52 protein-coding genes and 2 pseudogenes (1 of these 54 only partly in view) are annotated in these 56,805 nt (G+C 67.8%); 12 read left to right on the plus strand and 42 right to left on the minus strand.

Features of this window, described 5'->3' with window-relative positions:
- Both INP57_RS26350 and INP57_RS26355 read right to left on the minus strand, forming a co-directional pair.
- Nucleotides 1-246: pseudogene (locus INP57_RS26350) on the minus strand (Fe-S oxidoreductase); the annotation flags it as partial.
- A 49-nt stretch (nucleotides 247-295) separates the two neighbouring features.
- On the minus strand, nucleotides 296-1,072 hold the full coding sequence (locus tag INP57_RS26355; RefSeq protein WP_200073059.1) for an enoyl-CoA hydratase: 777 nt from the start codon (nucleotides 1,070-1,072) through the stop codon (nucleotides 296-298).
- Nucleotides 1,073-1,510: 438 nt separating this feature from the next.
- On the opposite strand from INP57_RS26355, the gene INP57_RS26360 reads away from it, so the two are divergent.
- Both INP57_RS26360 and INP57_RS26365 read left to right on the plus strand, forming a co-directional pair.
- Complete coding sequence (locus INP57_RS26360; protein WP_200073060.1) at nucleotides 1,511-2,305, plus strand: enoyl-CoA hydratase-related protein; 795 nt, start codon at nucleotides 1,511-1,513, stop codon at nucleotides 2,303-2,305.
- Nucleotides 2,306-2,327: 22 nt separating this feature from the next.
- Nucleotides 2,328-3,464, plus strand: coding sequence for an acyl-CoA dehydrogenase family protein (locus INP57_RS26365; RefSeq protein WP_307850292.1), 1,137 nt, complete (start codon nucleotides 2,328-2,330; stop codon nucleotides 3,462-3,464).
- Nucleotides 3,465-3,551: 87 nt separating this feature from the next.
- Here the strand turns inward: INP57_RS26365 and INP57_RS26370 are convergent, their stop codons facing one another.
- The 9 genes from INP57_RS26370 to INP57_RS26410 form a co-directional block, all read right to left on the minus strand.
- Nucleotides 3,552-5,195: an NAD(P)/FAD-dependent oxidoreductase gene (locus INP57_RS26370; protein WP_200073061.1), complete on the minus strand. Its 1,644-nt coding sequence runs from the start codon at nucleotides 5,193-5,195 to the stop codon at nucleotides 3,552-3,554.
- Nucleotides 5,140-5,538, minus strand: a complete 399-nt coding sequence (locus INP57_RS26375; protein WP_200073062.1) for a DUF2834 domain-containing protein — start codon at nucleotides 5,536-5,538, stop codon at nucleotides 5,140-5,142. The genes INP57_RS26370 and INP57_RS26375 overlap by 56 nt, the downstream gene beginning before the upstream one ends.
- A gap of 485 nt (nucleotides 5,539-6,023) precedes the next feature.
- Entirely contained in the window at nucleotides 6,024-7,049 is a 1,026-nt protein-coding gene (locus INP57_RS26380; RefSeq protein WP_200073063.1) for a DUF7064 domain-containing protein, read from the minus strand.
- The gene (locus INP57_RS26385; RefSeq protein ID WP_200073064.1) at nucleotides 7,046-7,600 is read right to left on the minus strand and encodes a hypothetical protein; all 555 of its coding nucleotides are present in this window, start codon (nucleotides 7,598-7,600) and stop codon (nucleotides 7,046-7,048) included. The genes INP57_RS26380 and INP57_RS26385 overlap by 4 nt, the downstream gene beginning before the upstream one ends.
- Nucleotides 7,601-7,604: 4 nt before the next feature.
- A complete protein-coding gene (locus INP57_RS26390) occupies nucleotides 7,605-8,756 on the minus strand; it encodes a phosphotransferase family protein (protein ID WP_200073065.1) in 1,152 nt (383 codons plus the stop codon).
- Between the two features lie 261 nt (nucleotides 8,757-9,017).
- A complete protein-coding gene (locus INP57_RS26395) occupies nucleotides 9,018-10,238 on the minus strand; it encodes an acetyl-CoA hydrolase/transferase family protein (protein ID WP_200073066.1) in 1,221 nt (406 codons plus the stop codon).
- A 106-nt stretch (nucleotides 10,239-10,344) separates the two neighbouring features.
- Nucleotides 10,345-11,403, minus strand: coding sequence for an acyl-CoA dehydrogenase family protein (locus tag INP57_RS26400; RefSeq protein ID WP_200073067.1), 1,059 nt, complete (start codon nucleotides 11,401-11,403; stop codon nucleotides 10,345-10,347).
- A 144-nt stretch (nucleotides 11,404-11,547) separates the two neighbouring features.
- Nucleotides 11,548-13,464: an AMP-binding protein gene (locus INP57_RS26405; RefSeq protein ID WP_200073068.1), complete on the minus strand. Its 1,917-nt coding sequence runs from the start codon at nucleotides 13,462-13,464 to the stop codon at nucleotides 11,548-11,550.
- 1 nt (nucleotide 13,465) lies between these two features.
- Nucleotides 13,466-14,641, minus strand: a complete 1,176-nt coding sequence (locus INP57_RS26410; protein WP_200073069.1) for an acyl-CoA dehydrogenase family protein — start codon at nucleotides 14,639-14,641, stop codon at nucleotides 13,466-13,468.
- Nucleotides 14,642-14,728: 87 nt separating this feature from the next.
- Between INP57_RS26410 and INP57_RS26415 the strand changes: the two genes are divergently transcribed.
- Entirely contained in the window at nucleotides 14,729-15,154 is a 426-nt protein-coding gene (locus INP57_RS26415) for an FAS1-like dehydratase domain-containing protein (protein WP_200073070.1), read from the plus strand.
- A complete protein-coding gene (locus INP57_RS26420; RefSeq protein ID WP_200073071.1) occupies nucleotides 15,151-15,549 on the plus strand; it encodes a MaoC family dehydratase in 399 nt (132 codons plus the stop codon). Before INP57_RS26415 ends, INP57_RS26420 begins: the two co-directional genes overlap by 4 nt.
- A 12-nt stretch (nucleotides 15,550-15,561) precedes the next feature.
- Here the strand turns inward: INP57_RS26420 and INP57_RS29860 are convergent, their stop codons facing one another.
- The gene (locus tag INP57_RS29860) at nucleotides 15,562-16,755 is read right to left on the minus strand and encodes a LuxR C-terminal-related transcriptional regulator (RefSeq protein WP_307850293.1); all 1,194 of its coding nucleotides are present in this window, start codon (nucleotides 16,753-16,755) and stop codon (nucleotides 15,562-15,564) included.
- A gap of 23 nt (nucleotides 16,756-16,778) precedes the next feature.
- Between INP57_RS29860 and INP57_RS29870 the strand changes: the two genes are divergently transcribed.
- The gene (locus INP57_RS29870) at nucleotides 16,779-17,330 is read left to right on the plus strand and encodes a TetR/AcrR family transcriptional regulator (protein ID WP_200073072.1); all 552 of its coding nucleotides are present in this window, start codon (nucleotides 16,779-16,781) and stop codon (nucleotides 17,328-17,330) included.
- Nucleotides 17,331-17,400: 70 nt separating this feature from the next.
- On the opposite strand, the gene INP57_RS26435 is transcribed toward INP57_RS29870, so the two are convergent.
- The 6 genes from INP57_RS26435 to INP57_RS26460 all read right to left on the minus strand — a co-directional run bounded on the left by INP57_RS26435 (nucleotide 17,401) and on the right by INP57_RS26460 (nucleotide 23,448).
- Entirely contained in the window at nucleotides 17,401-18,417 is a 1,017-nt protein-coding gene (locus INP57_RS26435; RefSeq protein WP_200073073.1) for an LLM class flavin-dependent oxidoreductase, read from the minus strand.
- A gap of 103 nt (nucleotides 18,418-18,520) precedes the next feature.
- Entirely contained in the window at nucleotides 18,521-19,585 is a 1,065-nt protein-coding gene (locus INP57_RS26440; protein WP_200073074.1) for a phosphotransferase family protein, read from the minus strand.
- 8 nt (nucleotides 19,586-19,593) lie between these two features.
- Nucleotides 19,594-20,409: an enoyl-CoA hydratase/isomerase family protein gene (locus INP57_RS26445; RefSeq protein ID WP_200073075.1), complete on the minus strand. Its 816-nt coding sequence runs from the start codon at nucleotides 20,407-20,409 to the stop codon at nucleotides 19,594-19,596.
- Nucleotides 20,410-20,441: 32 nt separating this feature from the next.
- Entirely contained in the window at nucleotides 20,442-21,251 is an 810-nt protein-coding gene (locus INP57_RS26450; protein ID WP_200073076.1) for an enoyl-CoA hydratase/isomerase family protein, read from the minus strand.
- 112 nt (nucleotides 21,252-21,363) lie between these two features.
- The gene (locus INP57_RS26455) at nucleotides 21,364-22,149 is read right to left on the minus strand and encodes an enoyl-CoA hydratase/isomerase family protein (RefSeq protein WP_200073077.1); all 786 of its coding nucleotides are present in this window, start codon (nucleotides 22,147-22,149) and stop codon (nucleotides 21,364-21,366) included.
- Between the two features lie 126 nt (nucleotides 22,150-22,275).
- Complete coding sequence (locus tag INP57_RS26460) at nucleotides 22,276-23,448, minus strand: acyl-CoA dehydrogenase family protein (protein WP_307850295.1); 1,173 nt, start codon at nucleotides 23,446-23,448, stop codon at nucleotides 22,276-22,278.
- Between the two features lie 236 nt (nucleotides 23,449-23,684).
- On the opposite strand from INP57_RS26460, the gene INP57_RS26465 reads away from it, so the two are divergent.
- On the plus strand, nucleotides 23,685-24,158 hold the full coding sequence (locus INP57_RS26465; RefSeq protein ID WP_200073079.1) for a MaoC family dehydratase: 474 nt from the start codon (nucleotides 23,685-23,687) through the stop codon (nucleotides 24,156-24,158).
- Here the strand turns inward: INP57_RS26465 and INP57_RS26470 are convergent.
- Nucleotides 24,146-25,180, minus strand: coding sequence for a phosphotransferase family protein (locus INP57_RS26470; protein ID WP_200073080.1), 1,035 nt, complete (start codon nucleotides 25,178-25,180; stop codon nucleotides 24,146-24,148). The genes INP57_RS26465 and INP57_RS26470 overlap by 13 nt on opposite strands.
- Before the next feature lie 124 nt (nucleotides 25,181-25,304).
- Between INP57_RS26470 and INP57_RS26475 the strand changes: the two genes are divergently transcribed.
- On the plus strand, nucleotides 25,305-26,093 hold the full coding sequence (locus INP57_RS26475) for an SDR family NAD(P)-dependent oxidoreductase (protein ID WP_200073081.1): 789 nt from the start codon (nucleotides 25,305-25,307) through the stop codon (nucleotides 26,091-26,093).
- Between the two features lie 42 nt (nucleotides 26,094-26,135).
- Here INP57_RS26475 and INP57_RS26480 read toward each other — a convergent pair whose 3' ends face one another.
- The 8 genes from INP57_RS26480 to INP57_RS26515 form a co-directional block, all read right to left on the minus strand.
- Complete coding sequence (locus INP57_RS26480; protein WP_200073082.1) at nucleotides 26,136-27,134, minus strand: NADPH:quinone oxidoreductase family protein; 999 nt, start codon at nucleotides 27,132-27,134, stop codon at nucleotides 26,136-26,138.
- A 59-nt stretch (nucleotides 27,135-27,193) separates the two neighbouring features.
- The gene (locus INP57_RS26485; RefSeq protein WP_200073083.1) at nucleotides 27,194-28,471 is read right to left on the minus strand and encodes a PucR family transcriptional regulator; all 1,278 of its coding nucleotides are present in this window, start codon (nucleotides 28,469-28,471) and stop codon (nucleotides 27,194-27,196) included.
- Between the two features lie 23 nt (nucleotides 28,472-28,494).
- The gene (locus INP57_RS26490; protein ID WP_200073084.1) at nucleotides 28,495-29,664 is read right to left on the minus strand and encodes an acetyl-CoA C-acyltransferase; all 1,170 of its coding nucleotides are present in this window, start codon (nucleotides 29,662-29,664) and stop codon (nucleotides 28,495-28,497) included.
- An 83-nt stretch (nucleotides 29,665-29,747) separates the two neighbouring features.
- Entirely contained in the window at nucleotides 29,748-30,245 is a 498-nt protein-coding gene (locus INP57_RS26495; RefSeq protein ID WP_200073085.1) for a thioesterase family protein, read from the minus strand.
- A gap of 44 nt (nucleotides 30,246-30,289) precedes the next feature.
- Nucleotides 30,290-31,330 (minus strand): LLM class flavin-dependent oxidoreductase, encoded by a 1,041-nt coding sequence (locus INP57_RS26500; RefSeq protein WP_200073086.1) that lies wholly within the window; start codon nucleotides 31,328-31,330, stop codon nucleotides 30,290-30,292.
- 136 nt (nucleotides 31,331-31,466) lie between these two features.
- Nucleotides 31,467-32,252, minus strand: coding sequence for an enoyl-CoA hydratase/isomerase family protein (locus INP57_RS26505; RefSeq protein ID WP_200073087.1), 786 nt, complete (start codon nucleotides 32,250-32,252; stop codon nucleotides 31,467-31,469).
- A gap of 34 nt (nucleotides 32,253-32,286) precedes the next feature.
- Nucleotides 32,287-33,132, minus strand: coding sequence for a 1,4-dihydroxy-2-naphthoyl-CoA synthase (menB, locus tag INP57_RS26510; RefSeq protein ID WP_233628336.1), 846 nt, complete (start codon nucleotides 33,130-33,132; stop codon nucleotides 32,287-32,289).
- Between the two features lie 41 nt (nucleotides 33,133-33,173).
- Entirely contained in the window at nucleotides 33,174-33,932 is a 759-nt protein-coding gene (locus INP57_RS26515; protein ID WP_200073088.1) for an SDR family NAD(P)-dependent oxidoreductase, read from the minus strand.
- Nucleotides 33,933-34,480: 548 nt separating this feature from the next.
- On the opposite strand from INP57_RS26515, the gene INP57_RS26520 reads away from it, so the two are divergent.
- A complete protein-coding gene (locus INP57_RS26520) occupies nucleotides 34,481-35,098 on the plus strand; it encodes an SDR family oxidoreductase (protein WP_200073089.1) in 618 nt (205 codons plus the stop codon).
- A gap of 7 nt (nucleotides 35,099-35,105) precedes the next feature.
- Here the strand turns inward: INP57_RS26520 and INP57_RS26525 are convergent.
- Nucleotides 35,106-35,282: pseudogene (locus INP57_RS26525) on the minus strand (helix-turn-helix domain-containing protein); the annotation flags it as partial.
- A gap of 378 nt (nucleotides 35,283-35,660) precedes the next feature.
- Here INP57_RS26525 and INP57_RS26530 point away from each other — a divergent pair.
- On the plus strand, nucleotides 35,661-36,440 hold the full coding sequence (locus INP57_RS26530) for a cysteine hydrolase family protein (RefSeq protein ID WP_200073090.1): 780 nt from the start codon (nucleotides 35,661-35,663) through the stop codon (nucleotides 36,438-36,440).
- A gap of 264 nt (nucleotides 36,441-36,704) precedes the next feature.
- Here INP57_RS26530 and INP57_RS26535 read toward each other — a convergent pair whose 3' ends face one another.
- Nucleotides 36,705-37,286, minus strand: a complete 582-nt coding sequence (locus INP57_RS26535; RefSeq protein WP_200073091.1) for an acyl-CoA-like ligand-binding transcription factor — start codon at nucleotides 37,284-37,286, stop codon at nucleotides 36,705-36,707.
- 217 nt (nucleotides 37,287-37,503) lie between these two features.
- Between INP57_RS26535 and INP57_RS26540 the strand changes: the two genes are divergently transcribed.
- Together INP57_RS26540 and INP57_RS26545 are read left to right on the plus strand one after the other, a co-directional pair.
- Entirely contained in the window at nucleotides 37,504-38,250 is a 747-nt protein-coding gene (locus tag INP57_RS26540) for a glucose 1-dehydrogenase (RefSeq protein ID WP_200073092.1), read from the plus strand.
- Nucleotides 38,251-38,434: 184 nt separating this feature from the next.
- Nucleotides 38,435-39,376, plus strand: coding sequence for an LLM class flavin-dependent oxidoreductase (locus INP57_RS26545; protein ID WP_200073093.1), 942 nt, complete (start codon nucleotides 38,435-38,437; stop codon nucleotides 39,374-39,376).
- Nucleotides 39,377-39,504: 128 nt separating this feature from the next.
- Here the strand turns inward: INP57_RS26545 and INP57_RS26550 are convergent, their stop codons facing one another.
- The 7 genes from INP57_RS26550 to INP57_RS26580 all read right to left on the minus strand — a co-directional run bounded on the left by INP57_RS26550 (nucleotide 39,505) and on the right by INP57_RS26580 (nucleotide 46,791).
- Entirely contained in the window at nucleotides 39,505-40,638 is a 1,134-nt protein-coding gene (locus INP57_RS26550) for an epoxide hydrolase family protein (RefSeq protein WP_200073094.1), read from the minus strand.
- 32 nt (nucleotides 40,639-40,670) lie between these two features.
- A complete protein-coding gene (locus INP57_RS26555) occupies nucleotides 40,671-41,183 on the minus strand; it encodes a hypothetical protein (RefSeq protein WP_200073095.1) in 513 nt (170 codons plus the stop codon).
- 2 nt (nucleotides 41,184-41,185) lie between these two features.
- Nucleotides 41,186-42,343: a phosphotransferase family protein gene (locus tag INP57_RS26560; protein ID WP_200073096.1), complete on the minus strand. Its 1,158-nt coding sequence runs from the start codon at nucleotides 42,341-42,343 to the stop codon at nucleotides 41,186-41,188.
- A 31-nt stretch (nucleotides 42,344-42,374) separates the two neighbouring features.
- On the minus strand, nucleotides 42,375-43,187 hold the full coding sequence (locus INP57_RS26565) for an SDR family NAD(P)-dependent oxidoreductase (protein WP_200073097.1): 813 nt from the start codon (nucleotides 43,185-43,187) through the stop codon (nucleotides 42,375-42,377).
- 85 nt (nucleotides 43,188-43,272) lie between these two features.
- Nucleotides 43,273-44,199, minus strand: coding sequence for an acyl-CoA dehydratase activase (locus INP57_RS26570; RefSeq protein WP_200073098.1), 927 nt, complete (start codon nucleotides 44,197-44,199; stop codon nucleotides 43,273-43,275).
- Nucleotides 44,200-44,231: 32 nt separating this feature from the next.
- Complete coding sequence (locus INP57_RS26575; protein WP_200073099.1) at nucleotides 44,232-45,569, minus strand: 2-hydroxyacyl-CoA dehydratase subunit D; 1,338 nt, start codon at nucleotides 45,567-45,569, stop codon at nucleotides 44,232-44,234.
- A 58-nt stretch (nucleotides 45,570-45,627) separates the two neighbouring features.
- On the minus strand, nucleotides 45,628-46,791 hold the full coding sequence (locus INP57_RS26580) for a 2-hydroxyacyl-CoA dehydratase subunit D (protein WP_200073100.1): 1,164 nt from the start codon (nucleotides 46,789-46,791) through the stop codon (nucleotides 45,628-45,630).
- 350 nt (nucleotides 46,792-47,141) lie between these two features.
- Between INP57_RS26580 and INP57_RS26585 the strand changes: the two genes are divergently transcribed.
- On the plus strand, nucleotides 47,142-48,173 hold the full coding sequence (locus INP57_RS26585; RefSeq protein WP_200073101.1) for an NAD(P)H-dependent flavin oxidoreductase: 1,032 nt from the start codon (nucleotides 47,142-47,144) through the stop codon (nucleotides 48,171-48,173).
- A 135-nt stretch (nucleotides 48,174-48,308) separates the two neighbouring features.
- Here the strand turns inward: INP57_RS26585 and fdxA are convergent, their stop codons facing one another.
- From fdxA to INP57_RS26615, 6 genes are all read right to left on the minus strand, one after another.
- The gene (fdxA, locus tag INP57_RS26590; RefSeq protein ID WP_200073102.1) at nucleotides 48,309-48,635 is read right to left on the minus strand and encodes a ferredoxin; all 327 of its coding nucleotides are present in this window, start codon (nucleotides 48,633-48,635) and stop codon (nucleotides 48,309-48,311) included.
- 214 nt (nucleotides 48,636-48,849) lie between these two features.
- Nucleotides 48,850-50,007, minus strand: a complete 1,158-nt coding sequence (locus tag INP57_RS26595) for a lytic transglycosylase domain-containing protein (RefSeq protein WP_200073103.1) — start codon at nucleotides 50,005-50,007, stop codon at nucleotides 48,850-48,852.
- A 183-nt stretch (nucleotides 50,008-50,190) separates the two neighbouring features.
- A complete protein-coding gene (locus tag INP57_RS26600; RefSeq protein ID WP_200073104.1) occupies nucleotides 50,191-51,276 on the minus strand; it encodes a 2-oxoacid:ferredoxin oxidoreductase subunit beta in 1,086 nt (361 codons plus the stop codon).
- Nucleotides 51,273-53,129, minus strand: coding sequence for a 2-oxoacid:acceptor oxidoreductase subunit alpha (locus INP57_RS26605; RefSeq protein ID WP_307850297.1), 1,857 nt, complete (start codon nucleotides 53,127-53,129; stop codon nucleotides 51,273-51,275). The genes INP57_RS26600 and INP57_RS26605 overlap by 4 nt, the downstream gene beginning before the upstream one ends.
- Nucleotides 53,130-53,629: 500 nt before the next feature.
- Entirely contained in the window at nucleotides 53,630-55,900 is a 2,271-nt protein-coding gene (locus tag INP57_RS26610) for an ATP-binding protein (protein ID WP_200073105.1), read from the minus strand.
- Between the two features lie 138 nt (nucleotides 55,901-56,038).
- Nucleotides 56,039-56,805, minus strand: partial view of an NAD(P)-dependent alcohol dehydrogenase gene (locus INP57_RS26615; protein WP_200073106.1) — the 3' portion only. It continues 439 nt past the right edge of the window; only the last 767 of its 1,206 coding nucleotides appear in the window; its start codon lies off the right edge, out of view — the gene reads right to left on this strand; the stop codon is at nucleotides 56,039-56,041.

Genomic DNA, 56,805 nt, shown 5'->3' on the forward strand with positions numbered 1-56,805 from the left:
GCCGAAACCGACCATCACGAACCAGTGGGCCACGCCGACGTGCCCCCACTTGAGCATCTTCGTGTGGCCCACGATCTCTTTGAGCATGTTCCCGAACCGGGCCCCGAACGGGCCGCGCCTGCTCAGGTCCGGTTGTCCGAGACGGATCGACGACAGCATCCGCCGCACTGTCCGCACGACCATCACCACCGCGACGGCCGTCACGGCCAGGCAGATCAGGCCCAGGACCAGCTGCAGAGCACTCATGCTCGCGGCCTCCCCCTCTCCGGCGACGCTGCCGGTTCGTTCACGGCGGTCAGCGGTGCGAGAACGACGGCTGCCGCTTGTCCACGAAGGCCGCCATGCCTTCCTTCTGGTCCTCGGTCGCGAAAGTCGCGTGGAACGTGCGCCGTTCGAAGCGGACTCCTTCGGCCAAGGTGGTCTCGAAAGCCCGGTTCACGCTTTCCTTGACCATCATCGTCACCGGGGCCGACATGCCCGCCACGGTTTCAGCGGTCTCCATCGCGTCGCCGAGCAACGCCTCATCGGCCACTACCCGGGCGACAAGTCCGCTGCGCTCGGCCTCCGCCGCACCCATCATCCGCCCGGTCAAGCACATCTCCATCGCCTTAGCCTTGCCTATAGCGCGGGTAAGCCGCTGCGAGCCGCCGATGCCCGGGATCACGCCCAACTTGATCTCCGGCTGCCCGAACTTCGCGCTCTCGGCAGCGATGATCACGTCGCACAGCATGGCCAGCTCACAACCGCCGCCGAGTGCATAGCCGGACACAGCCGCCACCAGCGGCTTGCGCACCGCAGCGAGCCGGTCCCACCCGGCGAACCAGTCACTGAGGTAGACGTCCATGTAGGACTGCGATTGCATCTCCTTGATGTCGGCACCGGCCGCGAACGCCTTGGACGAGCCGGTCAGCAGGATGCAGCCGACCTGATCGTCCCGGTCGAGTTCAGCCGCTTGCTCGGTGACCTCCTGCATCAGCTGGAGGTTCAACGCGTTCAGCGCGCCCGGCCGGTTCAGCCGGATCGTGGCGACCCTGCCGATGCGCTCGACCTCGATGGTCTGGTACTCGCTCATCAATCCTCCTCGGGCGTGGCTTCTGGCGGGGCGTGCGGGCGGAACGCTCCCTCACACACGGGTGGGCATGACAGCACGACGGAATTTACTTGGTCGTCCTATTAACTCGATTGACATGCTCGACGAGGAACCGGGCGACTTCAAGCCCGAACGCGGTGTGTCCTGCACCACCTGCGCAAAAATCCCGTGTGCGCACACCGTCGCCTTGCTCCGCGCACACCTCGCTACCGTTCGCCGAGACACCACCCGACCTACCGCAACCACCCCGGAGGGAGTAGCCGCTTCTCCCCTTGTGGGTAAATCGGGTCCGAGCGCATGCCGAACCAGCACTACTGTCTTGATAACGCACGTTATCGCGACCTACCTTCGAACGACCGCAGCGCTTTGCCAACGGGCGCTCACTCACCACTTCCCCGAGCGTGAAAGGTCGTCGCGACCATGCACGATTTCGCCGACATCGATTACAAGGTCGACAACGGGCTGGCCTGGATCACCATCGACCGCCCGAGCCGGTTCAACTCCTTCCGCGCGCAGACCGTCGATGAGCTGGTCAAGGCGTTCAAGCTGGCGTGGGCGAGCAAGGACGTAGGCGTCATCTGCCTGACGGGTGCAGGAGAGAAGGCGTTCTGCGCCGGAGGTGACCAGAAGCAACGCGCCGAGACCGGGGACTACGGCCCATCCGACTCCGGTCTGTTCGAGGTCGATGCCCTGCACCGGGTCATCCGCGACGTACCGAAGCCGGTGATCGCCGCGGTCAACGGCTTCGCCATCGGCGGCGGGCACGTCCTGCACGTGCTGTGCGACCTGACGATCGCCGCCGACACCGCGGTCTTCGGGCAGAACGGCCCGCGCGTCGGTTCCTTCGACGCCGGCTTCGGCAGCGCGTACCTGGCGCGCGTGCTCGGCGAGAAGCGCGCACGGGAGGTGTGGTTCCTGTGCCGCCGCTACAGCGCCGAGAAGGCGGAGCGGTGGGGGCTGGTGAACGAGGTGGTTCCGCTCGCCGACCTGCACTCCGAGGTGCGTTCCTGGGCCGACGAGATCCTCGCGCTGTCGCCGACCGCGCTCAAGGTGCTCAAGCAGTCGTTCAACACCGACACCGAGCACTTCGCCAGCGTCGGCTCGCTGGCGTACTCCTACCTCAAGACCTTCGGCGAGTCCGCCGAGGCGCTGGAAGGCATCAACGCCTTCAACGAGAAGCGCAGCCCCGACTTCTCCGCCTACCGCGGCGCCTGACCGGCAACGCCGGTCACTGCCGATGCGATTCACCGACGAGCAGCAGCGGTTCGCCGCGGCGATCCGCGATTTCTGCACCGACGAGTGCAACACGCTCCAACAGCGGGATGTGCTCACGGACGGGGGCACGCTGGCCAACAGCCCCCAGATCCTGGCCAAGTTGGCCGACCTCGGTTGGCTCGGTGTGTCCATCCCGGAGCAGTACGGCGGTGCGGGCGCCGGCATGGTCGAGGAATGCCTCTTCCTTGAGGCGACCTCGCGCGGGCTGGCGCCCATCACCGCCTACTCCACCGGTCTCACAGCGGCGCAGACCTACCTGCGACACGGCACCGAGCAGCAGAAGCAGGAAATCTTGGGCGGCCTGTGCCGCGGCCGCCTGGAAGCGATCGCGCTGTCCGAGCCCGGTGCGGGTTCCGACCTGGGCTCGGCACGGCTGAAGGCCGTTCGCGACGGCGACGGCTACGTGCTCAACGGCCAGAAAACCTGGACCTCGGCCGCGCACGTGGCCGATCACCTGCTGGTGTTGACCCGCACGTCGGTCGAGGACGACAAGCACGACGGATTGACGCTGCTGGTCGTGCCGACCGACGCAACCGGGCTGGAGATCCGGGCCATCGAAACGATGGAAGCGCACACGGTCAACGATCTGTTCTTCACCGACGTGCACGTGCCCGCAGCGGACGTCGTCGGGCAGGTCGGCCGGGCCTGGAACCACCTCATGCGCGGGCTCAGCGTGGAGCGGCTGATCATCGCCGCGATGTCGGTGGGCGCGGCGCAGCGCTCGCTCGACGACGTGCTCGAGTACGTGCGGCAGCGCGAGCAGTTCGGGCGCCCGATCAGCAGCTTCCAGGCCGTCCGCCACAAGCTCGCCGATCTCGCCACGGACATCGCCTGCTCCCGGTCGTTTGTGTACGAGGTCGCCGAGCGCATCGACGCCGGCGAGGAGGAGCAGCTGGCGCGCGAGGGCTCGATGGCGAAGCTCAAGTGCACGGAGGTCGCAAAGCAGACGGCGTTGGAAGCCATGCAGCTGATGGGCGGCTACGGCTACGCCCGCGAATACGGCATGGAGGGGCAGGTGCGGAAAGCACTCGCGCCGCCTATTTACGGCGGCACCAACGAGATCCAGCGCGAGATCATCGGAAAGGGCCTGCACCTCTGATCACTTGGTGCCGTATGAGCGAGGGCGCTTTCAGCTCCGGACCCTGCGGAGGTGAAAGCGCCCTCGTCGTTGTGCAGCGGCGGTGCGTCACGCGGTTTCCGCTCTCGAAGAGCGATCCTCCTCGTCGCGCACCTTCGGCGGTTCGCCCATCGACCAACCGGACCGCTCGGACGGAGCCCACCCGCTGTAGCGGAATCCTCCGAACCAAGTCTCCGACCTGATGCCGAGCTCGATCGGGATTTCCCGCGCCGCCTCGGACAGGATCGCCTTCCGATCCGCTCCGCGCGCGAGCAACGCCCGGGCCAAGCCCCGGACCAACCGGGAGGGGCCGATGATCTTCTCGATCTTGCGGATGCGATTGAAGGTATCGCTCACGTCAGGCCGGTCATCGCCCTCGAAGGTGCGGAACACTTCCCGGATGAGCGGTGACGGCGCCTCCGGACGGGATTCCCGGTTCGCCCAGTGGTAGGTGCTGCGCGTATCCCGATCCCGGTGCTGCTCCCATCGCCGCACGGCGGAGTCGAGCTCCACCGGATCATCCAAGGTCCCGCGAACGGTTTCGCCGAGTAGGCGCCCGTGGTGGAGTGCGTCGCGCTGCCCTTGGCCGGCCACCGGGTCCTTGAAATGGCCTGCATCGCCGGCCAGCGCCCACCCGGGGCCGCTGGAGCGCCGGTAGTAGGACACCAGCTTCGTCGTCGACCGCAACGGACTCAGGTTGGTGGCGCCTGCTACCCGCTCCGCGAGATTCGGGTCCTCGGCTATGGCGTCCCACCAGAACTGATCTCCGCCCTTCCGGAAGCGCGGAACGTCATCCACCGGCGCCATGAAGACGACCAGCAGCTGTCCCCGCGGGCTCGATGGCAGCGCGAGAACGGTCGGCTTTCCTTGCCGATAGAGCCCGTAGGTCTCGTGCTCGATCGTGCCGACCTTCGGATCGTCCATGTACCGGAATGCGAAGCCACGTCCGTTCTGCGATCCGCGGTACGGCTGCCATTCGCCCACCGCCGCGGCCACCTTCGAATGTCGGCCGTCCGCGCCGATCACGAGCGGAGCGCGAATCACGTGGTCTTCACCGTCGTGCCGGTAACGCACCCCGGTCACCCGACCATCGCGCCGGATGACGTCCTCGAACATGCACCGCTCCCGAACGTCGACACCCGCTTCCCGGGCCGTCTCCACCAGGCACACGTCCTGCTCCAGCCGCGGAACGCACAGTCCGTAGTCGATGCCGTCCACCGGAGCGAAGCGCTCCCGCAGCCGGACGTCCCCGACATGCACTCCCAGATACCGGCTCTGGGCCGGACCGAGTTGCAGGATGCGCGGCAACGCGCCCATGCGCTGCAGCTCAGCTACCCCGTTGGGTACCAGCACATGCGTGGACAGTTGATCCGAGGGGAATCTCGACTTGTCGAGGACGACCACGTTGTGCCCGGCGTGGGCCAACGGCACGGCCGCAGCGGCACCCGCAAGGCGACCGCCCACGATCACAACGTCACATTCTTCAACGGTGGTTGTAGCCACGCGATCGTCCCTTTTCACGTTGAATCCGGATGTCGAGACTTCGGATTCCAGCCAAGCCGGAACACGGTTGATTCGATTGGAACACCGGCCATTCTGCCGCGCCCCGCGTTCAGGTACCGCTGCGATCAGGAGCAGCGCCGTTGGCGCGAGTCCGTCAGCGAGATGCCCTCGGAGCCCCCGCCCTCTCGGACACCGTCTTGTCGCGCCCATCGAGGTACCGCTCCCGGGTCACGAGGTACACCGGAAACGCCATCGAGACGCCGATGTAGGACAGCACGATGAAGAACGCTCCCCACTTGTACCCGAGCCCGATCCGCTTGGCGTCGAATACGACCCACACCATGAAAACCAGCCAGGCTATGGCCATGTCGATGCTGAGGAACGCTGCGGTGCCACCCGGAGCCATCGCATCGCCGAAGAACTGGACCGGATCCAGGATGTTCCCGCCGGCGGCCATCCAGCCGAAGGCGTGCGGCCATGTCAGCAGGAGAGCCACCACTCCGGCCAACAGGAAGAAGAGGTGCCTTACGGCTGCTGACCAAGACGTTGTCATTGAAACCCCTCTGTTGGAAAAACTGAGACGGCGCGAATGACACATGCCATAGCCCTGTATTCGCCGTCGCGACTTCCCCTCGGCGTCATACGGGAACCGCTGCCCGACGAATCGAAGGGTTTCGTCAGCCGCACCTAGATCATCCAACTCGTACGGATGCATCCGCATCCCCACCAAGAGAGATTTCGCTACTCCGTAGGAGGCGGCATAGGGGTGCACTGCCCCGGACCGTTCCATACCGGCGGTGAGACACGTCTGCCGAGGCCGCCGGAAGCGGCCTCGGGCAGCACTTCGGAAGAATTCGCAACGCTCTACTGTCACCGATCACAAGGTGCCGACATCCGGCCGTGCCGGGTTGCCGGGCTCGAACCGGTGTCAGCGCGCCCTTGTCCCCGCAGACGGGGAAGAATCCGCGATCACGCGCGACCAGTCGATCCGCCCCGAGAGCGTGCAGCTCGGGCCACGATCACCGGGGTTTGGCGTTCTCAAGGACGCTCCGACACGTTGGCCTCGATGTGGGAGGAGCTGAGGCGGATGTCCTCGTGCAGGAAGTCGCCCGTGACCGTGTCGAGCGGGAACGCCTCCATCGAGGTGCCGACGCCCGTCAACCCGGTCGATGTGGTCCACCGGACCATCGTGTGCCCGGTTGGTGTGCAGCCGTAAGGAACCCAGTTGTTGAACGCGGCCGGTACCCCGGTCAACTCGTGATGTTCGCCTGTCCTGTCGAGGACCGTCATCTCCAGACGTTCCGGGAACAGGCCCCGATGCCGCAATGACAGCGAGCCGCCGACCGCTCCCCGCAGTTCGCCGTCCTGTACCACGTAACCGTGTTTGAACGCGTGCTGCTGGCCGTCTGGCTGCGACGGGTCGAATTCCCAGATGGCCTGGACCACGTAGTCGTCGTCGAAGTGCGCATTGACGTAGCCCATCGGGCGCATACCGCGTTCCGCCCGCGGCCCCCAGCTGTGGTCCTGGGTGGCGAGGCAGTTCACCTCGTACGCGGTGCCACGGACCTGAATCATTCCTATGACCCGAGTGGTCAGGTCGAAATGCCCTGCGTACGCCGTGCCGAAGCCACTGTGCTCGACTGCTTGGTTCCGATCGTCGCGCGCCATCGGGTCTATAGCGGGATCGTGGATGTCGTAAGGTTCGTGAATACCCTCCAGCTCGAGGTGCAGTTCAGTTCCGCCGACGCCGCTGTAGTCGATCCGGTACTTCCGCGGGGACAGCGATTCGAAGGACATGCCGTTGGGCAGGGTGAACTTCCGGAGATCATCCGGAATGGGAAGGTGATTCTGGATGTCCACGTACCGCGCGTCGAACATGTCGCGCGAGCACCTGTCGATGAACTCGACGTCGCACATGACCGCGCCTGTTCCGGGGCGGAACACCATGTAGACCCAGCCGTAGAGGTTGGCTTCCGGCACGTACATCCCGAGCCAGTAGGTTTCGCCCCACTGGTGGTCGACAACGTCAGGTGTTTGGAACTGCAGGTTCGTCTCGGTGATCACGCCGATGCCCCGTCTCGTGTCGGATACTTGTTCCGGAAGCCATCCATCATCTGGTCGATGGGCTCTACGTCGACCGAGCCGTCCTCGTAGCCGAACGGTTTGAAGAACGACCTGTCGCGCAAAGACTGGGCGTGCTCAGCACGCACGATGCTGCGCGTTGAGCGTGCCACGGATTCGTCAGTGCCGTCTTCGCCCTCGGCTGCGACGAAGTCCGCCACCGCAGTGGCGAGCGCGGCGTGCGCCGCACGGAGGTCCGAGAGACCGACCGGTTCGGGGCTGTCCAGCAACTCGCCCAGGCGACCGGCGGCTTCGGACGTCCGCGGTCCACCTTCGGTACCGAGGACCACGTCGGCGGCCAGATGCCGCAGGTAACGGTGTTCGAGCCGCTCGTACTCCGCGGAGTGCTCGCGTTGTGCCTGCAGCGCTTGGAGATGCCCTGCTACGAGCTGGGCCTGTTCGGTTGCGAATGCGTTGGTTTCGACGGCCGGCGCGATAACGTTCGACAGCGCGCTGATCATGCTTGCGAGCCGAATATCCACTGAAACGATCACCGGGTCACCCCTCTTCCTCGAGCATCGCGCAGAGCTCGGTGGCGAACCGATACCCGGCCGGGCCCAGCCACGACAGCAGCGCATCTTGGTGGTTGGCACCGTCGCGGGCCGCTTTGACGGAGGTGGCCAGTGTGATGGCCATGGACTTGTAGGCGTTATAGATCTCGTACCACCGCAGCGTGGCCCGATCGACCTTACGACCGGAGTCTCGTTCGTACGCCTCGATGAGTTCGTCTCGCTCAAGCAGACCGCAGACCAGGTCCGTGCCACCCTGGTGTGTCATGTAGAGGCGCTGCGTCATCCAGCCGAGATCTTCGTGGTGATCACCGAGGTGCGCCCACTCCCAATCGAGGATTGCGGTGATCCGGCCGGTGGACTCGTCGAAGAGGAAGTTCCCGGTCCGGTAGTCCCCGTGGACCATGACCGGAGATTCACACACGGGAAGATGACGGCGTAACCACCGGTCCACCACCGCGACTACCGGACTATCCTGCACATGATCGTCCCGCCATACTCGCGACATCCAGTTGACTTGCCACAATGCCGCCTGCGTCGTCCCCGGGGCCGGGGCGTGGAAGCTCGGGAGATCGAGCTCTCGCCAATCGACACGGTGCAGGTCCGCGAGGGTGTGCACGAACTGCGGGGCCAATTTCGCTCGCAGATCCTGCGGGAAAGAGGTGCCCAGTCCCGTGACGTTCGGCCCCGTAGCCGGAGCCGTTGGCTTGGTGACACCAGCCACGAAGTTCATGATCATGGCCGGCTGCCCCAGACGGGATCCGGACTCGTCGAGCCAGATCGCCCGCGGCGCCGGCACCCAAGTACTGTAGGTATTCAGGACCTCGAACTCGCGGCGGCGGTCGGTTTCGGCCGCTGTCTCGATCGGGTCGAGCCGCAGCACGTACGGCGCGTCGTCGAGCGAGAACAGGAACTGCTCCTTCGACGCCCCACCGCCCATCCGCTGCACATCGCGCACAGTGCTCCTGGGTGACTCATCTGCGAAGAAGTCCCGCAGAAGATTCTCGACATCCGCAGTATCGATCGGCGAGTACGTGGCGTGGGCAGCGACCTTCTCCGCCTTGCGTCGAAGAAGAGCTCGCACGCCCGGATCCATCTCGTCGCGATCGAGGACGTGTTCCGCTCCGGCTGTTGGAGCCATTTCATCAGCCCCTTTGCTGATATTCCGCGACGTAGTGGCGACATGGCCGACGATGGACGTTCGGACACTCGGTCCCACGACCGCGCTAGCGCCGACCTGTCACCATCCCGGTCGAACAGTTTGGCCAGACCATAAAAATGGTAAATGGTTATACCGCAATGTCAACCGCGGGAACAGGAGACCCAACGCCGCCTGCCCTCCCCGGGTTCCAAGAGCAACGCCATGGCGCCAACAGGATGGGCGCAAAGAAGGAAGCCGGACTCACTGCACGGCGGCGCTCGTCAGCTCGTCCCTGTGCTCGGGCGCCGCGATCGCCGTCAACCGGCGCGCCCGCTGCGGCAGGTCGCAGCCACGGAGGTCCGCCGTACCGTGTTCGGTGACGACGAAGTCCACATCGGACCGCCCGGTGGTGACAGGTCCGCCGGGCGACGCGACGATCGTGGAGTCCCCATTTGAAGTCGCCCGGAGCGTGATGATCGACCGCGCGCCCGTGAGCGCCGCGGCGCGCGAGAAGTCGACCTGCCCGCCGACCGCGCCGATGTAGTCCCCGCGCCGCCGCTCGGCGCACACTTGGCCGGTGAGGTCGACCTCGATGGCGGAGTTGATCGACACCAGCGACCGCAGCCGGGATAGCGTGGTCGGCGAGTGCGTGTAGCTGGCCGGGCGGAACTCGACGGGCAGGTCCCCGAGGCCGTCGTAGAGCTCGGAACTGCCCAGCGCTGCGCCGGTGACGATGAGGCCGGGGTCGATCTCCTTGCGCGCACCGGTGAGCACGCCCTTCTCCACCAGCCGCAGCACCCCGTCGGAGATCATCCCGGTGTGGAAGCCGAGGTCCTGGTGCCCGGACAGCAGGTCGAGCACGGCCCCGGGCAGCGAGCCCACACCCATTTGCAGGGTGTCGCCGTCCTCGATCAGCTCGGCCACGTTCCGCGCGATCGCCTGCTCGACGTTGTCGGGCGCTCGAGCGGGCGCTTCGCCGATCGGGCGGTCGGTCTCGACCACGGCGGCGAAGCATTCCAGCGGAATGCGCGGAGCGCCCGTGGTGGCAGGCATCTTCTCGTTGACCTCGGCGATCAGCACTGGGGTGTGGGCGATCGCGTCGGCGATGTAGTCGACCCCGATCCCGAGCGAGCAGGTGCCGTCGGCAGCAGGTGGGGACACCTGAACGAATCCGACGTCCGATGGCAGCGCTCGCTCCGCAAACAGCCGCGGCAGCGCAGAGTAGTGGCAAGGCACCACGTCGAGTCGTCCACTCCGGCTGAGGCTGCGCAGCTGGCCGAGGGCACCATAGGAGGACAAGGACACGCTGCGGGGCAGCTCCTGCACCAGCCGCTGGTCCCAGCTCAATCCACAGAATGCCCACACAGGACCGATTTCGTCGGCTTGGTCCAGCAGCGCGTGCACGAGCGGGGTGGGCTCGGCACCGGCCTGACTCCACCAAACGCCGGCGCCAGGACCGATGTGGTGTGACAAGTCGATCACGTGCTCACCTGCCTCGTGCGGTTCCGGCCCGAGTGCGCCGCGTGTCCGGTCAGTTTCGAGCACAAAGCGAATCTCCCGCCATCAACGCCAAAATGAGCAGAGCGCACTACGCCGCCGGCACCAGCGGCAAGGCCCCTGCCAAGCGCTCGTTCCACGCTTTCGGTGAACCGAACAGCCGCAGGTCGAGCTTGGCGCGCTTGTAGAACAGGTGGAGGTCGTGCTCCCAGGTGTAGCCGATCGCCCCGTGCATGGTCAGCGCGCTGTCGGCGGCGCGCTCGGCGCCCGCGCACGCTTGGGCTTTGGCCGCTGCAGCGTGCAGCGCGGCGTCGTCGTGGCCTTGATCGACGGAAGCGGCGGCGTAGTAGATGAGCGAGCGCGCCGATTCGACGGACACGAGCATGGTGGCGGCGGCGTGCTTGACGGCCTGGAACGAGCCGATCGGAACGCCGAATTGGTGCCGCTGCTTGCTGTAGTCCACCGCCAGCGTCAGCATCCGCTCCGCAGCACCGAGGCTGTCCGCGGCTACCAGGACGGCCGCTCGCAGAGCGGCGTCAGTGAGGCGCTGGTCGGCGAGCTCGATCCCGTCGTACCGCGCCAGGTCCGGCACGACGACGTCCGCGACGGACCGGCTGCGGTCGAGCAGCCTGCGGTGCACCAGCTCCGCCTCCGTCGCGTCGACGACGGTCAGCGACAGCCTCCCGTCGTCGCGCACGGGCACGAGGAACCACCTCGCCCGGTCCGCGCCGAGCACGTTCGGCACGGTCCCTCCGGCGCGCGATAACGTGCCACCTGCGTCCAAGGGCCGGTCAGAATTCACCGCGAGCGCGGCGAATTCGCCCGAACCGAGGGACCGGGCGGCAAGGTCGGGAGCCCCGCCGAGCAGGGGCGCGGCCACCACCGCGGCAGCCCATGCGGCCGCGGGAGCCGCGCTGCCGCCCAGCTGTTCAGCCGCGAGTGCCAGCTCGACCAGTCCACCGGCCTGGCCGCCGCATTCCTCCGGTGAGCCGATGGCGAACCAACCCTCATCGACGAACCGCCGCTCGAAGTTGGACGGATCGCCGGATTCCAGCCAGCCGCGCACCGCATCGGTCGAGGCGAACCGTTCGAGCCAGCCCCGGAAGGAGTCCCTGAACAGCTCCTGGTCTTCGGTCAATGTCCACCGCATTCCCGCTCCTCCCGGAGTTCCACGGAGTTCCCGCGGCTGCGCTACGACCGGTTGCGAATCAAATAATACTTTAGGTCAGACCCTTGAACCATAGCTGCGGGTATGTGACATGCCCCGCAACGCCGCCTCGGAGAGCAGGGTTCGTCAGCCGTCGGTTGCTTTCCGGATCTCGTCGATCGCCTCGACGTTCTCGGCGCCGGAGAGGTCACCGGGGTCCTGATCCAGCGCCACAGCGCGAATCGCGCGGCGGAGGATCTTCGCCGAGCGCGTCTTGGGCAACTGGCCGACCCGGTGCACCGCGTTGGGGGCGAACGGCTTCCCCAGCTCTTGGGCGACCATCTCCCGCAACTGGTCCGAGACGTCCCCGCCGGCTCCGGCGGCAGGCACCCAGAACGCCCACACCGACTCGCCCTTCTTCGGATCGGGCACGCCGACCGCGGCCGCCTCCGACACCGACGGGTGCGCGGTCAACACAGCCTCCACCTCCGCCGGAGCCAGTCGCTTTCCGGCGATGTTCATGACGTCGTCGGAGCGCCCGCGGATGTACCACTGACCGTCCTCGACCAGCGCGAAGTCGCCGTGCCGCCACATACCCGGGAACGTCGACCAGTACTCCTCCAGGTAGCGCGCGTCGTCCTTCCACACGCCGCGCGTCATCGCCGGCCACGGCTGGCAGCAGACCAATTCACCTACCTGCCCGCGCACCGATCGTCCGGCGTCGTCGACCACGTCGACGTCCATCCCCAGCGACGGGCCGCCGAGCGAGCAGCTGCGGATCGGCTCGACCGGGTAGGGCGACAGGAACGAGCCGCCGACCTCGGTCCCGCCGGAGAAGTTGATGATCGGCACCTTGCCGTCGAAGACGGTTCCAGCCAGCCACTCGTAGGAATCCGGGTCCCACGGCTCGCCGGTGGAACCCAGCGCGTGCACCGAGGACAGGTCGTACCGCTCGTGTGCCGGCTCCTGTCCCGTGCGCAGGGAACGGATCAGAGTCGGCGACACGCCCAGCATGGTCACCCGGTGGCGTTCGGTCAGCTGCCACAGCCGGTCATTGCCCGGCACGTCCGGGGAACCCTCGTAAAGCAGCAGCGTCGCACCGTTGGCATGCGTGCCGAAGATGGACAGCGGCCCCATGATCCAGCCCATGTCGGTCACCCAGCAGAACACTCCGCCCGGGCCGACATCGAAGGCGTAGGCGACCTCGCTGGCCGTCTTGACCAGGAAGCCCGCGTGGGTGTGCACCGCGCCCTTCGGTCGTCCGGTGGTCCCGGAGGTGTAGGCCAGCAGCAGCGTCTCGGTGGTGCTCATCGCTTCTGCCGGACCGGTTCGCCCACCGGGCAGCTCCGACCAGCGCACGTCCCGCCCGGTGGACGTTTCCGGTGCTGCGCCGAGGTTTCCGACGAGAACGACGTGCTGCACCGTCGGGCAGGTTTCCACCGCCTCGTCGAGCAGCGATTTCATCGCCACCTCGCGGCGGCGCCGGACCGTACCGTCGGCGACGATGACGACCTTCGCGTCGGCGTCCTGCAACCGGGCTGCGATCGCGGCCGGTGCGAAACCGGAGAACAGCGGCACCAGCACCGCACCCAGCCGAGCCACCGCATAGCAGGCGATGACCGCCTCCGGATTCATCGGCAGGTAAAGGCCGACGGCGTCACCGCGCCCGACGCCGAGCCCGTGCAGCCCGGCGGCCACCCGTTCGACCTGCTCCTCCAGCTCGCGGAAGGTCAGCGTGCGGGTCGTGCCGTCCTCGGCTTCGTGCACCACGGCCGCTCGCTCCGGCGCCTCGCTCACCCACCGGCCGAGGCAGGCATCGGCGATGTTCAGCGCCCCGCCCGGGAACCAGTCAGGGTGCTCGATGCCGGCGGTGGTGTCCACGACGTCCGAGTACGGTCGGCGGAACGGCAGCCCCAGGTCCTGCACCACGGCGTCCCAGTACCAGCCGATGTCGGCCACCGACCGCGCACGCAACTCATCGATGGACCCGATCCCGTGCGCTCGCGCCAACCGCGTGACGTTGGCGTTGTCCACGTAGTCGTCGGTGGGCTTCCAGGTGTACACGTCAGCTCCTCGGCATGCCGAGCATCCGCTCGGCGACGATGTTGCGCTGGATGAAGGTCGATCCGCCTGCGATCGCGGTGCCGCGCGCTTGGTTCGTCAACCGCAGCCACCGGGAGTCGCCGACCTGCTCGTCGTCGAGGTCGAACTGACCACCGAGCGAGTCCAGGGACAGCCGGAAGTCCGCCAGGTCCTCCACGAGCGGGCAGAAGTACAACTTGCCGATCGACGCGGCCGGTCCGGGCGGCCCGCCCTCGGCGGCTTGCGTGATCACCCGCTGGCCGATCAGGTAGTGCGTCAACGCACGGCCGTAGAGGTCGGCCACCTGTTCGCGCAGCTGCGGATCAGTCCCCAGTGGACGTCCGTCCTCCCCCGTGCGCGCGGCGATGTCTCCGATGATGTCGTCCACTGCGCGCTTGGTGTTGACTCGGCCGGTCGCGATCGCGACCCGCTCGTAGGACAGCGTGCCCATCGCCACGCGCCAGCCGCCGTCGACCTCGCCGACGACGAGTTCGTCCGGGACGAAGACGTCGTCGAGGAACACCTCGTTGAACTCGGCTTCGCCGAGCATGTGCGCCAGCGGGCGCACCGTGATGCCGTCGCTGTCCATTGGCAGCAGGAAGTACGTGATCCCCTTGTGTCGCGGGCCGCCGCCGGTGCGTGCCAGCAAGATCGCGTGCGCGGCGAGTTGGGCCCGGCTGGTCCAGATCTTCTGGCCCTGGATCCGCCAACCGCCGTCGACCTTGGTCGCGGTGGTGCGCAGCGACGCCAGGTCCGATCCCGATTCCGGCTCGGAGAACAGCTGACACCAGATCTCTTCGCCGGTGAGGATCGGGTGCAGGAAGCGCTGCTTCTGCGCATCGGTGCCGAAGTCGATGATGGTGGGGCCGGCGAAGTCCTCCCCGATGATGTTGAGGCGTTCCGGCGCTCCGGCCCGGTCGGTCTCCTCGTTGAAGATCGCCCGCAGCTTCTCGTCGACGCCACCTCCGCCGCACTCCTCCGGCCAGTACAGCCCCGCGTACCCGGCGTCGAAGAGCATCTGCTGCCACTGCCGCCAGAACGGCGCCTTGCCTTCCAGATCCGGCGGTTCCGGCCAGGGCAGCTGCGGCAGCGCGGCGGCCAACCACTTCCTGACCTCGCCCCGGAACCGGGCCTCCGCGGGAGAGTCTGCGAGCTCCATGAACGAACCCTTCATCCGTGAACGGTCGAATGGTATTATAGGACAGACCAAAATGGGAGGGTGTCGCGAGCAGGAGGGCTTTCGACGATGACGGCAGAGCCGCTGGACGAGGTCGCCTTCGACGTCGAACGGGGCAAGATCCGCGAGTTCGCCCGGGCGACCGGCGCCGCGGACCCGGTCCACACCGACCTCGGTGCCGCGCGCGCAGCCGGTTTCGCCGATGCCCCGGCCACGGCTACGCACGTCGTGGTCGCCGGCCATTACCGGGACCAGGCCGCCTTCGTCGCGAAGCTCGGCTTGGCCTTCGAGCGGGTCGTGGTGGGCTCGGTGAAGTGGACCTACCACCGGCCGCCGCTGGCCGGCGACACTCTCCGCGGTGCCCGCCGGGTCGCCGACGATGCCCGCAAGAAGGGGATGCGGTTCGTGACTCTGGAGACCGAATACCTCGACGCCGACGACCATCCGGTAGTCGTGCTCCGGGAAACGTTGATCGAGCGAGGAGATCAGCAGTGAGAGCACCCGTCGCGACAGAGCCCGGCGCGGAACTCCCGACGCGGGAGGTCGGTCCGGTGACGCAGACCGATGTCGTGCGCTTCGCCGGTGCGGGCGGCGATTTCAACCCGCTGCACCACGACCCCGAATTCGCCCGCTCCGCCGGGTTCTCCGGTGTGCTGGCGATGGGGCAGATGCACGCCGGCATGTTGGCGGCGTGGCTGACCGACTGGGCCGGGGTGGAGCACCTGCGCGAGTACGAGGTGCGCTTCGCTGCGCCGGTGTTCCTCGGGGACACGCTGTCGTTCTCCGGCCAGGTGCTGTCGGTCGACGACGGAATCGCCGAAGTGCAGCTCGCCGCAGTCCGCGACGAGGACATCGTGCTGCGGGCCCGCGCCGCGATCAACACCGGTTGAACCGATGCCGGGCTACATCGTCCGGCGCAGGTACTGCGAGATCGCCTCCGCGCGGTTGTCCGCGCCCAGCTTGCGCAGGATGCGCTTGACGTGGGACTTGACCGTGCCGCTGGCGATCACCAGTTCCTCGGCGATGCGGACGTTCGTCGCACCCGTGGCCATCAGCGCCAGCACTTCCAGCTCGCGGCCGGTCAGCGAGGACTCTAGCACCGGAGGCTCGGACCGGCGGGCCGCCGTGCCGGCGTCGTGGCCGCTGAGCTCGACCTCCGCCGAGGCGAGACCGTCGAGCACCTCCTCGACCGCCTGCAACGCCGAGCGCACCTGGTCGCGCTGTTCCCGCAAACGCGCCAGCAGCACCGCGCGTTCGAAGATCTGCCCGAAACCGACCGCGAAGGACCACAGCACGTCGCGGTCCGCAGCGGTGACCGACCCGCGCATGCAGTCCGCATGCAGGAAGCCGATCACACGACCGGTCGGCATGATCGGGGCGGCGACGTAGGAGTTCATCGCGGAGGCGTCAAGCATCGGCCGGTACACCCGCGGGTCGTGGGCGGGATCGGTGATGAGCGCGGGTTCGCGGCGGCGGACCATCTCGGTCTCCAGCGGCATGTCCTCCAGCGGAACCTCCGGGGTGGCCCGCAGCCACTCGGCGAACGTACGTTCCGCATCCCGGCTACCGATGGCGTAGGACTTGTGCGGGCGCCACAGCGCGCCTTCGACGCGGGAGAGCATCACCCGGTGGAATCCGCAACTGCGGGCCACCACCTCGCACACCTGCCCCAGCAACTGATCCGGGTCCTGGAGTTCGCGGAGCCGGCCGAGCCCGGATTCGACTGCGGCGAGCCGCCGGTTTCGCTCGTGAGCCAGGAAATCGCGCAGTTCGAAACGCAACGCGTGCGCCTCGGCCAAGGCGGCGCCGATGGGGGAGGTCGGCTTCCCGGTGGCCATCTCTTCGGCGAGCTGCCCGACCACGACCACCAGGATGGTTTCCATCCCTTGCAGATCATGAGGTTCCTCCGGCCGCTGCCCGGAGAGCTGTTCCACTGTCCTGAGCAACCGCCGTCCCCGGTCGAGCAGCTCAGCCCGCTTGCGGGTGTTCCCGCCACCGGCGTCCCCGTACCGGAATTTCGCGCGCACGATTCCGCGCCCTTCGTCGACGCCCGCTCCGCTGCGGTCGGTGTGACCACGATGATAACGTACGTTCACACAGTTGTGGTAGGTTCCGCAGGGTGGACAGGGACCGGAAGATCCTTGATTCGGCAGCCGCGGTCTTCTTCGAGAAGGGGTTCCACGGCGCCAGCGTTGACGAGTTGGGCACGCGCGCCGGGCTGAGCGGCCCTGCGCTCTACCGGAGCTTCTCCGGCAAGGACGAGATCCTGGCGACGCTGTTCAACGAAGCTCTCGACGAACTACTGAGCGCGACCGCGCCGGTGCACGAGGACCCCGAGCAAGACCTGGAGCGGTTGATCCGGCACCACGTGCGTTTCGCCGTCGACCACCGGCACCTGGTCAACGTCTACCAACGGGAGGACCGCTCCCTGGTCGACCCGTGGAAGCGCCACTTCGCACGCAGGCGGCGCCAGTACGTCGGGCGCTGGGAGACGACCATCGGACGGTGCTTCCCGAGCGCGTCGCAGGCGAAGATCGCCACCGGCGCGCACGCTTGCCTGAGCGTGATCTTCTCCATCGCCTACTGGCCGAAGACCACCACGCGGCAGCCGGATCTCGCTGATGCGGTGACCGATTTCGTCCGCGCGGGGCTGGCCACGCTCGAATCCTGAGCGGAAAGCGGCGCACCGCAACGGAGTTGGCGGTGCGCTTCGGGCCGCGATCGGGGCACCGAGTCGTCGCTCAGTGGCTCCCGAAAGTCTCGATGATGGCGGCGGTGTTCTCCGCGACCCGCTCCGATGAGAGCGTGAAACTCGGCGAGTACAGCGCCGCGTGGTCGTAGCGCTTCTCCAGCGCCGGCAGGGCCTCGCGCACCTCGTCGGCCGTGCCGCACACTGCCATCTCCGCGAGCATCCGGTCCGAGACTGCGGCGATCATCGCTTCGTTGTCGTGGTTTCGGAAGGCGTCTTGGATCGCGGCGGCCTCTGCGCCGAAGCCGGCCGCCTCCATCACCGGCCCGTAGGACTTCGGCGCGACGTAGAACGCGATCTGGGCCGCGGCCTCGCGCCGTGCCTGCTGCGGGTCGTCGGAGATCGAGCAGATGATCACGCCCTTGAGCGCGACGTCCTGCGGGGAACGACCGTTCCTGTCCGCGCCGCGGGCGATCGCCGGGCGGACCACGTCGTCCAGGTAGCGATCGGTCAGGGTGGGATGGCAGATCAACCCGTCGGAGACCCGGCCGGCGACCTCCACCATGCGGGAGTTCACGCCCGCGGTGTAGATCGGGAGGTTCGGCCGCAGCGGGGCGGCGATGTCGGCCGTGGGCGTGATGTCGACGTTGTAGAAGCGTCCGTCGTGCCGGACCGGTCCTTCATGCAGCCGCCACAGGCGCCGCAGCAGCGGGACGAGTTCTTCCATGCGGGTGGCGGGGCCGTCCGGATCGGTGACTCCGTGCCACGCCTGCATCATCTTGCGGGTTCCGGTGCCCAGGCCGAGGGTGAACCGGCCACCGCTCATCTCGTCGAGGAACTTCGCGTCGTTGGCCAGCACCAGCGGCGACCGGCCGACCGCGTAGGCGATCGACGAGCCGACGCCGATGCGCTCGGTTCCCGCGGCCATCGCCGCGACCGAGACGACCGCCGAGCGGTTCAGGAACTCCCCCGACCAGGCCGCGTCGAAACCGGCCGCTTCCGCGCGCACCGCGACCGCCTGCGTGTCCCGCACTCCTCCCGCGAGCACCGTGATCCCTCGCGTCGCCATCTTTCGCCGCCTTCCGTCTGGGAAATCCTGCGATGTTGCGTGTTCGCGACCGGCCGTCCGGGAACGCGACTTGTTCTACTCCTCGGCTCAGCCGCGGAGCGGCTCAGCGCGTCCCCTGTACCTCGCCCGAGGCGGGAACCTGCGGAGGTTCGAGCCCCGCGGTGCGGTGCGCGGCTTCCAGGAAGGAGCGCACCAGACCCGGGTCCGCGTAGTACTCGTCCCCGGTCCCCTGCACCGCCCGGCGGCGGCCGTACTCGTAAAGCACGGCCAGCTTCCACAGCGCCAGCGCGGTGTACCAGTCCAAACCGGACAGATCACGACCCGTGCGGGCGGCGTAGCGGTCGGCGAGTTCCTGCCGCGACGGGTAGCCGTCTTCGCACATGGCGGTGCCGAATTCCGCGGTGGGCGTCATCGGCGTCCCGCGCTCCGGTACGGACGCGAGGAAATAGCCCACGTCGAACAGCGGATCGCCGATGGTGGCCAGCTCCCAATCCAGCACCGCGGCGACACGGCCAGGCCGCTCCGGGGCCAGCACGACGTTGCCGATGCGGAAGTCGTTGTGCACGACCGTGTGCCCGGACTCCGGCGGCACGTGCGCGTCGAGCCAGCTGTAGATGGCCTCGAAGTGCGGTGGTGGGCAGCCGTCCTCGTCGGCGATCAGGCGACCCATCCGGCGCAGGTGGCGCTGGTTGAAACCTTCCGGCTTGCCGAGGTCGGCGAGCCCGACCGCGTGCCAGTCGACCGCGTGCAGGTCGGCGAGCGTGTCGATCAGAGACTCGCCGACTTCCCGCCGCGCCTGCCGGGTGTCCAGTGGGCTGGGCGTCTCGGTGGTCACCACGGGCCCCTCCACGAGGCTCATCACATAGAGCGGGACGTCGAGCACCTCGTGGGCCTCCGCCGTGGCGAGAACGCCCGGTACTGGCACGTCGGTGGCGTCGAGGGCCCCGATGAGCCGGGCTTCCCGGAGCATGTCGTGCGCGCCCGGCGGGATCGGTGGTGGTGGCGGGCGGCGGAGAACCAACCGGCGCGTGCCATCGCTGACGAGGTAAGTCAGGTTCGAGTGCCCGTCACCGATGCGCTTGGTGTCGACAGGGCCATCGCACAAACCGCGCACGCGCAGGAAACCAGTGAGCACATCGAGGGTTTCCGGTGTCCACTCCCATACCATTCCGGACCTCACCTGCCCGTGAACCGCGGCGCGCGTTTGTCCTTCACGGCCGCCAGCGCCTCGGGCATGTCCTCGGTGCGGGTCAGCAGCGCCTGTCCGCGGTTCTCCAGCTCCAGCGCCGCCGAGTAGGAGCCGATCTCCTGGTTGCGCTGGATGGCGCGCTTGGACATGCGCACGCCGGCCGCGGAGTTGGACGCGATCATGCGCGCGGTCCGCACCGCTTCGTCGAACAGTTCGCCACCCGGAACCACCCGGTTGACCAGGCCGATCCGGTCCGCTTCCGCAGCGTCGACGAGCCGTGCGGTGAAACCGATCTCGGCCGCCTTCGCGGGCCCGACGATGCGGGTGAGGTTGTAGGAAGTGCCCAGCTCCCCGACCGAGAGGCCGACCTTGACGAAGGCGGCGCTGAACTTCGCGGTCGGCGCCGCGAGCCGGATATCCGCAGCGAGCGCGAGCGCCAGTCCGCCGCCGGTCGCAGGCCCATGCACCGCCGCGATGACCGGGAACGGCAGGTGCCGGATGGCTTGGATTCCGCCGGTGGCGGTCTCCTGGAACTTCAAGAACTCCCGGACTCCCATAGTGGTGATGACCTCGATCTCGTCGAGGTCGAATCCCGCGCAGAACGCGCGCTCACCGGCGCCGGTGAGTATGAGGGCGCGCAGACCGCTGTCGCGCAACGCGTGCGCGGCTTTGCCGTACTCGGCGAACATCTGCACGGTCTGCGAATTCATGCGGTCGGGACGGTTCATCCGCAGCACCGCGATGTCCTCATCAACGAGCTCGAGGCTGAGCGTTTCGAGCTCCGGAACGTCGAGAGCAGCCATCAGCCGCTCCTCCCCTCAAGAACGTGGTCTGATCACTGGCCGGTGAACACGGGTGCGCGCTTCTCCTTGAATGCCGTCAGCGCCTCGGGCATGTCGGCGCCGCGGGTCAGCAACGCCTGTCCGCGGTTCTCCAGCTCCAGCGCGGCGGCGTACGAGGAGACCTCCATGTTCGCCTGCAGCGCGCGCTTGGACAGCTGCACGCCGCCCGGCGAGTTGGCCACGATCGACTCGGCGAGCTCCAGCGCATCGTCCAGCGCGCGGTCCTCGCTGAGGCGGTTGATCAGTCCGATCTCGGCGGCTTCGGCGGCGCGCACGAGTCGACCGGTGAAGCAGATGTCGCCGGCCGCGGCCGGACCGACCAGTCGGGTAAGCAACCAGGAGGTACCGAGATCTCCAGCGGACAGCCCGATACGGACGAAGGCCGCGTTGAACTTCGCAGTCGACGAGCCGAGCCGGATGTCCGCCGCGAGGGCGAGCGCAAGTCCACCGCCCGCGGCGGCGCCCTCAACTGCGGCGATCACCGGGACCCGCAGCGACCGGATGGCCAGCAGGGCGCGCGCGGCGCGTTCCTGCTGGTCGAGCATCTCCATCGCGCCGAGGCCAGGCAGCTCGTCCGCGTCGGCGAGGTCGTAGCCGACGCAGAAGTTCGCGCCGGTGCCGGTCACGATCACGACTCGGCAGTCGTCCTCGGCGTCGAGTCCCAGCGCGGCGTGCTCGAGTTCGGCGAACATGGTGTCGGTCATTGCGTTGGACCGATCCGGTCGGTTGAGCGCGACCACGACGACGCCCGGGGATGGTTCGGTGAGTAGGAGGGTTTCGTAGTCGGTGTCCAAGCACTTCATCGGCTGCTCCCGGGATTTCGGCCACTGTCGTGGTAACGGTGTGCGAAAGCCGGGCGGAGGCTCGGCGTGCCCATCCCAGCAACGGCGAGGTCTTCAAGCCGCGAAGCCGCGGTCACCGCCGGGACCACACCGGCTCGCGCTTCTCGCGGAAGGCGCGTACGCCCTCGGTCAGATCTTCGGTGGTGAACGCGAGCGCGAGCTGCCCCTGCAGGTGGTCCAAGGCCGCGTCGAGGGAGAGGTCCCGAGTGCTGTTGATGGCGTCCTTGCCGAGTTTCATCAGCAGCGGCGATTTCACCGCGATCCGACGCGCCCAGTCGCGGACCGCTCCGTCGAACTCCTCGTCCGGAACGACCTTGTTGACGATCCCCAGTTCACGGGCCTCCGCCGCGGTGATCTTGTCGCCGAGCATCATCAGCTCGTTGGCCTTCATGCGGTCGACGTTGCGGTAGATCAGCGCGGAGATCATGAACGGGAAGGCGCCCACGTTGATCTCCGGGCAGCCGAACCGTGCCGACTCCTTGGTCACCACCAGATCGCATGCCAACGCCAGCCCGAAGGCCCCGGCCAGCACGTCGCCTCCGGCCGCGCAGAGCACCGGCTTGCCGAGTCCGCCGATGAGCTTGAACAGGCGCGGGAACCGGTACAGCCCGGCGTACTTGGTCACCGCCGGGCGGTCATCGGCGAACGCCTTGAGGTTGCCGCCGGCGGAGAAGATACGTTCGTGCGAGGACGCCAGCACGACGACGCGAACGTCGTCGTCGGCCTTCGCCGCGTGCAGCACGTCCAGGAGCTCATCGAGGAGCTCATCGCTGAGCGCGTTGCGCGTGTCCGGATCGTCGAGGGTCACTACGGCCACGCCGTGCTCATCGAGCTCGTACCGGACCAGTTCACCCGCCATGCAGAACCACCCTCCGTTTACGGTCCGACCTTTAGACCATACGACTCCGCGGATGGTCGCACAAGACCCCAATGCGCTCCACTGGCTTTGTAGCAGCGCTGACGAGGTTCGCTCCGCCGTCAGGCGTCACCGGGTCGTCGAGCCGCGGCGCGACTTGAAATCGAACATCTCGGCCGCGATGCGCCGCATCTGCAGCTCGTCCGTGCCCTCGGTCAACCGGTAGCGGCGATGGTGGCGGTAGATGTGCTCGAAGGGCTTGTGCCGCGTATAGCCGACACCGCCGTGCACCTGCATCGCGCGATCGGCCGCCGAGCATGCCAGCTGGTTGGCCCGGTAATTGACCATCGCGACCCGGCCGGAGGCCGAGGTTTTGCCGTGCCGGTCCATCAGCCACGCGGTCTTCTGGACGCTGTTGCGCACCAGCTCGGCCTCGGTCTGCAACTCCACCAGCTGCCACTGCACGCCCTGGTGTTCGTGCAGGGGTTTGCCGAACACGACGCGTTCCTGCGCGTAGCGGACACTCTCGTCGATGCAGAATTGGGCGGCGCCGAGCGACGAGGCGGCCTGCCGGAGGCGGTTTTCGTGGACGAATAGCTGCGCGCAATCCAGCCCCTTGCCGACCTCGCCCACCACCGCGGTCTCGGGCACGCGGACACCGCTGAGACGCACCTCGGCGTGATCGGTGGGCATGTTGAAAGTCCAGTGGTAGTACGGGATGTCGAACCCGGGCGTATCGGTGGGAACCAAGAACGCGGTGATACCGTCGGCTTTGCCGTCCTGCCCGGAAGTACGGGCGAAGACGAGATCCGCGGTGGCCACGTCGACCACGCTGTTGAACCGCTTGGCACCGTCGATCACCCAACTGTCGCCGTCCTTGCGGGCGGTGGTTTCCAGATGTGTGGCATCGCTACCGTGAGCGGGCTCGGTAAGCCCGAAAGCCAGCTCGATCTCCCCGTCCACCAACGGCCCGAGGTACTCCTGGCGTTGTTCGGCAGTGCCGAACTCGTGCAGCACCAAGGCAAGCGGCAAGTTGGCGACCACCGATGCCTCGTGCGAGAGCTCGGCGTGCAGGCCGGGGCCGAGCCAGGCCAGATGCTCCCGGATCGCCGCCATCGCGACGTTGCTGCCGTCGCGTCCGCCCAGCGCGGGCGGGAGCGGGAAGCGGTAGAAGCCCGCCGCGTCCGCGCGCCTGCGGGCCTCGGCCATCAGCTCGCGCCACTGCGCGGTCGGGATGCCGCCGCGCTCGACGTCGGTGCGCGAGAATTCCCTGCGGTGGTCGAAGAACTCCGGGTTGTGCACTTCGAGCGGCTTGATCTCGGCGGTGATGAATGCGTCGAGCTCGTCGATGAACCCCGCGATCTCAACAGGAACGGACCACTCCATCGGCTGCACTCCTTCCGTTGCCACCGCGGGCTTTCCACTGGTGGGCGGCGGTCGAGCGTATGGCGGGGTTCGGGGTTCGCAAGAGCGCAGCGACCAGGTGCGCTGTCGACTTCGACATCGTGGACTGCGCGTCCGGTCGAACCGGGACACCGGTGCGTGCTCTGCTGCCGGCCGTGCTGGATCTGAACGGAATCGCAGAACTACGTTCCCTCGTCGGACGGGAGCTGGGCACGAGCGGGTGGCACGAGATCGATCAGCAACGAATCACCGCGTTCGCGCGCGCCACCGACGACTTCGAGGCCATCCACATCGACCACGAGCACGCGGTGCGGGCGGGGCTCGGTTCGACCATCGCGCACGGTCTCTACGTGCTGTCCTTGGGGCCGAAGTTCCTCTACGAGATCTATTCCTTGCGGGAAGGTCCGTTCGGCCTGAACTACGGGTATGAACGGGTCCGTTTCGTCGCGCCGGTGCCGGTCGGTTCGCGGATCCGGATGCGCGCGACCCTGAGCCGCGCCGACGACATCTCGGGCGGGACGAAGTTCACCATCGAGGAGACCTTTGAGATAGCGGGGCAGGACAAGCCCGCGTGCGCGGCTACCGCGGTGATCGCCTACTTCCACTGATCGGCACGCGCCAGCACTTCGCGCCCGCGTTCGATCAGGTCCGGCAGGGTTCGCGCGGCGACTTCGAGGGACGGGTCGGGATGCGCGGCCTTCCGGTTGCGCTTGACCAGCGCGGCGATCGTCGAGGCCGTCTTGTAGTAGCTGTGCGCCAGGAACCAGTCCATAGCGGGCAGTTCGACGGGGCGAATCGCGCGGTACTCCGCCAGGAGTTCATGGACTGCGGGCATACCGGCTCCTGCCGCCGAGTTCGCCGGACCCCTGGATTCCACGAACGCGTGTACCGGATCGGTGTGCATGAGCAGCCACGCCAAGTCGATCCGGGGATCGCCGATCGACCAGATCTCCCAGTCGATGACCGCCGTCAGTTCCGGTCCGTCGAACAGCATGTTGGCCAGGCGGTAGTCCCCGTGCACCAGCGTCGGATGTGCGCAGCGATCCGGGATTTCGGCCACAAGCTTCTCGTGCAACTGAGCGTGTTTCGGGCAGAGCTCGGGGTCCACTGTGCTGAGCAGGCGCTCCCAGCGGTCCAGCTCTGCGGCGATGGGCACCACGGGCTCGTCGGCAACGCCGAGAGCAGCGAGTTCCATGGATTGCAGGTCGGCCAACGTGCGCGCAGCCGTTCGCGCCCGCGCATCGACGACCGCCGGGTACGGAGGGTCGTTCGCCACGTCCAGGCAAGGCTCGTAGGCGTCTCCGCGGACGTGGTGCATGGCGAAGAACGGCGGTGTGCCCGCATCTTCGAACAGCACCGGCGGGACGACCGCTCCTGCGGCGCTGAGCGACCGCAAGATCCGCGCCTGGCGCAGCACGTCGCGGTTCCGGACCGGTGCGAGTCCCGGAGGCGCGACCTTCAGCACGATCTGCTGCCGCGGCGCTCCCGGCAGGTCCAAGTCCGCGGCCAGGGTCAAGCTGGACACACCACCGTGCAGTCGGCGCAGACCGCCCACCCTGGCGCCGGGCCAGTGCCGCTGAGCTGCCGCGTCGGCCCTGGCGAGCAGGTCCGTCTCATCAAGTTCAGCCACACGGCCACGATTCGCGCGGTAAGCCACGCGCACAATCGTTCCGCAGCACCGGCACTGGAGAGCTCCACACCGGCAACGCGGCAACAACTTCGGCCGACCGCTCCCCCAGTGCTACAAGCGTGGCATGAACGATCGAACCAACACGCCGAACGAGCTGCTGCACCGGTTCCGGCTCGACGGGAAGGTCGCGGTCGTGACCGGTGCATCATCCGGGCTGGGTGTTGCCTTCGCGCACGGCATGGCGCAGGCAGGTGCCAGCGTGACGCTCGGGGCGCGACGCACCGAGCACCTGGAGCGAACGCGCGCGGCAATCGAGGAAACCGGTGCCGCGGCGATCGCGGCTCCCACCGACGTCACCGAACCCGACAGCTGCGACGCGCTCGTGGCCGCGGCGATCGAGCGGTTCGGCCACGTGGACGTTCTGGTGAACAACGCCGGCTACGGCGGGGAGTACCACCCCGCACAACAGGATCCACCAGAGCACTTCCGGTCGGTCGTGGACATCAATCTCAACGGTGCGTACTGGATGGCGCAGGCGTGCGGGCGAGTGATGCAGCCGGGCAGCTCGGTGGTCAACATCTCCAGCGTGATGGCGGTGACCACCGCGAAGATGCCCGCGGCGGGCTACAGCGCGGCCAAATCCGGAGTGCTCGGCCTGACACGGGATCTCGCCGCCCAATGGGGCGAGCAGGGCATCCGCGTGAACGCGCTGTTGCCGGGCGTTTTCCCGTCCGAGGCCACCGCGCACTACAGCGAGAACTACCAGCGAAAGGTCATCGACGCGCGGATACCGATCGGCAGGATCGGTGACCCAGCGGATGTGGCCGCCGCGGCCGTGTTCCTCGCCAGCGACGCCTCGTCCTACATCACCGGCGTGAGCCTGCCTGTCGACGGCGGTGTGCTGCTGCTCTAGCGAGCGTTGAAAGGTGGTTTGCGTCGTGGGTGCAGCGGAACCTCAGGCACCCGAGTCATCTCGGATGTCGACGATCACCTTGCCCACCGCCCTCCTCAGATCGATCAGCGAAAGCGCCTCTGCGGCCTGCTCCATCGGAAGCCGATGGCCGACCAAGGGACGGACCTGGCCTTGTGCGGCCATGTTCTCGAGTTCGGCCGTCAGCGTCCGGAGCACGTCCGGGTAGCGGCGCGCGTACGGTTCCAACGCGACGCCGACCACGCTGAGGTCCCGCAGCAACAACCGGTTGAGCTTGATCTCGGGAATCTCGCCAGCGGCGAACCCGACCACCGCCAACCTGCCGCCCACGTCCAACGAACGCAGCGAATCCGTGACGCGGTCTCCGCCGACCGGATCGACCACCACCTGCGCTCCTCGGCCGCCGGTGAGCTCCTTGGCCTGCTGCGCCCAAGGGCCACTGCTGAGCAGAACGTGTTCCGCCCCCGCCTCCCGCGCCGCTTGCGCCTTCACCTCGCTGGAGACCACTGCGACCGGCACACCGCCGCGCGCCCGGACCAGCTGCAACGTCGCCGTGCCGACTCCGCCCGAGGCGCCGTGGACCAGTACGACATCATGCGCCACGAATCCAGCGCGATACAGGGAAAACCACGCGGTCGCGTAGTTGAGGTACAGTGCCGCACCGGCGCCGAAGTCCACATGGGACGGCAGCTTGATGGTGTAGTCCGGCAGGGCGAGGGCGTATTCGGCCAACGCACCGAACACCGTCAGCCCGGCGACTCGGTCGCCCGGAACGAACGAGGATCCCGGCGGAGCCTCCCGAACCACTCCAGCGACCTCTCCGCCCGCGACGTACGGCACGGGCTGCGCATGCTGGTACATCCCGCGGGTTTGCAGCAGGTCCGGGAACGAGACTCCGGCCGCGTGCACTTCGATGAGCAGCCGTTGCCCTTCGGTCCACGGATGCGCCCCTTCCGGTGCGGGAATCTCGGTGATCGCGCCGGCTTCGGGTCCGGAAAGCTCGTTTATGACGAATGCGCGCATCAGGTCCGCTCCGTTCTGGCGATGTCAGGTCGAACGCGCCACGGCACGTTCACGGCTGGTCATGCGGTCTCCGGACGGCACTCGGCCGCCGCCGGATCGATCACGGAGACGGCTGGATGACCCTGCAGGCGGACGACCAGCAACGCGGTCTGGACGCTGAGCTGATCACTGGCGTTGCCGAGCACGTTCAACCCGGTGAGATCGTGCATGCGCTCGAACCGCAGCCGGACCGTGTTCTCGTGGACTCCGAGCCGTGCCGCCGCCGCGCGCACGCTGCGCCCGGTGTCGAAGTACTTCTGCAAGGTCAGCAGGTGGTTCGTCCCGCGCGGATCGCCGGCCAGCAGGGGACCGAGCACGTCGTCAACGTAGCCGCGCACCGATTCCGCGTCGCTGTTGGCCAGGAACAGCCTCGCCGGCCCCAGATCATCGACGGCGAGCACGCGGCGTTGCGACGAGGCGGGCACGAACCGGTCGACGCAATGCGCGACCTCCCGCGCCTCCCGATAAGCCCGCCGCAGGCGCGACGGTTCGCTCACCGACGAGACGCCCGCGATCCGATTCCCGGGCAGTCGGGAGGTGACCGCGTTCAGGGCCGTCTTCACGTGCGCGACCGTCGACATCGGGTTGGTTTCGCGCGGCGCTTCGACCAGCAGCACGGTTCCTTCCGACCCCCGTACGGCCAGCACGTCCAGGCGGAGCTGATGTTCGAGGTCGACAGCCAGCTGCTCGTCGTCGACGTCCTCGCGATCGCGGTCGAGGACGTAGGCGAGCACGCGCCGCGCGCTGATGTCGACTCCGAGGTATTCCCCGCTGCTGCGCAGATCCTGTTGATCGCAGGTCCCACGCAACAGTTGCCGGGCCAGCGACGCGCGCGCGTTCCAGGCGACGCTGGCGATTCGCCGTTGCACCAGGAACTCGCGCCCCAGATGCTCCGCCATGCGCATCGCGAGGAACGCGTCGATCGCGCGCAACGGGGTCGGATGCTCCAGCACGACCAGCCATCCGACCACCGCGTCGTCGACGAAGATCTCGCCGAGGAGTTGACGTCGGTACAGTTGCGCCACCGGGTCAGCGGGAACGACAACCGGTTTCCGTGCCTCGGCCGCGGCGGGAACTGCCGCGCGGCTCCGCGCGACCGGTGGGACCGAAGCCCGCTTGAATCCTTCCGGTCCGGCGCGGGCGATCAGGCGATCGTGCAAGTCGAACAGCGCGGTGACCTTGCCGGTCAACTCGGCGCCCGCGCGCACGATCGCCGACAGCCCTCCCCTGCCGCCGACGAGCCTGCTCAACCGCAGCTCGGCGGAATGCTGTTCGAGGAGTTCTTCGTAGGACAGCACGATGCACGCCCGCCGCAGCGACGTCAGCCCCGAGCCCGCACGAGCAAGGCATCGCCCTGACCGCCGCCACCGCACAAGGCTGCCGCACCGATTCCGCCACCGCGCCGCCGCAGCTCGTGCGCGATCGACAGGACCAGCCGAGCGCCGCTCATGCCGACCGGATGGCCCAGCGCGATGGCACCGCCGTTGACGTTGACCCGCGGCGGATCGAGCTCCAACTCGCGGGTCGAGGCGAGCGGAACCCCGGCGAATGCCTCGTTGATCTCCACCAAGTCGAGCTCGTCAACAGCTGTCGATCCGTCCCTCCGCAGCGCGTCACGGATCGCGCTGGCAGGTTGCAGCAGCAGTGATGGGTCCGGGCCGGCGACCGTTCCGTAGGCGCCGAGTTCGGCGAGCCAGTCGACCCCGAGCTCGGATGCCCGTCGCTTGCTCATCACCACCACTGCGCACGCGCCGTCCGAGAGCGGCGACGACGAGCCGGCCGTGATCGTGCCCTCGGAAGAGAACGCGGGCCGCAACCTGGCGAGTTTGTCCGCGGTGGTGGCCGGCCGGATTCCCTCGTCGTACTCCACGGTCCCCTTCCGCGCGGGGACCGGGACGATCTCCTCGGCCAGGTGGCCGCTCTCCGTCGCGCGCGCGGCGCGGGAGTGCGATTCGGCGGCGAAGGTGTCCTGATCGGTGCGGGAGATCTCCAGTCCCGCCTGGTAGCGCTCGGTCGCGGCACCCATCGGGACTGAGTCGAAGGCGCAGGTCAGCGCATCGTTCTCGAGCGAGTCCGGAATATCGCGGGTGCCGAACTTGCATCCTTCGCGCAGCCGGAGCAGGTGCGGGGCGTTGGACATCGACTCCATCCCACCGGCCACCACGACTTCGCACTGGCCGACCGCGATGAGCTGGGCCGCCTGCGCCACCGTCGCCAGTCCGGACAGGCAGAGCTTGTTGACGGTCGTGGCGGGAGCCGACATCGGCACCCCGGCCTCGACGGCCGCGATGCGCGCCGGGTTGGCGCCGTTGCCCGCCTGCACGACGTTGCCGAGCACCACGGAGTCCACTTCGGACGGTTCTACGCGTGCGCGGGTTAGCGCTTCCCGAACCGCGACGGCACCGAGTTCGGGGGCCGTTAGCTCAGCCAGCCCGCCGAGGAATCGCCCGATGGGCGTCCGCGCCCCAGCCACCAGCACCGCATCCTGCATTTCTCGCTCCCTCTCCGATGATTGCGCAGCACCCGAACCGATCCTCCGGCCGGAAACGATGAGCGGCTCCACCTCGCGTACCGCTACCGACGCACGCCCATGACCCCGCATACCGGCGCTTTCCACGGCAGTGCCTCGCGTTCGGCGATGAACCGGTCGAATCCGTCCGCGATCTCCGCAGGCATCGGCACAGTCCGGCGGGTGTCGAGGTCGACGTGCACCAGCATCAATTCGAGGGTGTTCGACAGCCGCCGGTGGGTCCGGTCCAGCAGGTAGACCATCATGTGCACGACCTTGTCGTTGCGGTCGAGCACTACCGGGTGCACTGAGAGCTCCTCACCCAAGTGAAGCTCGCTGTAGTACCGAATGTGGTGTTCGGCGGTGAACACACCCATGCGCCGCTTGGCCCGGTAGTCGTCGTCGATCCCGACCCGCTCGCAGACCACCGTCGTGCCGTCCGCGTTCAGCTCCAGGTAGTGACGCACGTTCATGTGCCCGTTGATGTCGATGAAGTCGGGCTGCACGACGGCTTCCACGAGCGTCGGCAGCTCCATCACCTGGTCGAACGTCGGCGTTTCCATGGCCGTCGCCTCTTTCCCGATGCGCGCTCGTGGTCCGCTCCGGCTCACGCCGCTCGATGCCCGAGGCCCTTGCGCATCCCCTCGATGATCGTCCGGGTCGAGTCCTCGGCCGCCTCCGGGCTCAGCCCCCATGGCGGCACAACGAGGTTGAGGTGGTCGTAGTGCGCGGCGTGCCGGGCCACCCGTTCGGAGAGCTGGTCCGGCGTGCACGCAACGCCGATCTCGTCGATGGCCTCGTCCGGTACGGCCGCCACCAGCGCATCGACGTCACCGCGGCGCGCAGCCTCGCGGATCGCCAGTTGTTCCTCGGCCCACCCGTGCATCTCGAAGAGCCGGTCGTAGACGCGGGACGGCGCGTACTGCCCGATCGCGTAGGCCAGCTGTCGGCGGGCGGCCTGCTCGTCCTCGTCCACCGAGCACATCAGGATGCCCTTCAAGGTGATCTCGCTCGACGAGCGCGCTGCGCGCGCGGTCCCCTTCTCCAGCGCCGGGCGGACGAGTTCGTCGATGTACCTGCCGGTGAACATCGGGTGCCCGACCAGCCCATCGGCGACCTTGCCGGCCGCCTGGACCATGCGCGGGTTGACTCCGGCGATCCAGATCGGCAACCGGTCCCGGTATGGCGGCGGTACGTCGCTGGTCGGGCTCACGTGCACCGTGTAGAAGCGTCCGTCGTGGTCGACCGGTCCCTCGTGCAGCTTCCAGAGCTTGCGCAGCACCTCGACGAGCTCTTCCATCCGCACCGCCGGGCTTTCGCCGCTCACGCCGTGCCAGTGCTCCATCATCTTCGGGGTCCCGTTGCCCAGGCCCAGGATGATCCGCCCTCCGGAGAGTTCTTCCAGGTCGCGCGCTTCGGCAGTCCACATCAGCGGTGACCGGCCGACGCCGTAGGCGATGTTGGAGCCGATCCGGACGTTCTCGGTCGCCGATGCCAGGGTCGCCATCGGCACGGTCGCTGAGCGGTTGTAGAGCTCTCCGGTCCACACGGTGTCGAATCCGGCCCGTTCGGCGTCCGCGGCGAGTTCGGCCGCCCGCCGGAAACGTTCCGGGCCGTAACCGGCGCTGAAAATGGTCGCTCCGTACATGGTGGATACCTCTTCCCGTTCCGCGTCTTCCGCACGAGTACGCGAGCGGATCTCGCCGCGCACACCCGCGTTGCGGGGTGCGGATCGTGCGCGGCGAGTCCGTTCGGTGCGGTCGGCCGCACCGGTCTGCTGACGGTCAGGCGAACTCCGGCGGGCGCTTCTCCAGGAAGGCCGTGATGCCTTCCTTGGCCTCGCCGTGCTCGAACAACCCCTGGATCTGGGACACCTCGTAGGCCATCCCCTCGCGCAACGGCACGTCGAAGGACGCATCGACGGTGCGGACGACCGCCTGTTGCGCCGGCAGCGACGGACCGCGCAGCTGCTCTGCCAGCGCCAATGCGTCCCGCTCAGCCTCGCCTGCCGCTGCGAGTCGGTCGATCAGCCCGATCGCGTGCGCCTCGTCGGCGGGCACCTGGCGGGCAGTGAGCATGATGTCGAGGGCGCGGCCGCGACCGACCAGGCGCGGCAACCGCTGAGTCCCGCCGGCGCCCGGGATGAGCCCGAGTTTGACCTCCGGCAGCCCGAATCGGGCCGCTGCACCGCCCACCCGCATGGTGCACGCCATCGCGAGTTCCAAACCGCCGCCCAGGGCCACGCCGTCCACCGCGGCGATGCTGATCCGCTCGGGCACGGCGAGTCGGTCCAGTGCCTCACGCAACGCATCCCCATACGCGGTGAACGACTCCGCGTCCACTGAGGACATATGCTTGATGTCCGCGCCGGCGGCGAAGAACCCTTGCACCGCCGAGGAAACGACGACGACCTGCACTGCCTCGTCCGCGTCCGCCTCGTCCAGCGCGCCGTTGATGCCTTCGATGATCGCCGGCCCGAGCGCGTTCGCCGGGGACCGGTTGAGGGTGATATGCAGGACGGCGTCGCCTTCCTTGCGCCACACCACGGCGGATCCGCTGGTTTCAGCCATCGCACCAAACCTCTTTCCTGGGTTGCCTACCGGGTCAGGCCCGCCGCGGGAACCGCCCGAACTCCGGAGGACGCTTCTCCTTGAACGCCTCTCGTCCTTCCCGGGCCTCGTCCGTGGCGTAGAACAGCAGGTTCGCGTCGTGGGCGAGCTGCTGGACACCGGACAACCCGTCTTCGGCGGCGTGGAAGCTGGCCTTCATCAGGCGCAGCGCGAACGGCGAGAGCTCCAACATCCCGCGGCACCACTCGATGGTCTCGCGTTCCAGGTCCTCCAACGGCACCACCGTGTTGACCAGCCCCATCTCGCGGGCGGTCGCCGCGTCGTACTGGCGGCACAGGAACCAGATCTCCTTGGCCTGCTTGAAGCCGACCAGCTGGGCGAGCAAACCGGCGCCGAAACCACCGTCGAACGACCCGACCTTCGGGCCCGTCTGGCCGAAGCGCGCGTTGTCGGCGGCGATGGTCAGATCGCAGATCAGGTGCAGCACGTTGCCGCCGCCAACCGCGTACCCGGCCACCATCGCCACGACGGGTTTCGGCAGCCGGCGGATCTGGACCTGCAGGTCGGTCACGTGGAACCGGCCGACCGCCCGAGCTTCCCCCGGTTCGGCGAGGTATCCGGTGTCGCCGCGGACCCGCTGGTCCCCTCCGGAGCAGAACGCCTCGGTGCCCTCGCCGGTCAGGATGATGACGCCGACGTCGGGATCTTCCCTGGCGTGCATCAGCGAGTCCGAGATCTCGACGAGCGTTTGCGGGCGAAAGGCGTTGTGCACCTCCGGGCGGCGAATCGTGATCTTTGCGATCCCGTCCCCGCTGTGCTCGTAGCCGATGTCGTCGTACTGCTGCACCGGCTGCCACAACACGTCGTCCTGCGCGCCCAATCCTCGTCCCTCCGCTGGCGATTCAGTCCGCTCGGTGCCCGTCACGCCATCGTCAGGCCGCCGCTGACCGACAGCGTCTGCCCGGTGACGTACCCGGCCGCGTCCGAGGCGAAGAAGGCCACTGCCGCGGCGATGTCGTCGGGCTCTGCGAGCCGGCGCATCGGCACCGCCTTGGTCATGCCGCCGATGACCTTCTCGGCGTCCTGCCCGGAGCTGTCCGCGAACTTGCGAAGCGCCGGAGTGTCGGTCGGACCCGGGCACACGGTGTTCGCAGTGATTCCCTTGGTCGCCACCTCGCGCGCGAGGGTCTTGGTGAAGGAGATGATCCCGCCCTTCGCCCCGGAGTACACCGACTCCAGCGAGGACCCGACCCGGCCCGCGTCCGAGCCGACGTTGACCACCCGGCCCCACCCGCGGTCGATCATCCCGGGCACCGCCGTCTTGACCACCCGCAGCGCGCCCTTGAAGTTGACCTCCAGGATGCGGTCCCAGAACTCCTCGGTGGTGTCGACGAACTTCATGAAGTCGTCGAAGCCCGCGTTGTTCACCACGATCTCGACGGGCCCGAGCTCGTCGGCCGCGGTCTTGAGCGCGGACTCGACCGATCCGGTGTCGGTCACGTCGACCTCGACCGGAACCGCCTTGCCATCACCACTGGTGATGGACCCGGCCGTCTCCTTCGCGCGTTGCAAGTTGAGGTCGGCCACGGCGACGCGGAAACCCTGGGCACCGAGGGTCTTGGAGATCCCCTCACCGATCCCCTGCGCACCACCGGTCACGAAGGCGACTCGATTGCTCATTGACTTCTCCCGTCCTGATCTGGTGCACGCGTGCGGGCCCACCAGCCCTCATCCCGACCTATCTCGCATACGATAATAAAGGACAGACCAAAACGGAAGTTCTCATCTGGCCCGTTGACACGAAGCACAGCGGACCGCGTCTTGCAGCCGCTCCCCCGGGAGGACGCCCGCCAGCACACCGGCGTCCAGCCACCCTCAGATCAAGCCTATGAACTGGGACAACGACGTTCCGAGGATTGCAGGACACTCCTGTGGGTCGTCCGAAAAGGGTCGGCGACAACTGGAGACCATCCGTGCGGAAACCTCGCGGGAAGATGCGGTCGAGAACGCTCGTTCACAAGTTCTGAACCAGGCCCGCCAGTTGCCGACGCGAGGAAGGTGATCGACTGCGGAACGCTCCACCGCACGACCGCGGCCACGACGCCGATCGATTCGCGAAGGGCACGGGCTTGCGCCGCCAAACACCTGCCGACGAACTCGCGGAGTACAGGAGCGTCCAGCCGTGTGCAGCGTCGTAGACCCGGCGCGCAGCCGCCACGGCATCGCCGATGCAGCGGCGGGTCCGACCGTCGGGAACGGGCGCCCAATCGCCCCGGAACGACCTCCCGGACTTCGGCCCGATCGACGCGTACGTCGGAAACGCCGCCCGCGCCACGGGGTTCGGCGCCGCGCACACCTTCGACCAGGAGTCCTGGCAGCGCGCTCCCGACGTCAACCTCACAGGCACGTTCCGCGTGCTCCAGGAGTGCCTGGCAGGTATGCGACAGCGCGGTTCCGGCCGCGTCGTGCTCATCTCCAGCACCGCGGGCACGCAGGGCATGCCTGCGCAAGTCTCGTACGCGACGACCAAGGCAGGGCTGATCGGGATGGTCAAGACCGTGGCCGCGGAGAACGTTCGGAAGGGCATCACGGCCAATGCTGTCCTGCCCGGGATGACGGCCAGCAGCGGTGTTCTGTCGATGCCATCGGAAGTCCAGGACGCCTGGCTCGGACGCCTGTCCAACGGGTTCGTCGATCCGGACGACATCGCCGACGGCGTCGCGTTCTTCGCCTCGCCGAGCGCGGGCATGGTGCCCGGGCAGCTGCTGACGATCGATGGCGGGATGAGCTCAACACGCGGTCGGTCACGTCGAGCGCCACGAAGGAACCCCGGCGGTGCTAGATGATGCGCACCGGGGCCAGCGCCAGCGACGGGCCGAGCGAGTCGATCACCCGATGCGCAGCCGCGTGCGAGATCCCGAACAGCGGACCGATCTGGCGCATCGTGAGGTTCGTGCGCCAGTACACCGCCACCAACAACACCCGATCCTCCAGCCGCAGCCGCCACTGCCGCCCAGGACGCCCATCCGCGATCGCCTCCCCACCACGGGCGTCCCGGAGAAGGCCAAGATCTTGTCAGAGAAACACGACTGGTATTAGAATCTAGTATCAGATTGCGTTGCACAATCTCAGTGCGGTCGTTGGTCTCTCGGCCCCTCGGCACTAGCTTTCCACTACCGACGGCACAACGATTCGGCCAGCAGAGACTGGCATGTCAAGCAAGGGGCCTTGCAGTCGGAGTATCGGACTCACGAAGCCGGGACGGCACGAGCGGTCACGCGGACGTTCGACACGGTATGCGAGTCAAGCGCGGATCGTCCCCGAACGGGACTCCCGGGCACCGGGGTGGACAACGGCACGCCGAGCGGCTAAACGGATTGCCGATTTTGGCGGGGAAGGCAGGGCCGGATGGACGTAGTGGACGCGTATCTCGCTGAGTACGGCCGCGGCGAACAGGAGCTGCTGCAAGGCGATCGCCTGAACGGTGCCGGCATCTTCGATGGCGAACGGGAATTCGTCGAGCTCGCCGACCGGGCCTACGACACCGACCAGCACGGCGTGTTCCGGATCCGGGCCGAGGAATCCGCGTTGCTGGTCATCGACATGCAAGAAGACCTCGTGGCGCCGGAAGGTCCGATGTGCGTACCCGAAGCGTACCGGCAGGTCCCCCGCATCAAGCGCCTGATCCAGCACTGCCGCGGCGCGGACGTGCCCGTGATCTTTACCGAAGTAACGATTCCGGACGACGCTCCACACCAATACCGGGACTTCTTCCCGCCGATACGCGCGGGGGCCGTGAGCGAGGGGACCCCCGGGATGCGCGTGTACCGCGAGCTGGCGCCGCTGGCTGGCGAGCGCGTCATCGACACCAAGTTCGGGTTCGACTCGTTCAACGGCACACCGCTGGACTACGTCTTGCGGCAACGCGGCGCCCAAACGGTGATCATCTGTGGGACGCTGACCAACTTCTGCTGCGAAACCACCGCGCGTAGCGCATACGGTCTCGGGTACCAAGTGGTCTTCGGCTCCGATGTGAACGCCACCGACAACGCCGAGGCGCAGCGGGCGACGCTGCGGACGATGCGTCGCGGTTTCGGCCGAGTACTCGACCACTACGCGATCATGTGCGCGCTCGACGGACGTGATGAAGCCTTCGAGGCCGCAGCTTCCGCGCTCGGTGCGAGTTAACGGTCGCCACGGAGCGCGAATCCGACCCGATTCGTCCGCGGATCTCTTCGCCCACTTCTGAAACGTGTTGATCACTTCTTCTCGCTCCGTCGGTCATCGCAGAGCGCGACTTTCCAGCAGGACCGATCCGGGCAGCTTTCGGATCAGTAGGTGCGGCCAGGAGCCGACCACGAGGGTCGAACCGCCCGTCGTCCAGCGTGGACATCGCAGCCGGGCGGCGCCGACTCGTCCGCAGTCGCAGTGGTCTCGCCTTGGCCCGCGCGGTCATGGGAGGGACTCGCCGTGCGGGAGCATCGTCGGGAGCAGCACCTTCATCGGGGTCATGACGGTCGCCAGGTTCCGGTCCAGCCGTTCCAGGAAGGTTTCGCCGGAATCACCACCGTGGGCCCAATTGCGCAGCTCCGCGACGAAAACCCCTTGGCAGGCGCTGGCGATGGCGATGGGTGCGACGTCCTCCAGCGAACCGCCGGCCCGCCCCGCCAGCCATCGGGCGATGACCTGTTTCCACCGTTCCCAATGCTCGTAGGCGCCCGAGCGCAGGTCAGGGCTGGTGTCGAGAAGTTCGAAGCGCTCCAGCCAGACACCGCTGCTCAGCACGGCTGAACGCGTCGAGGCGACCACCGCCCGCCGCACCTCGTCCAACTGGTCGGTGTCCTGCGGGGCCGCACCGAGCCGCGTGCCCAAAGCTTCGATCGTGTCGTCGAAGGCGTACCAGATGACACCGGGCTTGGAACCGAAGTAACGGAAGAAGGTCGTACGACCGATCCCCGCCGCTTCGACGATGGCCTGCACGCTTACGTGGTCGTAGCCGTGGCGCTGCATCAGGTCGACCGCGACACGCTCCACCTCACCGCGAGGGGAGGCCGGTGGTCGTCCGGGGCCTCGACGAGCCGAATCAGAGGACATCGCACGAGTTTAGGAGACGGTCCGCGACCGCCGAGCGATCATCGGTAGATTTCGGTACTGAGTACCACTATTGTGCCGGAAGAGCCGCGACCGTCCGAACAGGGCAGTCCGAACCGGCAAAGTCGATAGCAGAGCGTGATCACGGAAGGTGCGCATCATGGGGAAGCTCGATGGCAAGGTCGCCATCATCACCGGCGCCGCTCAGGGAATGGGCGAGACCCACGCACGACGGTTCATCAACGAGGGAGCGAAGGTCGTCCTCACCGACGTCAACGACGACCGGGGCAAGCAGCTCGTCGCCGACCTGGGTGACAACGCCCTGTTCCTGCACCACGATGTAACCGAACCGGCCGACTGGCGCCACGTGCGTCAGGAAGCGGAGCGGGCGTACGGCGCGGTGACCGTGCTGGTGAACAACGCCGGGATCCTGGGACCCATCAGCTCGACGGCAGAGTTCGACGAGGACGAGTACCTCAAGGTATGCGCAGTCAACCAGCACTCGCAGTTCTACGGCATGAAGACGGTCATTCCCTCCATGCAGAAGGCGGGCGGCGGCGCGATCGTCAACATCTCATCCACGGCGGGCATGGTCTCGATAGTCGGCGCACCGAACCTCGCCTACGTCGGCAGCAAGTTCGCATCCCGTGGCATGACCAAGCACGTCGCGGTCCAGTACGGCCCCGACAACATCCGGGTGAACTCCGTACACCCCGGCTACATCAAGACCCCGATGATGGAGGCCGCGACCGACGAGGACGGCGGTGGTATCGCCGGGCAGGTGCCGCTGCGCCGCATGTCGGACCCCGAGGAGGTCTCGAACCTCGTCCTCTTCCTGGCCTGCGATGACTCCTCTTACATCAGCGGCATGGAACACGTCATCGACGGTGGCCTGACAGCGCAGTGAGCTCCCCGACCGGCGAGGCGGCCGGTTGCTCCAGGAGGCCGGGGAGGGCGGACAGCGGCAGCCACGTCCGCCCTCCCGGAACAGAGTTGCCTCGGCCGACGCCGCAGCCCGCGTCCGAAGCCCACGGGTACGGTCCGGGCCAGGGAGGACGGCTCGCAGCGAGGCGAACGAAGGCGGGTGAACAATGCCATCGGCAGCGGCGGGTGAGCACCTGGGTAGCGTGAGCATGGCGCTCTACCTGCACGACGATGAACCAGAGCGAGCCGCGCGCACCCTGCTGGAGCAGGCTCGCACCGCCTTGGACGGCGGGTTCCACGGAATCACCATCAGCGAGCACCACGCCGGATTCCCCGGCTACGTCCCGGTACCGGCCACGATGGCGGCGACGATCCTCGGCGCCACGCGGCGAGGATGGGTCGCACCGAGCCCGATCCTGCTCCCGCTCCGCCCGGTTCCGCTGGTCATGGAAGAGATCGCCTGGCTCGCCGCGTCCCACCCCGGTCGGGTGGCCGCCGGCCTGGCGGCCGGTTACTCCCAGCGCGACTTCGACGTCTACGAACTCGATCGGAACGCGGCAGCGAAGACCTTCCGCGCCCAGCTCGCCGCGTGGCAAGAACGGACAGCCGACCATTCGGCGCCGCTGCACGACGATCCGGCGATCTCCGGTGTGCTGCCGAAGACCCCGGTGCTGGTCTGCACCGGCGGTCCGAAGATGGCGGCACTGGCCGCACGCAACGGATTCGGCCTGTTCCTGCCGCCGGTCGATGATCACGCGAAGAACCGGCCAGCCATCGATTCGTACCGCGCGGCAGACGGAATCGGCCCATGCCTGGCCGGGCAATGGGTATGGCTAGGCGAACCGCCACCGGCTGGGCTGGACGCCCTTGCCCAGGCGTACCCGGACGTCGACGACTCCGGGAAGCAAGCCTACGCGCCGGGCGTGCTGCACGAACACGACCCCAATTCGCTGGCCGATCGACTGCACCAGCTGATGATCGACCTGGGCCTGACCGGGATCAGCCTGCGCGTGCACCTGCCCGGCGTCGACGCCAAGACGACCAGCACCCAGATCCAGCTGCTCGCCGAAAAACTCGTCCCCCGCCTCGAGGCCCGGCTCTCGGAGTAGGCGCTACTCCCCGATCGTCTCCTGATCAGCTTGGGAATTGGGGCGCAGGGCACCGACTCGCCGACGCACGAACCGTTTCAGCAAGTCGCGCCCCACCTCCGGGCGCGGACGGCTATCGGACTTTAGAACTAGCGGACCAGCCGGAAGAACTTCCGCAGCTCTTCGACGAAGATCTTGGGCTGCTCCAGCGAGGCGAAGTGCCCGCCGGCCGGCAGCTCGTTCCAGTACCGAATGTTGACCAGCCGGGTCTCCGCGCGGGCCCGCGGAACGCGGATCATCTCCTTCGGGAAAATCGAGCAGCCGGTCGGCACGGTGATCTGATCCCGCGGCAGATCGGCAAGGCTCTCCCAGTAGATCCGAGCCGCCGACGCCCCAGTGTTCGACAGCCAGTACAGCATCACGTTGTCCAGCAAGGCATCCCGGTCGACCGCGTTCTCCGGGTGGCCGACGCAGTCGGTCCAGCCGTGGAACTTCTCCACGATCCAGGCGAGCTGCCCGACCGGGGAGTCGGCGAGACCGTAGCCGAGGGTCTGCGGTTTGGTCATCTGCTCGACGAAGTAGCCGGTGCCGCTGGTTCCGTAGTCGGCGCTGATCGCCGCCCCCTGCTTCTCGAAGTCGTTCATCGACTCCGGCGGGTCGGGTTCGGCGGCGAGGTCGACGTACGGGATCGGCAGGTGCACGCCGACGACCCGGTCCGGGGCGATAGCCGCGAGCCGCGCGGACACCACCGATCCCCAGTCCCCGCCGTGCGCACCGAAACGCGGGTAGCCGAGCCTGGTCATCAGCTCCGCCCACGTATCCGCGATGCGCTTCACTCCCCAACCGGTGGAGCTCGGCCGACCGCTGAAGCCGAAACCGGGCAGCGACGGGACCACGACGTGGAAGGCGTCGGCCGGGTCCGGCGGGTCGGTGAGCGGTTCGACGAGGTCCAGGAACTCCCGGACCGATCCCGGCCAGCCGTGCGTCAGGATCAGCGGAAGCGCTCCCTCGTGCGGAGACCGCGCGTGCAGGAAGTGGATATCCACACCGTCGATCTCGGTACGGAACTGCTGCGCGGCGTTCAGTTTGCGCTCACACCTGCGCCAGTCGTATCCGTCCGCCCAGTAGGCGGCCAGGTCCTGGATGTAGGACAGCGGGATGCCCTGCGACCAGTCCTCGACGGGCTGTTCACCGGGCCACCGAACGCGTTCCAGACGAGCGCGGAGATCGTCGAGCTGATCCTGTGCGACGTCCAGTTCAAACTGCTTGACCTGATTGTTCACGCTGCTTCCCTTCCCGATGCCGATGTCGGAGGTCAGTCGTGGTGGGCGGGGTCGAGGTTCGAGCCGAGTGCTGCTGCGTCCTGCGGAAATCCGGTCGATCGGTAGAACGCGAGTTCGCGATCCCCTTGCGCGCGGGCGGTTTTCGCGAGCAGCGTCCGCGCGGCGCTCGCCTCGGGGCCGTCGAGCAGCGCCGAGGCCACGCTCATGGCGTGCTGCTTGAGGCGGCGGTTCTGCCCGGCGAGCTCGGCCAGCGGCACGCTCGCCTCGTCCGGCGCGGGTCCCGCCTCGGCCAAGCTGGAGTCGATCTCTGGGCGATCGCTGCCGGACAGGGCGCTCAGTGCGGTCAGCAGGCTGCGGTATTCGTGGTTCTCCACGACCTGGTATCGATACTCGTGCTCATGCGTGTCGAGCAGCCAGTCGAAGGTCGCGAGCATGAGTTTCGCTTGCTCCTGCGCAAACTCCGCGTCCGCGGGCAGCGCGGGCAGGATGGTGTCGCAGAACCGGCGGCGCATCGACTGCAATTGCTGGGTGACGGTGGGAACCACGATCAGTCCTTCGCCAGTATCCGGTTGAGCTCGCCGATGAAGTAGCCGCCCAGCCCGGAGATGTAGTTGTACATGACGTCAAGCTCGGTCATCTGGACGTCGGCGTTGCGCGGCCCCGTGCCGATCAGTGAGACCACGGCCCAGTACAGGTTGAGCACCAGGTAGTACTCCAGGCGCTCCCGGTCCACCGGCAGGCAGGAGATCCGCTCGTACTCGGCGATGAACGTGTCGGTACGCACTAGGCCGGAGTTGAGGTAGTGGCCGGCCCCGTCCGGGTGACCCCAGCCGGGCAGCATCGCGTACGCGAGGTCCGAATGCCGGTCGCCGAGATGTCCCAGCTCCCAGTCCAGGATCGCCGTGATGTCCCCGGAATCCTCATCGAACAGGAAGTTCCCGTTCCGGTAATCCCCGTGCAGCAAGGAAACGTGGTCGACGACCGGTCGGTTCTCGGACAGCCACTGCCGGGCCAGCACGACGGTCGGGTGGGGTTCGAGCGCGTCCTCGTCCCAGGACCGGTTCCACATCGCCAACCGCCGATCCACCGCGTCCGTGGTGTCCGGCCGGGGCAGGTCGAAACCGCTCAGGTCGTCGCCCGACCAGTCGTGCGCGTGCAGCCTGGCCAGGTGCTCGACGAATTGCGGGGCGAGCAGCCGCCGCAGCTCCGGCCCGTACGCGGTGCCGAGTCCGGTCGCGGGCGGGACGTTCCTCGTCGGGGACGGTACGCCGGGTGCCCTGCCGCAGATCAATGCCGGCTCGCCGAAATCGTCCGGGTCGGTGCTCACCCAATACGGCTCTGGCACAGGGATCACACCGTACGTCGCCTGCAACAGCTGGAACTCGCGCTCCACCTCGGTGACGCAGATTCCCGACGGCGCCTTCACTCGCAGCACCAGGTCGTCGCTGCGATCACCGCGTAGGAGCCGGAAGCGGTACGACTCGTTGGCACCTCCGCCGGATAGCCGGGCGAAGTCCTGGACCGTGAACGGGCTTTCCGCCCTAGCGGCGATGAAACGCTCCAGCCGCTCGCGCATCTCCTCGATGGGGCGTCGGCCGCGGTGTTCTCCGGCTGCTCTGCGCCGCAACTTCTCGTCGAAACGCTGGGCAAGGTTCCGCTCGACGGAACAGCGCGGCGGGTCGTCAGCGCGTGTTCGTACTGTCATAGTCCGACCTCCTTGTCGGGCTATCGGGCTGTCAGGCCACGGAGATTCCGCCGTTCACGCTGACGACCTGGCCGGTGATCAATCGGGACAGCGGCGAAGCGAGGAAGAGCACGAGATTGGCCAGGTCCTCAGGTTCGGTGGCGCCGAGGTGGGCCTGCGAGGTGATGCGGTCGAAGATCTTCTTGCTGAATTCCTGATCCATCGCCCGGTCGTAGGAGCCGGTGCCGACGATCAGCGACGGGGTGATGACGTTGACCCGGACCCCCTCCCGCTTGGCCTCCAGTGCGAGGGTCCGGGAGAACGTCGTGATCGCCCCCATCGCAGCCCCGATGCAGGTTTCCCCCGGTGTCGGCACCTTGGTCGCGTCCGAGGCAATGTTGATGATGGAACCGTTCCGCTGCTCCGCCATGAACGGGAGCACGGCGCGGCTCATGAGCAACGGCGCCACCGCCTGCTCGGTCACGACCTTCGCGACCTGTTCGGTGGGTGTGTTCCGGAGCAGTGTCGGCTGGTACGGAGCTACCGTCGAGTTGACCAGAACGTCCAGCGCCCCCAGCCGCCGGTGTGCCTCCCGGGCGGCCTCTTCCGCGGATGCAGGGTCATTGGCGTCGGTCGGCAGGAATTCGAGCTCGGCACCCGGAACGTTCTCCTGCACATGACCGACTGCCCGCTTGCCGCGCTCCTCGTTGCGCCCCAGAACCACCAGCCTGCGACAGCCCGCTTGGGCGAAGGACACCGCCGTCGCCAAGCCCACGCCGGAGGTCCCGCCCGCGATTACCACCGCCGTCTCGGAGAAGTCGAACCCATCAGCGGCTCGCAGCGCCTCGTGCGCCCGATCGGTCATGTCTTGATTCCTTTCATGTCCACCTAGTACGGCTCGGAGCGCCGCGCCACGGAGTTCGCGCTCCCGTACGCGCGAATACAGGTGCTCAGACGGGCCGGATCGGAAGAATGGGGTGGTCGGCCGATGGCTCGACCGTCTCCGGCACTCCGCAGGTCGAGCAGGACGGTGCCGCCCCGGAAGTGACCAGCGTTGCGCGCTCGTCCGTCTCGGTATCCGGACTCTGCGTCCTGGGCTCTCCGCGGTCGCGCGCCAGTAGCGCCGCGCCGTAGGCACCCGTGATCTGCGGCCACCTCGGCACCGTGATCGTCTCGCGCAGCGCCTCCTCCAGGAACCGCACCACCGCGGTGTTCTTGGCGACCCCGCCGGTCATCACGACGGGGCTCCGCTTGCCGACCTGCGCCACAAGGCCGGCCATGCGCGCCGACACCGCCCGGTGCACCGACGCGGCGATGTCCTCCCGCCGCTCCCCCGCTGCCAGCAGCGAGATGAGCTCGGTCTCCGCGAAGGTCGCGCACATGCTGCTCACTTCGAGGTCCTTGCCACCGTTCAGCGCGAGCTCGGAGAGTTCGGCGATGTCGCACTCGATCGCGCGGGCCAGCACGTCGAAGAAGCGTCCGGTACCGCTCGCGCAGCGGTCGTTCATCGCGAAGTTGTCCGCGATTCCCTCGTCGTCCACCTGGATCGCCTTGCTGTCCTGCCCGCCGATGTCGACCACGAGCCGGACTCCCGGGCACATCGCGGCGACGCCGCGCGCGTGGCAGGTGATCTCGGTGAAGGTGCGACCGGAACCCGGGACCAGGCGGCGTCCGTAACCGGTCGCGATGGTCTGCGCGATATCGGATTCCGCTAGCCCGGCCGAGTGCAGCGCCGCGTCGACCGAACGGCTCAGACCCGCCCGGCTCACCGCCCCCATCTGCACGACCTCGGAGGCGACGATCCCGCCGAAGTCATCGACGATCACCGTCTTGGCCGTCGTCGACCCCAGGTCAACACCCATGAAGTGCTCAGGCATCGTCGCCTCCAGGAAATCCGCGGATCGGCCGGTCAGCCCGTGACGGCGCGACTGCGCCGCACGTCGATGCTCTCCAGCATCGCCACCAGCCGACTCTCCAGAACCTCGTCCTTGTAGAACGACGCATCTGCGACGTCACCTTCGAAGAAGATGGACGGGATGCCGAGGTCGCGCTGGGCCGCCTTGGCGACCAGCTGCTGCGGGTTGGTGAAGGCGCGGCAGGTGCGGGTGGAGTGGAACACGATCCCGTCCATCCCGTACTCCTCGCAGTCGCGGAGCACCAGGTCCTGGATCGTCTTGGTGCCGTGGTTGGTCGGGCACAGCAGGTAGTGTTTGGCCATGCCCGGGATCGGATTCTCCGGGTCGATCATGTGCGGCTCCTGCCAGAACGCGTGGTGGGTGTAGCGCCCGGCTATGACGGAGACGTCGTGGGCGGCGAACTTCTTGGCGAGCCAGCCCAGTTTGTTCCAGTTCATGATGCCGTCGAAGTAGAGCCGGTAGCGCTCGTTCTGCACGCCGCTGATCCCCTCCGCGACGCGCCGCTCGACCTCCGCCTTGACCGCCGCGAAGAAGTCCACGAGCTCCTGGCTGGCGGGCAGGAAGTTGATGTGCGCGATGCTGGAGATCCAGTCCCAGAACGTCGCCGGGGCGGGGGTGAGCTTGCACAGCGCCATCGCCTCACGGCGGAGCTCGGAAGCGCGCTTGATGTAGGCCATGTTCTGCCGCAGCGCATCCCAGTCGAAGGGCCGCCCGGTCTGGTGCTCGATGAAGTCGATCAGTTTGTAGAGCTGATCCTCCACGTGCAGCGAGGTCTGCTCCCACTCCTCACCGACGAGGTATCCCGCATCCGGCTTGTTGCCCCACAGGAACGGCAGGGAGACGTTGAACATCGGCAGCTCTTTGCCGAACACCCGGAATGAGATGTCGTCCCACTGCTGGCCGGTGCTGCACCCGGAGTAGGCGTTGACGAAGAAGTCGGGAGCGGGCAGCTTGCTGGCGAGTTGCTCCTGCTCGGGCATGCCCACGATCCCGGTCGCTTCGCCCTGGCGGCTCTTCTGGGTGAGCACCGCGCATCCCAGGTGGGTGCGGGAGTACGAGCAGAGCTCACCGATGTAGCCGTACTCCTCGCCCGCCTGCTGGGCCGGTACCTCCAGGTGCTGCGCCGCCAGCCGTGCCGAGAATGCCTCCCCGTGGCACCACACCAGGCCGGCCGCCTGGAAGATCGGGTTCAGCGCCTGGCCGTTGTACCAGACCACCTGGTCGCCGCGCTCACGTGCGTTGAAGACGCCGTCCCAGTAGTCGGAGATCATCTTGCTGCCGGCCTTGTTGACTTCCAGACGCCTGGTCTTGTCCATGACTGGAGTGCTCATGTGATCACTTCCTGCGATTGGGAGCGGCTGCGCTTCGGCAGCGGCAGCGGTTCAGGTATCAGGAGCTGACGAGCTGGGTGCGGCGAATGCGTTCCAGGAGCGCTTCCACCCGGGTCCGGACGTTCTCCTCCGGGACCCCCTCGTGCTCGGTCTCGATGAGCAGGTGCGGGACACCTCGTTCGTCCAATGCCTTGCGCAGCTCGGGGTAATAGAGCATGTGCGGCTCGCAGAACTTGACCAGCAGCACGATCACGCCCTGCGCCCCACTCCGGTCGATGGAGTTCAGCAGGTAGTCCTCCCAGTCCGCCTCGTGCTGGACCAGCGTCGAGCACGGGAGGTTGGCGTCGCGCTTCAGATACCAGTCGCTGAGTGCGTCCACGGGATCGACGTCCTCGGGCACATCGGTCGAGATGTACCGCATGCCGGTGAACAGGTCGTCGTCCACGACGAGCGCACCGCAATCCTCGATCGCCCGCAGGAGTTCCGGTTTCGGGGCGTGGCTGAAATGGCCCGACAGGTACAGCCGGACTCGGTCGTCGCGGGGTACTTCCGCGGCTTCCGCGATGACCCGTCGGAGCAGTTGGGTGTGCTCGGCCTTGTCCATGACCATGCTGGACTTGACCAGCACTTGCATGTCCTCGGCGGTGAACTGGGCGTTGCCCGACCTGCGAGCCTCGAAGATCTCCCGCAGCAGCCTGCGGTTCTCATTGAACAGCGCGATGCTGCGGGACAACGCCTCCGGCGTCACCGGAGCCCCGGCGAACTCGCCCATCTCGTCCACAAATGACCGCATCATCTTCCGGGTGTCCTCCGGGGTCCACCGATCGCCGAGCGAGGTCGGCAGGTGGCCGAAGTACATCGGCTTGTCCGGCGACTCGAACCGGACCACGTCCACCGCGCCGAGCAGCTGGATGCAGTGGTCGGCCAGGAAGAACCCGTCGTAGAGGTCGAGCTTTCCCTTGGCCGCGGAGTCGGCGATGTTGCGGGTGTAGCCGCAGTAGAACTCTGCCAGCAGGTTGCGGCCGTGGGTGTCTGGCTCGCGGTTCTCCTGGATCACCACCGGCAGCGCCCCGGCGGCGTGCGCGATCTCGGCCGGGAAGTTCATTGGGAAGGCCCCGACCACCTTGCCGCCGGTTCGCTCCTTCCACCGCGCGACGTAGGCGTCCGGGTCCTCGGCGATCTCGGCGAGCGGGGCCAGCGCGGCCGCGAGTGTCTCCGACACGTGTTCACCTGCCTTCTCGAACTTCCCGCCTCGCGGGAGGTGTAGGCGAGCTGCGGGAACCGATCTCCCGTTCGTGCTTGCCCACCATGTGTAACCCCAACAGTGTACACTTCGCAACACTCGAAGCCCAAAAATGTATAAGTTTTTGCCCTCGCGGCCGCCCTCGCGCAGACTCAATATCATACATTCATGGACACTAAGGGCCCTTGAATGTATCTTCCCTGGCGTCCGAGGCCCGCCGCCGGCCACGCATCCGTCCGCATCTCGCACGCGCGGGCGAGTGCCACGGCACGCGAACCGCCCATCGCGCGGGCCAGTGCGAAGCCTTTCCACCGACCTTCGAGGAGCCGATGACCATGGGCCCGATCGCCAACCGGTACACCCGGCTGTCCGACATCGAGCATCCGATCGTGCAGGAAGGACTGGGGCCGTTCCGCACCCCCAAGCTCGCCGCGGCGGTGAGCAACGCGGGCGGTCTCGGGACGGTGAGCATGCCCGGCTTCCCGCGCGACCTGGCCGAAGGAGCCCGGGAGTTCCGCGCGCACATCGAGGAGTGCGCCGCGCTGACCGACAAGCCGTTCGCGGTCAACGTGCCGGTCGGCGTGGACGGCGACGGCAAGGTCCTGGAGTTCACCGACACCTACATCAAGACCGCGCTGCGGGCGCGAGAGGAGGACGACCGGATCGCCGAGCGGCTGACCGTGCTGACCACCTCCGCCGGATTCCCCGGCGCGTACGTGGCGCCGATCAAAGACGCCAGCATGGTGCACCAGCACAAGGTCGGCTCCACCGCCCAAGCCGTCAAAGCCCAGCAGGCCGGGGTCGACGCGATCATCGCCGCCGGCTTCGAGATGGGCGGGCACGCCCCGAGCAAGGGGGTGCACACGTACGTGCTCGTGCCCAGCGTGGCCGCGGCCGTCGACGTGCCCGTCGTGCTCTCCGGCGGAGCCAAGGACGGGCCGACCCTGGCGGCGGCGCTGTGCATGGGAGCCGATGCGGTCGCGATGGGCACCAGGTTCATCGCCTCGGAGGAGAACTCCGACTGGCACCCGTACTACGCGCAGGCACTGCTGGCGGCCCGGGAGGGCGACGACATCGCCTTCACCGGCGTGTACGGCCCGTGCCGCGGGCTGCGCAACCGAGCGTCCCTGCGCCTGGCCGAGGAGCACGGCGAGACCACCAACCCCGCCGAGCTCTTGCGGTGGAAGATCGAGTCCATGCAGCGTGCGCAGACCGAGGGGGACGTGGAGGACGGGCTCGTCCTCGCCGGGCAGGTCACCGGTGCGATCCAGGACATGATAAAGATCGCCGAGTTCGTCCCCGCCATGGCCGACGAAGCAGCCGCCGTGCTCGACCGGCTCGCCCCGGGGGCGCACAGCTGAACCACCGCCGGGGCGGGCACCACTCGCCCGCCCCGGCACCGCCCGGGATTTCCGGTGGCGCCACCGGAAATCCCTGCCGCTCCGCGCCGGATCGGGGTTGTGCGCGGAGCCACCGGGGTTCGTCACCGCAGCGGTTCAGTGGCCGGCTGCCCGCTCGGGCAGCTCGGCGATCGGCTCGACGTCGAGGTCCGTCCTGCCCACCTTCGACCCGCCGCCGGAGACCCCCGCCTCGACGAAGAAATCCGCATTCGCCTTGGTGTACGCGTCCCACTCCTCCGGGACGTCGTCCTCGTAGTAGATGGCCTCCACCGGGCATACCGGCTCGCAGGCACCGCAGTCGACGCACTCGTCGGGGTGGATGTAGAGCATCCGTCCGCCCTCGTAGATGCAATCCACCGGGCACTCGTCGATGCACGTCTTGTCGAGCACGTCCACGCACGGCTCGGCGATCACGTAGGTCACGATTGGATCCTTTCGATTCCCCGGTCGTCTGGGGACGACCGCGTACCACCTCGGATTGGCTCGCTGGTGGTGGGCGCGGCACTGGCACCGCGCTCACCGGCGTCGTTCGCTGACGAGTCCTTACAAAATGGTTTTTGATCTGTGTCCCGTCAGTGGCGGAGCCGCTGAGTCTCCGCCACCCGACCCACTACGCAGATCATTCTGAAAGAACTTCTCAGCGGTCTCCGCCGAGAAGGCCTTGCACGGGGGGCTGCCCGACGACGTGCTCGACCGGCCGGACGATGGGCGCGACCGCGTCGTTCACCGGTGGCGGGAGGAGTTGCTTCACCGGTTGCAGGACTCCCTTCCCGGGCGGCGGGTCGGGCGCGGGCGCCGGGTCGCTGCCCTCCTGCGGTGGCTCTGGTTCCTGAGGCTCGGGTTCCGGCGCGGGGACGGGGTTCTGCGGCTGCTCCGCCGCAGGCGGGGGCGCAGCGGGCGGGGCCGTCGCGGCCGGGGAGTCGCCGCCGGTGTCGCTGGGCGATTGGAACGCGGCAAGAGTCAGCAGCTCCGACGAGGCGCGCTCGTCGGGAACGCCGCCGCCTCCGCTCTCGTAGGCGCGCATCCAGCGGAGCACCAGGTTGACGTAGTCCTGCGAGTGGTTATAGCTAAAGATCGCGGCGCGCAGGTCTTCCGGTGTCGTCAGATCACGACCCCCGCCGCACAGGTAGCGGGAAGCCGCCAGCGAGGCGTCGTAGACGTTCTGCGGGTCCTTCGATCCGTCGTGATCGCCGTCCGCGCCCCATCTCGCCCACGAGGACGGGATGAACTGCATCGAGCCGGCGGCGCGCGCCGATTGCCCGCCGTCCTGGATCGAGGCCGTCCCGTTCGTTCCGTCCAGCGACGGGCCGTAGATCGGGTGGATCAGATCGCCCTCGGGGGTCACGTCGCCGCCGCGGGCGTGTCCGGACTCGACCTTGCCGATGCCGGCCAACAGCGACCAGGCGATCCCGCAGCCCGGCTCGTCCCGCCGCTGGGCGTCGATCGCACGCTGATAGGAATCGAGCACTGTTGCGGGGATGCCGTACTTCGGGGCGACCGGGACCGCGCCGGCCTGGAGCGCGCGGGGCCCCTTGGCCGGTCTTTCGGGCACGGCCGCGGGCTGTGCACCCGCGAGCGGCTCCGGCGCCGCCATGTTCTGCGGCGGCGGAGTGCCGTGCGCGGCGTTCGACCCGCTCGCTTCGACGTCCGCCTCGCTCGCCCAGGGTGTTTGATCCGCCGCCCCGAGCGCCAGCATTCCGGCCAGCGCGGCCGCCTGGTAGCACCGGATGCGGCGCTGCGCGCCGAATCCGTGCGCCGGTGTGCCGCGTTGTCGCGGTCCACGGTTGCGAACCATGATCACAGACCTCCGATTTCCGGATGCGATGTGAGTACAGAGAGACCGCCGCGGCGGTTGCGCGGGCGTGGACGATCGGCCGTCGGGAACGCTGGCGGACTGCGCGGCGACTCCGGGATGGGTTCGGGCTCTGATCGGCCGCTGGGGGAGTTCACGTGACGGACGAATGCGAGCACCCGGCCGTCACGGGGATACCGTCCAGGTGTCGGTTCCGTTCAGCAGAGACTGGAGATCGGCACGTTCGCCACGCCCGGCCGCCGCCCGCACCTGTTCGCGGACGAGGTCGTCGTACGCGGGGCGGCGCACCTGCCGGAAGATTCCGGTGACGACATAGCCCAGGTCGTGATCGGTCAGGCGGGACAGTCCGAACGCCTGCGTCGGGTCGTCCGCGGCCGGGTCGTGCCGCAGCACGGCGTCCGCACCCGGCTCGGCGACGCGGCGGACGGCGAGTGCGCCGCTGGCCGAATCGCGTACCACGCCGAATTCCCCCGCCCCGTCCGGAGATTCGGGACCAAACCGCACCGGTTCACCGTCGCGGAGCGGAATGATGCGGCGCTCGGATTCCGCCTTGTCGGTGAGCACGTCGAACGCGCCATCGTTGAAGACCGGGCAGTTCTGGTAGACCTCGACCAGCGAGGCGCCGCGGTGGTCGGCGGCGGCCTGCAGCACGTCGGTGAGCATCTTGCGGTCGGAGTCGATCGCCCGTGCCACGAAGGTGGCTTCGGCGCCCAGCGCCAGCGAGACCGGGTTGAACGGGTGGTCCACCGACCCCGCGGGCGTCGACTTCGTGACCTTCCCCGGCTCGGAGGTCGGCGAGTACTGGCCCTTCGTCAGACCGTAGATCCGGTTGTTGAACAGCAGGATCGTAAAGTTCACGTTGCGCCGCAGCGCATGAATCAGGTGATTGCCGCCGATGGACAGCGCGTCCCCGTCCCCGGTGACCACCCAGGTCGACAGGTCCGGGCGGGACAGCGCCAGCCCCGTGGCGATCGTCGGCGCGCGGCCGTGGATCGAGTGCATCCCGTAGGTGTTCATGTAGTACGGGAATCGCGACGAGCACCCGATTCCCGAGATGAACACGATGTTCTCGCGCTTGAGCCCGAGCGTCGGCAGGAACGACTGCACCGCGTTGAGCACGACGTAGTCCCCGCAGCCCGGGCACCACCGGACCTCCTGGCCGGACTTGTAGTCCTTGGCCTTCTGCGGTTCGGTGCTGCCGGGGACGTCGTGCTGCCCGCCGACGAGCGGCAGGCCCAGGTCCGTCGTCATGCTCGCACTCCCTCTAAAAATTCGCGGAGGACACCCTGGAGCTCTTCGGCCTTGAACGGCAGACCGGCGACCTTGGTATAGTCGGCGCAATCGACGAGGTACCTGGCTCGGATCAAGGTGGCCAGTTGACCGAGGTTCATCTCCGGGACCAGCACGCGCTCGTAGCGGTGCAACACGGAACACAGGTTCGCCGGAAACGGGTTCAGGTGACGCAGGTGGGCGTGCGCCACGTCGTGGCCTTGGCCGCGGATTCGCCGCACCGCGGCGCTGATCGGGCCGCACGTCGACCCCCAGCCCAGGACCAGCGCCTTGGCCCGGTCGCCGGGATCGTCCACCACGACGTCCGGCACGTCGATCCAGTCGATCTTGGCCTGGCGGAGCCGGACCATTTTGTCGTGGTTGTCCGGGTCGTAGGAGATGTCGCCCGTCCCGTCCTCCTTCTCCAGCCCGCCGATCCGGTGCTGCAGGCCAGGCGTGCCCGGCACCGCCCAGGGCCGTGCCAGCGTGTCGGGATCTCGCAGATACGGCCAGAACTCCCCTGATCCGTCCGTGGCATTGCCCTCCACCGCGAACGCAACCCGCAGATCGGGCAGCTCGGCCACGTCCGGGATCAGCCACGGCTCGGAGCCGTTGGCGATGTAGCCGTCCGACAGCAGCACCACCGGAGTCCGGTATTTCAACGCGATTCGCGAGGCTTCCAGCATGCTGGCGAAGCAGTCAGCGGGCGAGGACGGCGCCAGTACGGCGACCGGCGATTCCCCGTTCCGGCCGTACATGGCCTGCATCAGGTCGGCCTGCTCGGTTTTGGTGGGCAGGCCCGTGGACGGGCCGCCGCGCTGGATGCCCAGCACCACCAACGGAAGCTCGGTCATCACCGCGAGGCCGATCATCTCCGACTTCAGCGCCAGGCCCGGCCCGGACGTCGAGGTGACGCCGAGACCGCCGCCGAAGGCGTGCCCGACTGCGGCCCCGACGCCGGCGATCTCGTCCTCCGCCTGGAAGGTCGTGATGCCGAAGTCCTTGTGCTTGGCCAGTTCGTGCAGGACGTCCGAAGCCGGGGTGATGGGGTAAGTGCCCAGCAGGACCGGCAGTTCGGAGCACCGCGACGCGGCGACGATCCCGTACGCGAGCGCGGTGTTGCCGGTGATCTGCCGGTAGGCACCGGGGGCGAGCTTGGCGGGTGCGACTTCGTAGCTGACCGCGAACGCCTCTGTCGTCTCGCCGTAGTTCCACCCGGCCCGGAACGCCTGCACGTTGGCCTCGGCGACTTCCGGCTTCTTGGCGAACTTCTCGCGGAGGAACCGCTCGGTCGCCTCACCGGGCCGGTTGTACATCCAGGAGAGCAGGCCGAGCGCGAACATGTTCTTGGAACGCTCGGCCTCCTTCTTCGACAGACCCGATTCCTCGAGCGCCCCGCGGGTCAAGGTGCCCATCTGCACCCGGTGCACGGCGAAGGATTCCAGCGACCCGTCACCCAAGGGGTCGGCGTCGTACCCGACCTTGGCGAGGTTCCGCTTGGTGAACTCGTCGGTGTTGACGATCAGCGTCCCGCCGGCCGAGAGGTCGGCGATGTTGGACTTCAGCGCGGCCGGGTTCATGGCCACCAGGACGTCCGGCCGGTCGCCGGGCGTGGCGATGTCGGTGTCGGCGAAGTGCAGCTGGAACGACGACACCCCGGGCAACGTGCCGTGGGGAGCGCGGATCTCCGCCGGGAAGTTGGGCAGCGTGGCGAAGTCGTTGCCGAACAACGCCGTCTCGGAGGTGAACCGATCGCCGGTGAGCTGCATCCCGTCGCCGGAGTCGCCGGCGAACCGGATCACCACCCGGTTCACCCGCTCGACCGAAGCGCGCACGCCAACCTCCTTGTGAGCCGGAACAACCCGGGCGCAGTGCGCTGGGGCGCACCCTGCCGACGCCGAACGATCGACCCGGCGCCGGCAGGCTCCCCGCGCATCCGCGCCAACACCCATGCCCACCGGCTCGGACTCCGTCCGAGCCGGTGACCACCAATCGACAATATACTACATCGATGCGTACTCACAATCCGCGTGTGTAGTAGTTTCTTTTGGATTCGGAGCTACCCCGGCAGACGTTGACATGCAGTGGAACGTCCCGCACGACACTCACCGAGCGAACTCAGCTTGTTGCACATCGGGATTTGTTCGAGCCGCGGGCACGTGTCAGGAGAGCCAAAAGTCCACTTAGGACGCGACGCGCGGCAGCTCCGAAGGCGCGGAAAGTACTACACTACCGACGACCTCGTTTCAGATCAGGTCATGTCGTCGGTCGCGGCTGGGCCGGGTCCTGTCCGTCCGCCGTGCTCGGTCCGGACGCGGAGCGGCACGGCGCCGAGCTAACCGATGTCCCGGCTGGTGAACCAGATGGCAACCTGGGTGCGCGACTTGACGCCCATCTTGCCGAGCACGTTCTCGACGTGACCTTCGACCGTGCGCTGGGAGATCACCAGCCGGTCGGCCATCTCCCGGTTCGTGAGGCCCTTCGCGAGCAACCGCGCGACCTCGCGCTCGCGGCGGGTCAGGTTCGGGATGCTGGAGCCCACCTTCTCGCGGTGGCCGATCCTGGCCAGCTCGACGGCATCGGTGATCTTCAGCTGCTCGCCGCGCCGCGCGCCCTCCTCGAATGCGCCGTCGCCGAGCTCGCCGCGGACCCGTGCCTCGTAGCGGTCGTGAGTGTCCACCAACGTCTGCGAGCCGAACAACGGATCACCGACCGTGGCCCACCCCGTCCGACTGACACCGAACAGCTGCGCCGCCCGCCCCGCGTCGCCCTCCTCGACGGCGACCCATGCCAGCAGCTCGAAGGCCGCCGAGATGCCCAGCCGATCGTTCAGCGCGCTCTTCACGTCCAGCGATCCCCGCAGCGCCTCTGCCGCCATCGCGTACTCACCGCTGGTCCACCTAGCGAGGCCCAATACCCATAGCCCCCAGGAGAGCGCCCACCGCTCCCCGTGCGCTTCGCTGGTGGCCCGGCACTCCTCGCAGAGCTCGATGGCGCGATCGGTGGTCCCGAGCAAGCAGGACACGAAGGCGAGCTGGGCCACGCCGAGCACGGTCAGCGAGTCGACGACCCCGGCGCTCCGGTGGAAGTCGACCGCCTCTACCAGCAACGGCTCCGCGCGTTCGAGATTGCCGGTGAACTGCTCCGAGGAGCCCCGGAACTGGCAGGTCAGCGCGCGCGCACGTTCGTCCCCGAGCGTCTCGGCGAGCTCCAGGCACTCGTCGAAGCAGATCCTGGCCGCCACGTGGTCGCCTTGGGTCATCGCGGCGTAACCGGTGACCCACAGGGCCTTCGTCCGGGCGGCACCGGCACCCGGGGCGGCCGCCATCGCCCGCTCCAGCCAGTAACGGCCGTCCTGCAGGTGGCCGCAGGCGTTCCAGTAGAAGCACAGGGCGCCAACCATGTGTATTCCCGCGGCTTCTTCCCCCGGGGTGGTCAGACAGAAGTCCAGTGCCGCCCACAAGTTGGCCTGCTCGCTCTGCAACCTGTCCCACCAGTAGAACTGGTCGGGGCCGAACCAGTTCTCGTCGAGGCGCTCGGCGAGACGCAGGTAGTAGTCGCGATGCTGCGTCCGGAAGATGCGCTCGAGTCCCGCGGCGGCCAGCTTTTCCCTGCCGTACGAACGAATCGTCTCCAGCAACCGGTAGCGGACGTTCGATCCTGCTTCCTCCCGGAGCACGACCGACTTGTCCACCAGATCCGACAGCAGTTCGAGAACGTCGTCAGCGGTCGTGGTCTCGTCGGTGCACACGGCTTCGGCCGCTTCGAGATCGAAGCTGCCCGCGAAGATCGCCAGCCTGGCCCACAGCGCCCGCTCCTGCTCGGTGCACAGGTCGAAGCTCCAGTCGACGGCGGCGCGCAGCGTCTGGTGCCGCCCCGGGCCGCCCCGGTTGCCGGAGCTCAGCAACCGGTACCGGTCACGGAGCCGCTCGAAGATCTGCTCCACCGACATCGACCGCAGCCGCACAGCCGCCAGCTCGATCGCCAGCGGTAACCCGTCCAATCCCTGGCACAGCTTGGAAGCCGCCTGCTTGGAGGTGGAATCGAGGCGGAAGTCGGGCAACACCGTCCGCGCGCGTTCCTCGAACAGGTCGAGCGCCTCGTGCCCGTACACGTATCCGCCACGCGTCGGTGCCAGGTTCGCCAGATCCGGGATGGACATCGGTGGTACCGGCCAGCTGCACTCACCCAGCAGTCCGAGCACCTCCCGGCTGGTGGCGAGCACGACGACTCGGTTGTCCTCGCGCACCAGCTTCGCGATCAGCGTCGCGCAGGCGCCGAGGAGATGCTCGCAGTTGTCCATGATGAGCAACAGCCGCCGCTCGCCGAGGAATTCGAGCAGTGCCGCCTCGCGAGACCGCGTCGACTGGTCCGGGACACCGAGCGCCTCCGCGACGACGTGCGGGACCAGCGCCGGCTCGCTGACCTTCGCGAGTTCGACCAGCCAGACACCATCGGGAAATTCCTGCCGCAATCGGTCGGCCACGCGCACCGCCAAGCGGGTTTTGCCGACACCACCGACACCGGTGAGCGTGACCAGCCGAGATTCACCGAGCAACCGCGTTATCTCGGCCAGCTCCCGCTTGCGACCGACGAAACTGGTCAAACCTTCGCCGAGCTCCCTGACCTGAGCACACACCCGTGATGTCCCCTTCCCGGCGCGCCGCTGCGCAGAGCAGCGTCAGTGTAGTAGAAGAGGCTAGGCCAGTCGGAGCTCTTTTCGTGGCCACTCACCACGCCGTTGTCACGCGCTTTGCGGCCATCTGTCCGAGACCATGGCCGACGTTCGGACTCGCCCGGCGCGACTCTCCTGGTCAGCCGCGGAAATCCCGCGGGCAGGCAGCGGACACGGCTTCAGCACGGCCTTGAGGCATTTGCCGGCTTCAAGATCCTCGACGGCCTGGTTGATGTCCATCAGGGAGTAAGTGTCGATCAGCCGATCCACCGGGAACCGGCCCTGACCGTGGAGTTCGAGCAGCTGCGGGATCAATCCATCGGGCCGGCTATCGCCCCAAGTCACTCCTGTCACGGTCCGCCCGGGCAGCAGCAGGTTGGTCATGTCGATGGACAGCTCGGCACCCGCGGGACCGAGACCGAGGATGGCGCAGGTGCCGAGTGGCGCAAGGCTGTAGACCGCTTGCCGCGCGACCTCCGGTACCGCGGTGGTCTCCACGGTGTAGGCGACACCGCCATCGGTCATCGTCTGAATGGCGCTGATCGGGTTGACCCGGCCTGCGTCGATAAGGTGCGTCGCGCCGAGTTCCCGGGCGAGGTCGAGACGGTCCGGCTGCACGTCGACCGCGATGATCTTGGAGCAACCGACCAGCCGCGCGGCCATCACGGAGGCCATGCCGACCGCTCCCACACCGAACACCGCGATGGCCGAGCCGGCCTCCGGACGCAACCGGTTGATCACGGCTCCGGCGCCCGTCTGGATTCCGCAGCCGATCGGCCCGGCCTTCTCCAGGTCGGTGTCGTCGGCGACCCGCACGATGCTGCGCTCGCTGGCGA

The sequence above is a fragment of the Saccharopolyspora galaxeae genome (genome assembly GCF_016526145.1).
Taxonomy (GTDB): Bacteria; Actinomycetota; Actinomycetes; order Mycobacteriales; family Pseudonocardiaceae; genus Saccharopolyspora_C; species Saccharopolyspora_C galaxeae.

What these genes read in the sequence shown, in the direction of transcription:
- INP57_RS26575 (WP_200073099.1), bottom strand. Translation starts at nt 45,569, where the DNA reads ATGAGCACTCCAGTCATGGACAAGACCAGGCGTCTGGAAGTCAACAAG.
- INP57_RS26505 (WP_200073087.1), bottom strand. Translation starts at nt 32,252, where the DNA reads ATGGCTGAAACCAGCGGATCCGCCGTGGTGTGGCGCAAGGAAGGCGAC.
- INP57_RS26415 (WP_200073070.1), top strand. Translation starts at nt 14,729, where the DNA reads ATGACGGCAGAGCCGCTGGACGAGGTCGCCTTCGACGTCGAACGGGGC.
- INP57_RS26455 (WP_200073077.1), bottom strand. Translation starts at nt 22,149, where the DNA reads ATGGCGGGTGAACTGGTCCGGTACGAGCTCGATGAGCACGGCGTGGCC.
- INP57_RS26445 (WP_200073075.1), bottom strand. Translation starts at nt 20,409, where the DNA reads ATGGCTGCTCTCGACGTTCCGGAGCTCGAAACGCTCAGCCTCGAGCTC.
- INP57_RS26450 (WP_200073076.1), bottom strand. Translation starts at nt 21,251, where the DNA reads ATGAAGTGCTTGGACACCGACTACGAAACCCTCCTACTCACCGAACCA.
- INP57_RS26540 (WP_200073092.1), top strand. Translation starts at nt 37,504, where the DNA reads ATGGGGAAGCTCGATGGCAAGGTCGCCATCATCACCGGCGCCGCTCAG.
- INP57_RS26475 (WP_200073081.1), top strand. Translation starts at nt 25,305, where the DNA reads ATGAACGATCGAACCAACACGCCGAACGAGCTGCTGCACCGGTTCCGG.
- INP57_RS26410 (WP_200073069.1), bottom strand. Translation starts at nt 14,641, where the DNA reads ATGGAGCTCGCAGACTCTCCCGCGGAGGCCCGGTTCCGGGGCGAGGTC.
- INP57_RS26530 (WP_200073090.1), top strand. Translation starts at nt 35,661, where the DNA reads ATGGACGTAGTGGACGCGTATCTCGCTGAGTACGGCCGCGGCGAACAG.
- INP57_RS26375 (WP_200073062.1), bottom strand. Translation starts at nt 5,538, where the DNA reads ATGACAACGTCTTGGTCAGCAGCCGTAAGGCACCTCTTCTTCCTGTTG.
- INP57_RS26520 (WP_200073089.1), top strand. Translation starts at nt 34,481, where the DNA reads ATGCAGCGGCGGGTCCGACCGTCGGGAACGGGCGCCCAATCGCCCCGG.
- INP57_RS26400 (WP_200073067.1), bottom strand. Translation starts at nt 11,403, where the DNA reads ATGCGGTGGACATTGACCGAAGACCAGGAGCTGTTCAGGGACTCCTTC.
- INP57_RS26360 (WP_200073060.1), top strand. Translation starts at nt 1,511, where the DNA reads ATGCACGATTTCGCCGACATCGATTACAAGGTCGACAACGGGCTGGCC.
- INP57_RS26545 (WP_200073093.1), top strand. Translation starts at nt 38,435, where the DNA reads ATGCCATCGGCAGCGGCGGGTGAGCACCTGGGTAGCGTGAGCATGGCG.
- INP57_RS26355 (WP_200073059.1), bottom strand. Translation starts at nt 1,072, where the DNA reads ATGAGCGAGTACCAGACCATCGAGGTCGAGCGCATCGGCAGGGTCGCC.
- INP57_RS26490 (WP_200073084.1), bottom strand. Translation starts at nt 29,664, where the DNA reads ATGCAGGATGCGGTGCTGGTGGCTGGGGCGCGGACGCCCATCGGGCGA.
- INP57_RS26515 (WP_200073088.1), bottom strand. Translation starts at nt 33,932, where the DNA reads ATGAGCAATCGAGTCGCCTTCGTGACCGGTGGTGCGCAGGGGATCGGT.
- INP57_RS26435 (WP_200073073.1), bottom strand. Translation starts at nt 18,417, where the DNA reads ATGGCGACGCGAGGGATCACGGTGCTCGCGGGAGGAGTGCGGGACACG.
- INP57_RS26570 (WP_200073098.1), bottom strand. Translation starts at nt 44,199, where the DNA reads ATGCCTGAGCACTTCATGGGTGTTGACCTGGGGTCGACGACGGCCAAG.
- INP57_RS26480 (WP_200073082.1), bottom strand. Translation starts at nt 27,134, where the DNA reads ATGCGCGCATTCGTCATAAACGAGCTTTCCGGACCCGAAGCCGGCGCG.
- INP57_RS26595 (WP_200073103.1), bottom strand. Translation starts at nt 50,007, where the DNA reads ATGGTTCGCAACCGTGGACCGCGACAACGCGGCACACCGGCGCACGGA.
- INP57_RS26585 (WP_200073101.1), top strand. Translation starts at nt 47,142, where the DNA reads ATGACCATGGGCCCGATCGCCAACCGGTACACCCGGCTGTCCGACATC.
- INP57_RS26390 (WP_200073065.1), bottom strand. Translation starts at nt 8,756, where the DNA reads ATGGCTCCAACAGCCGGAGCGGAACACGTCCTCGATCGCGACGAGATG.
- INP57_RS26500 (WP_200073086.1), bottom strand. Translation starts at nt 31,330, where the DNA reads ATGTACGGAGCGACCATTTTCAGCGCCGGTTACGGCCCGGAACGTTTC.
- INP57_RS26600 (WP_200073104.1), bottom strand. Translation starts at nt 51,276, where the DNA reads ATGACGACGGACCTGGGCCTGCCGCTCGTCGGCGGGCAGCACGACGTC.
- INP57_RS26495 (WP_200073085.1), bottom strand. Translation starts at nt 30,245, where the DNA reads ATGGAAACGCCGACGTTCGACCAGGTGATGGAGCTGCCGACGCTCGTG.
- INP57_RS26365 (WP_307850292.1), top strand. Translation starts at nt 2,328, where the DNA reads ATGCGATTCACCGACGAGCAGCAGCGGTTCGCCGCGGCGATCCGCGAT.
- INP57_RS26440 (WP_200073074.1), bottom strand. Translation starts at nt 19,585, where the DNA reads ATGGTATGGGAGTGGACACCGGAAACCCTCGATGTGCTCACTGGTTTC.
- INP57_RS26565 (WP_200073097.1), bottom strand. Translation starts at nt 43,187, where the DNA reads ATGACCGATCGGGCGCACGAGGCGCTGCGAGCCGCTGATGGGTTCGAC.
- INP57_RS26370 (WP_200073061.1), bottom strand. Translation starts at nt 5,195, where the DNA reads ATGGGCGCGACAAGACGGTGTCCGAGAGGGCGGGGGCTCCGAGGGCAT.
- INP57_RS26560 (WP_200073096.1), bottom strand. Translation starts at nt 42,343, where the DNA reads ATGACAGTACGAACACGCGCTGACGACCCGCCGCGCTGTTCCGTCGAG.